We start from the raw sequence: 42,968 nt of genomic DNA on the forward strand, positions 1-42,968 counted from the left end.
CAGCCGGCATACCGTGGAACAGGCCCGACAACAGGTTGGAGGCGCCGAGTGCCAGCAGGTCGCGATTGGACTGCACCCGGTCACCATGCTTGAGTGCGTAGGCGCTGATCGAGCCGTAGGATTCGGCGTACAGGATCATCACCATGGCGAACGCCAACTCGCCCAGGCGCAGCCAGTCGGCGAACGGCAGCACCGGCAGGTTCGGCACTTCCAGGCTCAGGTCGATCACCCCGATCAGCCGCACGCCATGGGCCGGCAAGTCGAGCCATTGCCCGGCGGCAATGCCGAGGATCACCACCAGCAAGCCACCGGGCAGGCGCCGCGAGCGAGCGAACAGCCAGAGCAGCACCAGCGTGATGCCGGCAACGGAAGCGGCCAGCCAGTTCCACGCTGGCAGTTGCTCGAGCAGTTGCGGCAGGAAGCGCACCAGGTTGGGCTCGCTAAGGTGCACGCCGACCACACTGGCGACCTGCTTGAGGATGATGGTCAGCGCCAGGCCGAAGGCAAAACCACGCAGCACCGGCTTGGCAATGAAGGACGTGACGTTGCCGAGGCGGAACACCCCCGCCAGCAGGAAAAACGCCCCGGTCACCAGCACCAGGCCGACCGCCAGGGCCGAGCGCAGTTGCGCATCGCCATTGGCCAGTGTCGCCGTAGCCGCCGCCAGCACCGCCGCCGATGACGAAGTGGCCGAGACGATGGCGAATCGGCTGCTGCCAAACAGCCCGTAGCACAGCAAACCGGCGAACAACGCAATCACCCCGGCCTGGGGGGCGACGGCGGCGATGCTGGAATAGGCGACGGCTTCGGGCAGCAACAAGCCGGCAATCGACAAACCGGCCAGCAGGTCTGGCCAGCGGCTGACGCGTTGGGTCGAGGGGTCAGGCAATCCGGAGTCTCCGTTGGACAGACGAAAAAAAGCCGCTGCGTGCAGGTCGCGCAGCGGCCACTTTAACTGTCAAACGGGGATGGTGTGAATGTGCCAGGTCACCTTCACCCTCACCCTCTTCTGTAGGAGCGAGCATGCTCGCGATGACGGACTGTCTGACCCACCGCCATCGCGGGCAAGCCCGCTCCTACAGGGATCGGGGCGGGCACAAAATCGAGGTCACCCACGTAACTGTAGGAGCGAGCTTGCTCGCGATGACGGACTGTCTGACCCACCGCCATCGCGGGCAAGCCCGCTCCTACAGGGATCGGGGCGAGCACAAAATCGAGGTCACCCACGTAACTGTAGGAGCGAGTTTACTCGCGATGGTCGTCAACGATGACGTGGGCTATCTGACACCCCACGGCGTCTGGGCCACCATCGCGAGCATGCTCGCTCCTACAGGGATCGGGGTGAGCACAAAATCGGGATCGGGGCGACCACAAAATCGGGATCACCCGCAACAAATCACGCGCTGAGGGAATAGATCAACGCCGTAATCGCCACCAACCCCACGGCCACCACGAACACGTTGGACGCCTGGCCGCGGTAGCGGGCCATGGCTGGGACTTTGCGGATGGCATACATCGGCATCAGGAACAGGATCGCGGCGATCACCGGTCCGCCCAATGTCTCGATCATGCCGAGGATGCTCGGGTTCAGCGTGGCGACGATCCAGCACACCACCAGCATGAAGGCGGCGGTCATGCGGTCCAGGGCTTTGGGCGTCGGGCGCTTGCCGCTCTTGACGATCAGGCCCTTGAGGCCTTCGCTGGCACCGATGTAGTGGCCCAGGAACGACTTGGAAATCGCCACGAAGGCAATCAACGGCGCCGCAAAAGCGATGGTCGGGTTGCTGAAGTGGTTGGCCAGGTACGACAGGATCGACAGGTTCTGCGCCTTGGCTTCCACCAGTTGCGCTGGCGACAGGGTCAGCACGCAACTGAACACGAAGAACAGCACCATCACCACCATCAACAGGTGGGCACGGGACAGGATCTGCGAACTGCGCTCCTCGGCGTGCTCGCCATAACGACGCTTCTGGTCGACGGCGAAGGCCGAGATGATCGGCGAGTGGTTGAACGAGAACACCATAACCGGAATCGCCAGCCACAGGGTATGCAGCAGCGTCGACGACTCAGGCACGGTGCTGGCCGTGGTCAGGATGCCGCCGGTCCAGTGCGGAATCAGGAACACCGCGAGGAACAGCAAGGCAACGATGAACGGGTAGACCATCAGGCTCATGGCCTTGACGATCACCTGCTCGCCGCAGCGCACCACCGCCAGCAGGCCAAGAATCAGCACGAACGACAGCACGGCGCGCGGTGGCGGCATGATGTGCAGTTGGTGTTCGAGGAAACTGCCCACGGTATTGGTCAGGGCCACGCTGTAGATCAGCAGGATCGGGAAGATCGCGAAGAAGTACAGCAAGGTGATCAGCGCGCCGGCCTTGATGCCGAAGTGTTCTTCCACCACTTCGGTGATATCCGCGCCCTCACGGCCCGACAGCACGAAACGGGTCAGGCCGCGGTGTGCGTAAAACGTCATGGGGAACGCCAGCAGCGCGAGGATCAGCAGCGGCCAGAAGCCGCCCAGGCCCGCATTGATCGGCAGAAACAGGGTGCCGGCGCCGATGGCCGTGCCAAACAGGCCGAGCATCCAGGTGGTGTCATGACGATTCCAGCCTTCAAGGCTGACAGGTTTCGCCGTTGCATAGCGTTCGCTGACGCTATTGGCCTGATCATTCATCCGGTGGGATCTCCGCATTCCGGTCGGTTGCTACCCGGCCAGGACGAGTCGGAAAAACCCGACAGGCAGTGCCCTGGCCGAAACAGGGGCGCGATTGTCCGGGATTAATCAACAGAAGCAAAGACTTAGCTGAGGAATGGTGCTACGGATCAGATGAAACGGCACGTTTACGCCAACGTTTGCGGGACTAAATCAGCATTCGCCGATTTTATAAAGTTTCTACATCATGTATTTTGAAGCGCACCCGCATCCTTCTGGAGTTCGCTCATGCCACTGGTTCGCATCGACATCAAGAAGCACCAGGACCCATCCTTTGCCAAACGCGTCGGGCAATTGGTCTACGCCGCCATGCACAGCGCCATCAACGTGCCGGAAAACGATAATTTCCAGATCCTCAACGAGCACGATGAGCAGCATTTCATCTTTGACCCGCAATACCTGGGCATCCACCGCACCGACCAGTTGGTGGTGATTCAGATCACCCTGAGCGAAGGCCGCACCGTGGATCAGAAGAAACTGCTCTACAAAACCATTGCCGACAGCCTTCACGGGCAGTTGGCGGTGCGCCTGGAGGACATTTTCATTAATCTGGTGGAAGTGAAAAAAGAAAACTGGTCGTTCGGCAACGGAATCGCCCAGTACGCCCTCTGAACCCAAACCCTGATCTTTGTGAGCCGCCAATGCCCCGTGTTTCCCGCAAGCAAGCCGAACTCAATCGCGAAATCGTCGTCGAGGCCGCCACGCGGCTGTTTCGCGAGCGGGGCCTGCATGGCATCAGCGTCGTTGATCTGATGGGCGCCGCGGGCCTGACCCATGGCGGCTTCTACGGGCAATTCGAATCCAGGGAGGCACTGGCCCAGGAAGCCTTTGGCCGTGCCTTCAAGGAGTCCGGCGAACGCTGGATCGAACGGATGAATGCCCAGGAGGATAAAAAAGCCGCGCGCCAGGCCGTGATCGAACCCTACCTCTCGACGACCAGTCGCGACAATCCGGGCGAAAGCTGCCCGGTGGCGGCGTTTGTCGGCGACATGTGCCACGAAGCGACAGACAGCAGCTTGCGCCAGACCTTCGTCAGAGGCGTCGACGCGCTGCTCGACACCTTCGCGCCGCTGATGGACAGCGGCGATCCCGAGCGCGATCGCCAACAGGCGCTGGTGCAATATGCGTTGATGGTCGGCGCGCTGACACTGGCCCGGGCCACCCGTGGTGATGAGCTGTCCGACGAAATCCTGCAGGCCGCGCAAAGCTTTTTGACAACGTCATAACCACCCTCTCCCGTTCCGCTATGATCATCTGGCAGCACCGCGAAATATGCGCTGCCAACGCGCTTGCACGTAAATTTCAGGGAATATTCGCGCCACAGGAGCCCAGCATGCCCGCAACCGTTTTGGTCCTGGTTGAAACCATCAACGATTACCTGCCGATTCTCGAACATCAGGGCTTTCACCTGATCCTGGCCCCGACCCCCGCCGAACGCGCCGAAGCCATCGCCACCCACGGCGCGCGCATCGACGCCGTGCTGACTCGCGGCCCGCTGGGCCTTTACGCGGATGAAATCGCCGCCCTGGCAGCGCTGAAGATCATTTGCGTGATCGGCGCCGGCTACGAACACGTCGACCTGCAAGCCGCGGCCGACCGTGGCATCACCGTCACCAATGGCGCGGGGGTCAACGCCTCTTCGGTGGCCGACCACGCCATGGCCATGCTGCTGGCACTGGTGCGCGACATTCCCCGCGCCGACGCCGCCGTGCGCCGGGGCGAGTGGCCGAAGATCATGCGCCCTTCCCTCGCCGGCAAGCGCATGGGCGTCCTCGGCCTCGGCGCCGTCGGCATGGCCATCGCCAAGCGCGCGGCCAACGGCTTCGACATGAGCATCAGCTACCACAACCGCCAGCACCGCAGCGATGTGCCGTACACCTTCTGCTCGACGCCCACTGAACTGGCCCGCACCGCGGATTTCCTGGTGGTGGCTACGCCGGGCGGCCTGGGCACCCGCAGCCTGATCAACAAATCGGTGCTCGACGCCCTGGGGCCCAACGGCTTCCTGATCAACATCGCCCGGGCCAGCGTGGTCTCGACCGTAGACCTGATCAGCGCCCTGGAACATCGGCGCATTGCCGGGGCGGCGCTGGATGTGTTCGACCATGAACCGCAGGTGCCGGATGCCTTGAAAGCCCTGAGCAACGTGATACTCACCCCTCACGTCGCCGGCCTGTCGCCAGAGGCGACCCAGGGCACGGTGGAACTGGTCGGACGCAACCTGATGGCGTATTTCTCCGGCGATCCGGTGCTGACACCGGTCGAGTTGCCCACGAGCGAGCCGAAGGTTTTCCTGTAGGACAATTCAAACATTTGTATCAAAAGCAATGATTGTCCGGCAACACGCCTGCCTATAAGGGCTGATCACGGTTGTGGGGGCCGGGTGCGCGCATTAGATTAAACACAGCCCGCAGGCCTCTAGAACAAGCACAATAGGGATAAGCATGACGCTCAACGACAAGTCCACTCGCATCCGTACCGGCGAAGAGCTCGATGCCAGCCTGATCGACCCTTACCTCAAGGCGCACATTCCAGGGCTCAGTGGCTTGCCGCAGATCAGCCAGTTTCCGGGGGGCGCGTCGAACCTCACCTACCTGCTCGAATACCCGGAACAAGAGTTCGTCCTGCGCCGCCCGCCGTTCGGCCACAAGGCCAAGTCCGCCCACGACATGGGCCGTGAATTCCGCATCCTCAACCAACTGCGAGACGCCTTCCCGTACTGCCCAAAGGCTTACGTGCACTGCACCGACGAAGCCGTGATCGGCGCCGAGTTCTATGTGATGGAACGGGTCAAGGGCATCATCCTGCGCTCGGAGCTGCCGCCGGAGCTGGGCCTGGACCCGGTGAAAACCGAGGCCCTGTGCAAGAGCTTCATCGACCGTTTCGTCGAACTGCACCAGGTCGACTACAACGCCAGCGGCCTGGGCGACCTGGGCAAGCCCGAAGGTTACGTGGCGCGGCAGATCAAGGGCTGGAGCGATCGCTACGAGAAAGCCCTGACCCCGGACGCGCCGCACTGGGAAGCGGTCAAGGCCTGGCTCAACGACAAGATGCCCGCCGACCACCCGACCTCGAGCATCGTGCACAACGACTACCGCTTCGACAACGTGATCCTCGACCCGAACAACCCGATGCAGATCATCGGCGTGCTCGACTGGGAACTGACCACTATCGGCGACCCGCTGATGGACCTGGGCAACACCCTCGCCTACTGGATCGAAGCCAGCGACCCGGCGCCGGTGCAGATGATGCGCCGCCAGCCAAGCCACGCACCGGGCATGCTGACCCGCCAGCAGTTCGTCGACTACTACGCCGAACGCTCAGGCATCCAGATCGACAACTTCGACTTCTACTACACCTACGGCCTGTTCCGCCTGGCCGGCATCGTGCAGCAGATCTACTACCGCTTCTTCCATGGCCAGACCCAGGACAAACGCTTCGCCTCGTTCATCCACGTGAACAAGGTGCTGGAGCAGATGAGCCTGCAAGTCATCCAGAAATCCAGCCTCTGACGGCCCAACAATAAGGAACACCCATGTCCAAGACCCAGTTGTTCGACCTCGACGGCAAGATCGCTTTCGTCTCCGGAGCCAGCCGCGGCATCGGTGAGGCCATCGCCAAACTGCTGGCCCAGCAAGGCGCCCACGTCATCGTCTCCAGCCGCAAACTGGATGGCTGCCAGCACGTCGCCGACGCCATCATCGCCGCCGGCGGCAAAGCCACCGCCGTCGCCTGCCACATCGGCGAAATGGAACAGATCAGCCAGGTCTTCGCCGGCATCCGCGAACAGTTCGGCCGCCTCGACATCCTGGTCAACAACGCCGCCACCAACCCGCAATTCTGCAACGTGCTGGACACCGACCTCAGCGCCTTCCAGAAAACCGTCGACGTCAACATCCGCGGCTACTTCTTCATGTCCGTGGAAGCCGGAAAGCTGATGCGCGAAAACGGCGGCGGCAGCATCATCAACGTCGCCTCGATCAACGGCGTCTCCCCCGGCATCTTCCAGGGCATCTACTCGGTGACCAAGGCCGCGGTGATCAACATGACCAAAGTCTTCGCCAAGGAATGCGCGCAATTCGGCATCCGCTGCAATGCCCTTCTGCCGGGGCTGACCGACACCAAGTTCGCTTCGGCACTGGTGAAAAATGAGGCGATTCTGAACACCGCGCTGGCGCAGATTCCGCTCAAGCGCGTGGCGGACCCGAGTGAGATGGCGGGGGCGGTGTTGTATTTGGCGAGTGATGCTTCCAGTTATACGACTGGGGTTTCGTTGAATGTGGATGGTGGGTTTTTGTCCTGATTGACTTCAGGTGAGTGACTCGATTTGCCTCTCCCCTGCCGCAGGGTTCAACAGAGGCAAATCGAGAACGCTAGACAATTCGAACTAATAAATCAGCCACTCTACTTTCCGTTTCGAGTTCGACCACGGCGCTGACTTTAAATGTATGACCAGATGAATTTTCTTGATTCTGCACCCACAAATTCACCCTTCCGTCGGCATTTGTTTTAAACGGAAAATCCTGCATACCTGGATGATGAAATACCCCAGGCACATCTCTGAAAGGCACACCATCCGTATTTTTCAGAATTGCAACAATGTTCTGAATGGGAACGCTGGCCGGTAAAAGAAATTCTTCCGGAGGAACCGGCAATGGATTGAGGCCCTTATCCATGAATATAAAAACCGTCTCCACGGTTTTTAATCGCAGGAGGGGAGTATACAGCGGCGTAACCCAATCGAAGCTATGTAACTTGATCTTGAATGTCCCATTCTTTTCGGCAGCTGAAACCAACCAATCGTGCTTACTTACAAGCTCACCTGTAGCCGGCACACTCTCAATGTCGCCCGGTGTGAGGCCAGATTCGATCTCCACCTCAATAGCAAGAGGCATACTTTCCAATACTTCAGCATTGAAATAGCTGAGCTTGAGTGATTTCGACTCCCCACCAATGAACTCTGCACCCTCTGGAGGAATTATTGCCCCTTCCAACAAAAAGCCTACTTCATCCGCTAGATTCTTGGACATGACGAAAAATGAATCTTGTAATTTAACAGGCGACTGATTGGTTTCTACGGTCAACCGTAGAACGGCGCTGATTGACTGCGACTGGGTGAGTGTCCACTGCGCTGCACCATTTTCATCCAGTACAACGTCCTCATCAAACCGTGGAACGGCAACAAATTTCAAACGATCCGCATCAATGGCATTCAGTTTGACGACGGCGCCTTTCAATTCAGGAGCGACCATCTTCAAAAGACTGGCTTTCCCACGCTCTATTTTAATCGGAGGTACCACTGCCTCACCGTTGATGAACCATCGCACGCCTTTCCACGGCTCATCCGTCACAACTTTTGAAGTTATGTTCAAGCGAAAGAACACTGTCATCATATTGATTGAATATTTTCGCAAAAATCTGGTTATCACCTAGCGTATCCGCAGTAAAAATAAACGTACCCACACCCGAATCGTCGGTCGGCAAGGTGGCTAACAGCAAATCGCCCCTCCACCATTCGACAGTAACCCCGCCAAGCATTTTTCCAGCAATATAAAATGACTCAACGGCAACCTGAATCTTTACCTCATCGCCCCTGGAAACGAATTCGGGTGGGGCCAGCCTGGTCGACAGTTTGCGCAGGTAATCTCCCAGCCGCAGCTCGATTGGATATGCATTTGCCGAATATTCACTGCGTAACCGGAATTGCAATTCCCCATCCTTGCCATCCGCAGAACAGTCAAGTTCAAACGACACTCCGGTCGATTCAAATTTCCGGTACTCACCGGCTGCTGGATTGACCACGATGGATGAGCCATCGCCGCCGGTGATGTCATGAAAACTGACACCATTACCCGCCCAAAGCGAATCAGGTTCAGGAATAACCTTGAGGACATGGCATTGCTGCCCTGTAGCGCCGTGGCAGATGTAAACGGGACCTGGGGCATTCGTTGCGGGGTTTCGTTTTATAGTCATGGCAATGATTTCGATACTCGGAGCATTATAGAAAGAAACCCGTCAACCAATGATCAATATAAGTCAGTGATTTGACAAATTCCCGACACGGTAATCATGGACGACTCCGCGCGTTCATTACGACGACCATGACAACATGACACTAAATAATTACTCACCATACACAGTAAACGGTATATCCCTGAACGGCTCCGGCTCGCCATCGGGAAAGCGAACATAGCCTTTTAAAACATAGTTACCATAAGGGTATTTTATAGAAATTTTTGCGACACCATCTTTATCAGAAGGAGTATGAAGACTCAGCTCATCACCGACACCCGCCATCACATCCACCGCCGCCATGGGAATCGCCGGATTACCTACCGACACAATTTTAACCAAATAGTAGCCAAGTTCATCATGGACAAACTTATCTCGATCAGGCCGAAACTCTCTCGCGTAAGGAAAAGTTGGAGTAAATGTTACAATTATGACCTGTGCCTGCGTGGTTTCTTTTTCATAACTGAACTTCAATAATGTCTGCCCATCAGCATTCATGGTAGTGTCAAAAAAAATTCTGCATCAGGCACCAATAGCTGCCAATTATTTGGAACGATTTGCCCAGACCAAGTAGCCCCTTCCAGATCTACTTTCACAGCCTTTCCCTGATAACTCGTCCCATCAGCCAAAATTCTAATTTTATGTCGACCCGATCTGTATGCGCCAACGGCCGAACCCAAGCTAACCTGTTTTTCCACGAAATAAAAGTTTGGCAGCACATGACTTATTTTTAACTCAACAATCAAAGAAACGCTCACACTACCAAATTCTAACCTGAACTCCAGTTTACAGGCGGCGTCCCGACCGATACCTGCGACAAGAACCCACTCATAAATCGCCGACTCTACATCAAATCCTGGAGACACATCAAAATCATCTTTCTGTATACCTTCACCGCTACAGAACCTCACACTGACAGGCATATCCATTCCACTATTAATTGGAATCAGCGAAATCTCAAAAGGCTGCATTGACAAAACCATTGCATCTGATGGCATGGGCAGTTTATTTAGCCTAAGTTCCATTTCATCTTCTAGATTGGAGGACAAAACCCAACATCTCCATTCTAACGGCAGTTCAACTTCAGGACTGGAAACTTCCAGACTGATACTCCCACTCACATTTTCAACAGAGGTCACCCGCCAACTGACCTTACCATCCACCACTTGAACTGCTGTTCCAAATGCTGGCGACGCAGTGAGAGTGAGTCCTCCGGGCTCTACAACCGCGAGCGTGAGCGTACGGGCGATGTCTGCGGGTATTTCCACCACCACCTCATTCACTTGTGCTCGAATCATTACTGCCGTCTTACCAAACTCCACCACTTGCCCGTTCACCTTCAACGTGGCCTCCTCCCACGGACTATGTGCAAAACCGGTGAACGGAAATTCCACGGTTTCGGTTTCGTCGTTATAGAAGTTGTGCAGATGGGCCGTAATGGTCTGCTTGCCCTCTTTGGTCACGATATGGCGGAAATCGCTAACGCCTGAATCATTAGTGGTGACAGTAGTGCTCACACCATCGACTACCCACTCTACGTCGATGCCCTTCACGAGAGCCTGTGTATAAAAAGACTGGATGGTGACGGACGCTAGCAATTCCTGCCCGATGATCGGAGCGCGAATCGGGGCACGGCTGCTTGCAATGACGCAACGGAAATGCCCCAGCTTCAAATTGATGATGTGGGGTTTGGCGGTATATCCGCTGCGCAGCCACATTTCCATGTCACGGTCCTCGCCGATGGCCGGACAATGCAGTTTGAAGGCCGCGCCGGTCACAGGCAGGTCCTGAAATTCACCAAGCGCAGGCTCGATGCTGATGGATGATGAGGTGTCCCCGACGATCTGATGACAGGCAATCTGGTTGGTCATCCAGAGGCTGTCAGGCTCGGGAGTGATGCTCAGCACGTGACATTGCTGCGCTTCTGCACCGTGGCAGATGTACACGGGGCTTGATGTATCGGCGGCGGATTGGGGTTTAGTGCTCATCACAAGGCCTCGGGAATCAGAGACGGTTCGAGTAACTGTTCCGTTTAACTATCGAGGTAATGCGCGGAATGCGGAACTGTCAGAAATGACAGTTCGATTAGAACGAATGGAAATAACCAGATTTACCGAGCCGCGAAATGCCCTTCTCAATCAGATTTCTGCAAACGCAGAGCAAGGGAGTTTGAAATACCGAAGAGGTCGTCGACGTCAACATCCGCGGCTACTTCTTCATGTCCGTGGAAGCCGGCAAGCTGATGCGCGAAAACGGCGGCGGCAGCATCATCAACGTCGCCTCGATCAACGGCGTCTCCCCCGGCATCTTCCAGGGCATCTACTCGGTGACCAAGGCGGCGGTGATCAACATGACCAAAGTCTTCGCCAAGGAATGCGCGCAATTCGGTATCCGCTGCAATGCCGTGCTGCCGGGGCTGACCGACACCAAGTTCGCTTCGGCACTGGTAAAAAATGAGGCGATTCTGAACACCGCGCTGGCGCAGATTCCACTCAAGCGCGCGGCGGACCCGAGTGAGATGGCGGGGGCGGTGTTGTATATGGCCAGTGATGCTTCCAGTTATACGACTGGGGTTTCGTTGAATGTGGATGGTGGGTTTTTGTCCTGATTGGCGTCAGGTAGTCGTAGAACTACTCGATTTGCCTAATCTCATAGTGCGGGGCTTGGCAAATCGAGTACGCGATCACATTCGAGCACAGCCAACCAACCAATTAAAGCCTGCAAATTACCAGTCAGTAAAACCTGAAGTAAATTTGGTGCACATCAGGAAAATCAACACAATAAAACTCAAGAGTAAATCGCTCCAGACTTCCACCGGCATTAAAGTCCCACGAAAGCCCCGCCGTAGTCAGCATTCTAAGCTCTTCCAATTTTGGAGAGAAAACCGGACCTGCTACTTGAGGGGAAATCCGTATACCGACCTGCTTTCTGTTAACAACTCCATCATCGACTTTCAATCTTATTCTTAAAATACCTACAAAATCGCGAGGCAAGAAGTAAACCCCGCCATGCTTAATATAAATCGGGAAGAACGCGAGCTGCTCCGTTAGCAAAATAGTCGTGTTATCCCGGAAAATAGCAGGCTCCGGAGGAGCAGTGTTCGTAACCACATCAAATTCGTGGAATTCTACAACCGGCGTATTTTCAGGGGTCATCCCAGCACGAATCTCCGAATTATACTTCCCCGGGGTATAAGCAATGAAGGGCACTCGTACCATTCCATCCTTATCAGTCAAATGATTGACTGGAATCCCCAGAAAAATTACCTTTACGGTAGCATTTTTTACTGGAAATTCTGAATTAGCGGAAAATGCGATCTTAATATCAAAATTTATCGTTTTCCCAGTGACCAATTCATCATCTGTGCTTATTGATACAATTTTAACTTGGTGGTATGCCAAATTAAATTTCGCCTCGAGATGCTGACTCAAACCTTCCACATTGAATTTTATTGAAAAAAGCCCATCCTTGATATCTCCTCCTGCAATTTTCCAAGCTGTGCGTTCATTCAACACAAGTGGGGTGCCAATAGCAGGGATCATTGAAACCCCCATACTCTCCCCCGACACTAGCCAACTCGGAGTCACTTTCTTACCTATCAATTTGCTGTTTTTAGGTAACACCAACTCAAATAAATATTCCACTCCCCGATAAACCAAGGCAGTGGCACCCTCTGATATTAGCCTTCCATCAATGGCTGTAATAAACTCTTCAATACTGCTTGAATTTAAAGTGAAGCGCGGAATCGCCAACGGATTGTCCATTTCATCGCCGCATACGTCGAGAACAAACGTACCGTTTTTTATCGGCCCTTGAATCGACCAGTTGTGAACTGTTGTTTCCGCATCGAACGCTGGAGTGCAAATAAATTCTCCCTTTACCAGATCAATACCGCTAACCCACCTCAACATCAGGGGCTGACCTGCAATGGGGCTTGCAGGCTTTGGGGTAAGCGTAAGCGTTTTGGCTGTACCACCTGCAAACTCCACCCCATCAGCAGGAATCGCTGAACCATCAAATTTAGCGTCCACTTCATCACCGAGATTGTTCGATAGAACAGTGCTCACAGGTAGAACATAATTCCGTGTAATCTGAGGTCCCCACACCTCCAATCTGAAAGTACCGCTCCTGCTGGAAGCACCAACCACCCACGCGTGGGGGCTGGCCGAAACATTGGTGACTTTCAAATCCCCGGGTTGCAAATTGGTTACCGGAAATGCTTTGAGTTCCAATGGATAGCCAGGTAGAGGACTGTCTCTTTTATAGGACATCACGACAGCTTTCGGCAAATCCCTGATGAACAGGTTTTTTTCGGAAAAGGGCTCATCATTCAGATACATCCATGCCACTTCCTCTTCCAGATAGTGCGAAATTACCTTACATGGCGGCGACTTGAAGCCGGTAATACCTGGCGGACCTTTCAACTCCAGTTGAAAGGTCCCGCTGTTAGTGTGAGACCTCACCGACCATACATGCTCAGAAGTCTCACCAGCCGGCGTAACCGATAGATTCTCCGGTTGAACGCCAGCGATCACTTTCGCCTCCATCAAGAGCGGCAATCTCTCAAACGGGCTTCCTTCCCGGTATTTTAATGTGACGGACCCTGGCTCATTCCTGAAAAACCAGATTACGGCCGGCGGCGATACGATGTCGTCTACCAGAATCCCCTCAACCTCATCGGCCAGATCATCGGACATGACAGCGAACACCAGTTCCCATGGAAGGTCGACGTCAGCACTGTAAATGGCCAATGTCACAAGCCCTCTCAAGTCGCCAGCCGAGGTCACCTGCCAACTGACCTTGCCATCCACCACCGGCACACTTGCACCAAACTCTGGCGATGCGGTGAGCGTCAGCCCCCCAGGATCCACAACCGCGAGAGTGAGCATTCGGGCTATGTCTTCAGGAATTTCGACCGTCACCTCGTTCGCTTGGGCTCGAATCAACGCGGCTGTTTTGCCAAACGCCACCTCATGGCCATTCACCTTCAACGTGGCCTTCTTCCACGGGCTATCGGTAAAACCGATGAACGGAAAATCCATCGTTTTGGTTTCATCGTCATAAGGGTTTTTGAAGCTGGCGGTGATGGTCTGCTTGCCTTCCTTGACAACGGTATATTGGAAATCACTGACGCCAGAATCGTTGGTGGCAACTGTGGTGCTCACCCCATCGACTACCCACTCGACTTCGATACCTTTTACGAGAGCCTGCGTATAGAAAGACTTGAGAGTGACGGACGCCAGCAATGTTTGCCCAATGACAGGAGCGCGAATCGGGGCGCGACTGCTTGCAATGACGCAGCGGAAATGCCCCAGCTTCAAATTGATGATGTGGGGTTTGGCGGTATATCCGCTGCGCAGCCACATTTCCATATCACGGTCTTCGCCGATGGCCGGACAATGCAGTTTGAACGCCGCACCGGTCGCAGGCAGGTCCTGAAATTCACCGAGTGCAGGCTCGATGCTGATGGAAGATGAGGTATCCCCGACGATCTGATGACAGGCAATCTGGTTGGTCATCCAGAGGCTGTCAGGCTCGGGAGTGATGCTCAGGATGTGACATTGCTGCGCTTCTGCACCGTGGCAGATGTACACGGGGCTTGATGTATCGGCGGCGGATTGGGGTTTAGTGCTCATCACAAGGCCTCGGGGAGTCAGAGACGATTCGAGTAACTGTTCCGTTTAACTATCGAGGTAATGCGCGGAATGCGGAACTTTCAGATATGACAGTTCGATTAGAACAAATGGAAATAAATAGCTTTTAACTGGCCTACCAAGTGCTTAGATAAAATTTCTGCCAACCGCGAACAAGAGCTTAAAGTTCCGACGATACCGATCACATCAATTCTCTCTCCACTATTTTGCGTGCATTCAACTAATGCGTGACGTCAAAGAAAATCTCGTCATATAAATCGGGGATTTCCAACACTGTCAACAAAATAGAAAACTTACCCAACCCCGCCGGTGATACAAATGATAACGTCCACCTCGCGTTTTCCCAAGATTCCATACCGACACGCTGGGCACCTTTTGGCAGCAAATTAACGCGATCTGGAGTATTGCGCGCCTCCAAATAAAGAGTTTTTCCGCTGATTTCGGGCAACATTGCATGAAACTCAAGCAAATATCCGCCGCTCACGCGGTTTATTAAATTATAGGTATCCCAATCTGACAGAGCAACATGTTCCAGCTTACACCTGATCACGTCTCTTATCTTCTTCGATCGGACACTACAGAGGGGCAATACTATAGGAGCAGGGACTTCCCTGGCTGCCACAGCCAATTCAAAAGTCCCCTCCCCCTCCGCAGATACTTCCCAACTGTAGATATCTACCTCAGTATTGAAATCAGGCTGACTCACGACACTTATGCCCATCCCGTCTTGCTTATCACATTGAAGTATGAATGGGACGCCACTTATCGGGCTACCTGCCTTCGGAACCAAGGTGAGCGTTTTCGTATCTCCAGAAAAGAAGAAAATACCCTCCTGACCTGGCGGCAATCCATCCATATTGACTTCAACCTCGTCCACTAAATCAGCCGAAATCACTTTACTATCAGGCAATTTAAAATTCTGAGTGATCTGATCACCCCACACTTCCAATCTGAAAATTCCGCTCCTATTGAGAGCTTCAATTTTCCACGAATGCGGATTGGTAGATTCAGGTGTGATTATTAAGTCACCAGGTTCCAAATTGCTTATCGGAAAAGCTCTGAGCTCTAACGGATATCCTGGTAGCGGACTATTCTCCGTATATCTCAACGTGATACTGCTATTCTCCCCTCTGAAAAATAGCGACTTTTCAGAAAATGGCTCACCATCCAACTGAACTTCAGCTATTTCTTCTCTCAAATGACGCGACATCACCTTGCACATTGGTAACTTAATACCGGTGATGCCAGGAGGTCCGTTCACCTCCACTTCAAACGTACCACTATCAGTATGTGAATTTATAATCCAAGTACGCGCATCAGTATCGCCGATCGGTGTAACAGAGAGATTTTCTGGACGGACGCCCATGAGTGCTTTCGCACTCAGCACCAATGGCAAGTTTTGCAAAGGGCTGCCGTCTCTGTATCTCAGGATGACCGTTTGAGGTTCATTTCTGAAGAACTGAATTTCTGCAGGAGGAGATGCAACACCGCCAACTAAAACCTCGACCACTTCTTCCATCAAATTTTCAGGCGTTACCCAGATCAGCAACTCCCATGGAAGGTCGACGTCAGCACTGTAAATGGCCAATGTCACAAGCCCTCTCAAGTCGCCAGCCGACGTCACCTGCCAACTAACTTTGCCATCCACCACCGGCACACTTGCACCAAACTCTGGCGATGCGGTGAGCGTCAGCCCCCCAGGATCCACAACCGCGAGAGTGAGCATTCGGGCTATGTCTTCAGGAATTTCGACCGTCACCTCGTTCGCTTGGGCTCGAATCAACGCGGCTGTTTTGCCAAACGCCACCTCATGGCCATTCACCTTCAACGTGGCCTTCTTCCACGGGCTATCGGTAAAACCGGTGAACGGAAAATCCATCGTTTTGGTTTCATTGTCATAAGGGTTTTTGAAGCTGGCGGTAATGGTCTGCTTGCCTTCCTTGGCAACGGTATATTGGAAATCACTGACGCCAGAATCGTTGGTGGCAACTGTGGTGCTCACCCCATCGACTACCCACTCGACTTCGATACCTTTTACGAGAGCCTGCGTATAGAAAGACTTGAGAGTGACGGACGCCAGCAATGTTTGCCCAATGACAGGAGCGCGAATCGGGGCGCGACTGCTTGCAATGACGCAGCGGAAATGCCCCAGCTTCAAATTGATGATGTGGGGTTTGGCGGTATATCCGCTGCGCAGCCACATTTCCATATCACGGTCTTCGCCGATGGCCGGACAATGCAGTTTGAAGGCCGCGCCGGTCGCAGGCAGGTCCTGAAATTCACCGAGCGCAGGCTCGATGCTGATGGAAGATGAGGTATCCCCGACGATCTGATGACAGGCAATCTGGTTGGTCATCCAGAGGCTGTCAGGCTCGGGAGTGATGCTCAGGAAGTGACATTGCTGCGCTTCTGCACCGTGGCAGATGTATACAGGGCTTGATGTATCGGCGGCGGATTGGGGTTTAATGCTCATCACAAGGCCTCGGGAGTCAGAGACGGTTCGAGTTACTGTTCCGTTTAACTATCGAGGTAATGCGCGGAATGCGGAACTGTCAGAAATGACAGTTCAATTAGAACGAATGGAAATAACCAGTTTTACCGATCCGCGAAATACTCACATCAATGAATTTCTGCAAACGCAGAGCAAGGGAGTTTGAAATCCGAAGAGGCCGTTGACGTCAAATCTCCCGAGTCGACCGATCAGAAATCAACTGCCGCCATAAGAACCAAAATCAACCACGACCTCCACCACACATTCGCCATCCGGAAGTGCAGCCACCGCCTGTATCTTTCTGACGCCTGGGGTCTTGTACACCACGGGCAACATTGCAGCTTTTCCCCCGGGTCCAGTTGCCACGGTTTGGCTTTCATGGTCGGGAACGTCGAACGTGACCGGGATATCGCTGACAGGGCTACCGTTGGAGATGATTTGCACCGCGGATGCGTACACAAGATTGATCTGCGCCAGCACCTTCGTGGGTGGATAGGGTAAATAATGGTCGATCAGATTGATGAACCTGACATGGAAATCCGAGATTCGGCACGGGATCGTCAGTGGCCCCTCTGCATCGGCGGAGTAGACGACCAGAGTGGCGGACGCTTTTCCGCTGGCTCTAGGTGTTACCTGCCAGACGCACGCGCCTTCGACCACATCAACAGGTTCGTCAAAAGGAGGTACCGCAGTGAAACTCTGGCTGTCACTATCACCAAGGCCGAGCCGGAGCTTTTCGATTTCATCTGAAGTAACTTCCACTCTGATTTCGTTGGGTTGCCCTTTGGATAATTTTATATCGTCTCCGGGGCCAACTTCATTACCATTAATAAATACTGTTCCCCACCCAGACTGGGCGAAACCCAAACTCTTTACTTTGCTCATGATCCACCTCCGATGTTTAGGGCGATGTGTAAAGGACTCTTACTTCCCGGCATTCCCATGAAACTTGAACCATGCAGCTTGGAAAGAGCCCGAAATAATGGCTGTCTAGATTCGATTTGAGCGATCTGTTTTATTATCCGCCACAACCGACAAACTCACGGCCAAGGCATACTCCAAGCCCTGCAACGCAAACTGAAACCACTGTCTGACATATGGTTGGCTATATTCAAAGTCGAATCCAGCGACGTGTCTTTATCGAACGTCATCTTCCACGCGTAGACGCCATTTTCTGCAACGCAGGAGTTCCCCAATGGCGGTTCGAAAGATGGCGCAGGCCCGGGTTTATCAGTACTTGAAGCACCTCTTGTCAGGACCAGTTTTTCGGCGAACAGAGGACTCCCGGGTTTGATTTGAATCCTCAGCCAATTGACATGGAGGGTCGCGCCGTAGCGAATCCCGGTGCTCTGGAAATCCGGATAAGGTAGATCGTCGACTCTGACCAGTTCGATTTCATCGGTCACGTTGGCCGACATAACCCAACATGCACGCGAGCTAGGGAGTTCGGCTTCATGGCTGTAGAACACCAGGGTCATGGTGCCGCTCAGCCCCTCTCCTGTCTTCAACTGCCATCTGAACTCGCCATTGTCCGAATGGACTGGTGTTTGGAAGCTCGGCGTCGCTTCGACGACCAGATTTCCCGCTTCAACCTTTTCCAGCATGATGCTTTCGAAAACGTTCGCAGGCGCTTTCAAGGTAATGTTATTGGTTGCGCCACGAACCAGGACAATCGGCCGACCCGATCCAACGGGCTTGCCATTGACTGACAATGTAGTTTGAGCCCACGAGCGCTTTGAATCGTTCATGATTAATCCTCTCGCCTGTACGCCAAGTAGATCGGACGCACGAGTCCCGTGCCTATTCACGACTAATACTTCATAACTTTCAAACTCAACACTGCTCATGCGGGTGCAACAGTCTTTATGAACCGATTGTCCACATTGGTTTTACACAACATCCACCAAAAGGGTGGCCGACACGAATACTCCGGGGGCGTACTCAGCTTCAGCTGTGAAAGTGCGCAATCCCACAGTGCTGTACTTGAAAGCATTTGTAGTCACGACGCCCGCGCCGTCCGTTCTGCTTACGTAAGGTTCATGATCAGGCCTGAAAAAATTCACTAATGCTCCTGAGATCGGGCTTTCATCCGGATATGTGAGCATCAAATCCACGCCGTACCAGTCACCTACCTTGATACTCAACCGATCTGGCGGCAGCGGAGCAGGCTGCCAGACGGATCGAAACCAGAACCTGAGAATGGGGGCGGCCTTGACGACTCGACAAGCCATTCCGAGCGGAGTGGGCATATCCTGGCTGTAGGCAATGAGCGTAATCGGCCCGCTGTAACTGGGCTCAAAACTGATCAGTGTGGTAAATCGGAGGTTCTCGCGTACGAGGTCCTCACCCCAGTCGGGTGAGGCTACTGGCTCTGGTCGCCCGCCGTCGGCGTGGCCCAAGCGTAACGTCCGTACGGCCTGATCGGGTATTGACACTTCTATCTTGTTGTCGGCGCTAGGGCGCAGGTTACCGGTCATACCGGGCAGCCACTCCACACCATTGATTACGATGGTTGCCTGTTTCCAAGGATCATCTGCATTGGCCATAACCAAACCCTCAAGTCGCTATCCGAAAAGGACCAAACCTGACTATCAGGGCATATTCCATTTTGCGTAACTGTCAGATGTGACAGTTCAGTTAGAACCATTCGAGATAATCGGCGCTTCAATCAAACCCATTGTGGTCAACAGCCCTCCGTAAAAAAAGGCAGATCAGGTGCATCCTGTTCTGCCTTTTCCTTGGGCGCGAACGCTGGCAATCACTGAGTGACGCAACGAGTGGTCGTAGTCACTCGCGTCACCTCGCCATTCTCACCCCGTACATCGCCCAGCACATCGGTTTGATCCGTGGCCTGACAGGTACGCACCGGCGGCGGTGGCGGGGTTACGACGGGAGGGGGTGGAGGACTGGCGCAACCGGCAAGCATTGCGGCGCAGAAGGTCAGCGACAAGGCTGTATAAACGCGTTTCCCAGGATTTTTCATAGGTTGACCCGCGATAAGTGATCGACACCTTTTTGTGACAACAGAACGGGCGTGCTAAATCCGTACTGCTGTCATAAAAAGTGTTCGTTATGCTCAATCACTGGCCGAATGCCGGGCAAAACCCTGGAAAAGCTGGCATTTGTTACGTCGTGGGGTCGGGATAATGCAGGGTGTTGCTCTGCAATTCGTAGCGCAACTCTTCGATCAGCGCCGAAACCGATTCGGCCGATTGCAGTTTGGCGATATTCAGGCCACTGATCACCAGGTCGACCTGCCCCGAGACAGGGTGATAGAGCTTGACCGTCAATGAGTGGTCACCCGAGATCGAGCACTCGCACGCCAGGGGCGAGAAACTGCGCTCGATCAGCATGCGCAACTGGGCCAGGGAAATCATTGTTGCGGGGCCGTCAGTCGTGTTTCGGCGTGAGTCATAAACCATTCCTTTAGCATCAGGGGGCAATACGCAGGCGATTCGAAGACACCTGCTGCACCCCATCAGCCTAAGAACGCGCGCCTCGGCTCAACACCTGAATTTGCACCACACGCCCTAGTGCATTTGCACTCTACCGCTGCCCCTTCCCCCGCCACTCCCCGGAAAACAACCCACGCTCGCGCGCCCACACAATGGCCTCGCTGCGACTGTGTACATCGAGCTTGAAGTACACCGTCGCCACATGGTTGCGCACGGTGTTGGGCGCCAGTTTCAGGCGGGCGGCGATTTCCTTGTCGGCCAGGCCTTCGCAGATCAGCCCCAGCACATCGCGCTCGCGGGCGGTCAGGTCGGCGAAGGAGGCGTTGGGCAGTTTCGGTTTGTTGACGTTCTTAACGTTGGCCAGTTTTTCGATCAGCGTGCGGCTGAACCACGAGGCATCCTTCATCACTTCTTCGATGGCCGCCACCAGTTCCAGCTCAGTGCGCTTGCGCTCGGTGATGTCCATCAACACCAGCAGGTAGCAGGGTCGGTCCTGGATGTTCACGGTGTCGGCAGACACCGCGCAGTCGATCAGTTCACTGTCTTTCTTGCGCACGCTGACGTCGATGCGATCCAGGCTGCCGGCCTTTTCCAGTGCTGCGAACAATCGGGTGCGCGCGCCCTTGTCGTGGATGAAGTCGACTTCGGCCAGGGTCTTGCCGAGCAGTTCTTCACTGGGATAAGCCAGGGTTTCGAGGAAGGCTTCATTGACGTCCAGCACCACCTGGTCGGCGGCGCTGCACACCACGATGGGGACGGGAGTCAGGCGATACGCCTTGGCGAAACGTTCCTCGCTCTGGCGCAGGGCGATTTCAGCCTTGCGTCGAGGTTCCATGTCGACGAAGGAGAACAGCATGCAATCCTCGTCGTTTAGCTCCAGGGGCTGGCCGGCCACGATCACCTGTTTGCTGCCGCCAGCGGGCAATCGCAGGTCGGCCTGCATCTGCGGAATGGTGGCGTGCTGGCGCAGGCGCTCGATCGCCAGGTCTTTGTTTTCGGCGTCTTCGAGCACGTCCAGTTCGTAGGCCGATGTGCCAATGACTTGCTCGCGCGAATAGCCGGTCATTTCCAGGAAGCCGGTGTTGACCTTGATGTAACGAAGATCACTGAGTCGGCAGATCACCGCCGGCGCCGGATTGGCATTGAAGGTTTTTTCGAAGCGTTGCTCGGCGCTGGCCCATTCGGTGACATCATCCATGATCAGTGCCAGCGACTCCGGTTCGTCTTGGCGGTCGGTCAGCACCATGCTGCGCACTTTATGCACCCAGGTGCGTTCCTCATCCCCGGTCGGCATCACTTCCACCAGCATATCGCTGAAGGTCTCGCCGCGCGCCACACGGTGGATCGGGTAGTTGTCGGGACTGATCACATGATTGTTGCGGTAACGCAGCGCGAAGCGCTTGGCGTACTCCTCGGCATTCGCCCCCAGCTCGCCGACCTCGGTGACGCCGTGCATGGCCAGCGCGGCGTCATTGGCCCAGAGGATGGTCTGATCCAGTTCCAGCAGGATCACGCCATCGGACAGACCGGCGATGATCTGCTGCAACTGACGGCGATTGGTTTCGGTCGTGAGGACGTCCTGGCTCATTGGCTCTCCACAATGTTGCGCGCCCGACAAATGGCGCTCTGTGAAGATTCCGACCGCAGCGTTCAGTGATCGTGCGGTTGCATGTGCCGCCAGGCCTGCACCGGCGAAACCGACAGTTTGCTGGCCGCCGTTTTCGACCTCACGCCTGCAACGCAAGGAACTCGAAACCCACCTTCTCCGCGATGCCGTCGGCCTCGAGCCACACGGTGAACGGCGCGGCGGTGTCGGCTGGGTCGAAAGTCACTCGCCACCAAATATCCAGATTTTCGATCACCTGCGGCTCTACGGGAAACACCGCGGGAACATCCTGTTCGCCCGTCACCGTTAACGTTATTTTCTTACCGAACAGGCCCTTCCCAACAGGAAACAAATGAAAGCCGAGGGTTTTATCGCGAGCAACGGCAACAATGCCGCGATGTGCGAAAAACCCATTGGTATTCGACGCTTGCAGATAAACTCTTGAGTTCGGGTACCAGGGATGATCAGCCTTATAGGTTTTGCAGGGAAAGACCAGCATTTCATCAACGCTGCGACTGTAAAGAACCAATGTAAAAGGTACGCCTGTATCTCGCGGGTTTATCGTGAACTCCAGTTTCCCCGCCTCTGGTATCACCCAGGTATCGGGATCCGGCGTGATCTCGACGTCAGCCCCGCCTTCCGCTACTCCCAGCCGAAACGAGCCCCACCTCGTGGGTATATTAAGGCTCAATTTATTGTCAAAGTTGTTCTGTAATAACAGTGGCGCATCTCGAGTTTGTCTGTTGTTGCCCATTTGCATCCAGACGTCTTTAAAAGGACTGTCTTCCTGCGTGACCTCGTTATTACTTGTCATAACCCACCTCTTGATGCTCAGAAATGAACTAATTCAGAGGGCTTTACTATTGGAGAAAATTGAACATACAACCACTGTCAGATATGACAGTTTATTAGATCAAAAATAGCGAGACGGGTAGCCTTTAATAATAAAAAAGCCACTCGAACCGGTCTCAAAAATGCGTAGCGGAACGCGAAATTTCTGCGCCATCAGGTCCGCTCACCCTGACGCCCTCTCTCAGGAAAATGATGGCGGCACTTTGCCAGAAATGGGTGCCCAGTCATCCTACAACTTCCAGTTGACATTCCCTGAAACACTCGCAAATAATCGCCGCCAATGTTGTACGACGACGTATAACAAAAAATAAAAACAACAAAAAACAAGGGAGCGTCACTGTGAGCAAACTCGCCCGCAATTCCTCTATCTGCACCCCCCGCCCTACCTTCGTCCGTCGCAATACCCTGAGCCTGATCGGTTGCAGCGGCCTGGCCATGCTCGCCCTGCCTGCCACCAGCAGCGCCGAAGGTTTTGTCGATGATGCCAAGGCCACGCTGAACCTGCGTAATGCCTACTTCAACCGCAACTACACCAACCCGGCCTACCCCCAGGGCAAGGCTGAGGAGTGGACGCAGAACTTCATCCTCGATGCCAAGTCCGGCTTCACGCCGGGACCGGTCGGTTTTGGCGTAGACGTGCTGGGCATGTACTCGCAGAAGCTCGACGGCGGCAAAGGCACCGGTGGTACGCAGTTGCTGCCGATCCACGACGATGGTCGCCCGGCGGACAATTTCGGCCGCCTGGGTGTGGCGCTCAAGGGCAAGGTGTCGAAGACCGAACTGAAAGTCGGCGAGTGGATGCCGGTGTTGCCGATCCTGCGCTCGGACGATGGCCGCTCGTTGCCACAGACCTTCCGTGGCGGTCAGGTGACCTCCAACGAAATCAACGGCTTGACGCTGTACGGCGGCCAGTTCCGGCAGAACAGCCCGCGCAACGATGCGAGCATGGAAGACATGTTCATGAACGGCAAATCGGCATCGTTCAGTTCCGACCGTTTCAACTTCGGCGGCGGTGAGTACGCGTTCAACGACAAGCGCACCCAGGTGGGTGTGTGGTACTCGGAACTCAAGGACATCTACCAACAGCAGTACTTCAACCTCAGCCACAGCCAGCCCATCGGCGACTGGACCCTGGGCGCCAACCTCGGCTACTTCATCGGCAAGGAAGACGGCAGCGCCCTGGCCGGTGACCTCGACAACAAAACCGCGTTCGCCATGCTCTCGGCCAAGTACGGCGGCAACACCTTCTATGTCGGCCTGCAGAAGCTGAGCGGCGATGACGTGTGGATGCGCGTCAACGGCACCAGCGGCGGCACCCTGGCCAACGACAGCTACAACTCCAGCTACGACAACGCCAAGGAACGCTCCTGGCAGCTGCGCCATGACTACAACTTCGTCGCCCTCGGCGTGCCCGGCCTGACCCTGATGAACCGCTACATCAGCGGTGACAACGTACACACCGGGACCATCACCGACGGCAAGGAATGGGGCCGCGAATCGGAACTGGCCTACACCGTGCAGAGCGGCCCGCTGAAGAACCTCAATGTGAAATGGCGTAATGCGAGCATTCGCAAGAACTTCAGCACCAACGAGTTCGACGAAAACCGGATTTTCATCAGCTATCCGATTTCGTTGCTCTAAGGCCGGGTTACATCCCCTGTAGGAGTGAGCATGCTCGCGATAGCGGCACAGACACCGCTGGGCACCAGACAGCCCGCGTCATCGTTAACGACCATCGCGGGCAAGCCCGCTCCCACAGAGGTACTGCGACACGTTCTGTAGGAGCGAGCTTGCTCGCGATGGTGGAACAGACATCGCTGGGCACCAGACAACCCGCGTCATCGTTAACGACCATCGCGAGCAAGCCCGCTCCCACAAGGGTACTGCGACGCTTTCTGTAGGAGCGAGCTTGCTCGCGATGGTGGCACAGGCGCCGCTGGGCATCAGAGAGCCAGCGTTATCGTTGACGACCATCGCGAGCAAGCCCGCTCCCACAGGGGTACTGCGACATTCTCTGTGGGAGCGAGCTTGCTCGCGATGGTGGCACAGGCGCCGCTGGGCATCAGACGGCCCGCGTTATCGTTGACGTCCATCGCGAGCAAGCTCGCTCCTACAGGGGTGGTGGCACAGGTGCCGTCGGGCACCAGACAGCCAGCGTTATCGTTGACGTCCATCGCGAGCAGGCTCGCTCCCACAGGGGGACTGCGACGCGCCCACAGCCAGCCGTCCAATTTTCACCAAAGTCGCGTTGACAAGAGCGGAAAACCCTAACGATACTCCGTGACGTCGTACGACAACCTACAACAAATTTAACAATGATTTTGCGTACAGGAACTGCCATGACCACCACGCCCAATGCCCCTTTCAATCGTCTCCTGCTGACCGGTGCTGCCGGTGGCCTGGGCAAAGTGTTGCGCGAAAGCCTTCGGCCGTACGCCAAGGTGATTCGCCTGTCCGACATCGCCAATATCGCCCCGGCCGTCGATGAGCGCGAAGAGGTGGTGACCTGCGACCTCGCCGACAAGCAGGCCGTGCATCACCTGGTCGAAGGCGTGGACGCGATCCTGCACTTTGGCGGCGTGTCCACCGAGCACTCGTTCGAAGACATCCTCGGCGCCAACATCTGCGGCGTGTTCCACATCTACGAAGCGGCGCGCCGGCATGGCGTCAAGCGCATCATTTTCGCCAGCTCCAACCACGTCATCGGCTTCTACAAGCAGGACGAAGTCATCGACGCCCGCTCCCCACGCCGCCCGGACAGCTACTACGGCCTGTCGAAATCCTACGGCGAAGACGTGGCGACCTTTTACTTCGATCGCTACGGCATCGAAACCGTGAGCATCCGCATCGGCTCCTCGTTCCCGGAACCGCAGAACCGCCGAATGATGAGCACCTGGTTGAGCTTCGGCGACCTGACCCACCTGATCGAACGCTCCCTGTACGCGCCAAACGTCGGCCACACCGTGGTCTACGGCGCCTCCGACAACAAGAACGTGTGGTGGGACAACCGCTACGCCACCGCCCTGGGTTACGCGCCCCAGGACACGTCCGAAGTGTTCCGCGACAAGGTCGAAGCACAGCCGATGCCCGCCGCCGATGACCCGGCGATGGTTTACCAGGGCGGTGCCTTCGTTGCCGCCGGCCCGTTCGGCGACTGAACCACCCTGCTGCACCGGATCCCATAACAATAACCAAGGGAATGAGGCGCCATGCAAGCCGAAATGATTGTCGATGCCCGCAATGCGGTCGGTGAAAGCCCGGTCTGGGTGCCTGAGGAAAACGCCCTTTATTGGGTGGATATTCCGGCAGGCGCCCTGCACCGCTGGAGCGCCGACAGTGGCCGGCTCGACAACTGGACCACCCCGGAAATGCTCGCCTGCATCACCCGCCACCGTGACGGCCATTGGGTGGCCGGCATGGAAAGCGGCTTTTTCAGCCTGCACCCCCACGCCGACGGCAGCATCGACAGCCAGTTGCTGGCTCACATCGACCACGCCCGCACCGACATGCGCCTCAACGACGGTCGTTGCGATCGTCAGGGGCGCTTCTGGGCCGGCAGCATGGTGCTGAACATGGGCGCCAACGCGGTCGAAGGCAAACTGTATCGCTACAGCGCCGGGCAGCGCGGGCCGCTCAACGCGCAACTGGACGGTTTCATCGTGCCCAACGGCCTCGGTTTCAGCCCCGATGGCCGCACGATGTACCTCTCCGACTCCCATCCGCTGGTGCAGCGGATCTGGGCTTTCGATTACGACACCGACAGTGGCACGCCGTCCAACCGGCGGCTGTTCGTCGACATGAAACCGCTGCCCGGTCGCCCTGATGGCGCTGCCGTCGACGCCGAAGGCTGCTACTGGATCTGCGCCAACGACGCCGGGCTGATCCACCGTTTCACCCCCGACGGTCGTCTGGACCGTTCACTCAGCGTGCCGGTGAAAAAACCGAGCATGTGCGCCTTCGGCGGCAGTCGACTGGACACGCTTTTCGTGACCTCGATCCGCCCCGGCGATGACCACGACCCGCAATCGCTGGCCGGCGGCGTGTTCGCCCTCGATCCCGGCGTCAAGGGCCTGGCCGAAGCCCTCTTCACCCCCTAGCAACTCCGCTGTATCGCTGTGCCTTGAATACAAAAAAAATAACAAACTGGAGACACCCCCAATGGACTTCAAACGCACTCTGCTCGCCGCTGCACTCCCCTTCGCCTTCTCCCTCAGCAGCGCCGTGCAGGCGCTGGAAATCAAATTCGCCGACATCCACCCCGCTGGTTACCCCACCGTGGTGGCGGAAGAGCAACTGGGTAAAACCCTGGTCGCCGAAAGTGACGGCAAGCTGACCTTCAAGATGTTCGCCGGTGGCGTACTCGGTTCCGAAAAGGAAGTGATCGAGCAGGCCCAGGTCGGCGCCATCCAGATGGCCCGGGTCAGCCTCGGCATCGTCGGCCCGGTGGTGCCCGACGTGAACGTGTTCAACATGCCGTTCGTGTTCCGCGACCAGGCGCACATGCGCGCGGTCATCGACGGCGAAGTCGGCGACGCGATCCTCGACAAGATCACCAACTCCGAATTCAACCTGGTCGCCCTGGCCTGGATGGACGGCGGTACCCGCAACATCTACACGAAAAAACCGGTACGTACCCTCGAAGACCTCAAGGGCATGAAGATCCGCGTGCAAGGCAACCCGATGTTCATCGAAACCATCAATGCCATGGGCGGTAACGGCATCGCGATGGACACCGGTGAAATCTTCAGTGCCCTGCAAACCGGCGTGATCGACGGCGCGGAAAACAACCCGCCGACCCTGCTCGAACACAACCACTACCAGAATGCCAAGTTCTACAGCCTGACCGGGCACCTGATCCTGCCTGAACCCATCGTGATGTCGAAGATCACCTGGGAAAAACTCACCCCCGAGCAACAGGCGCTGGTGAAGAAAACCGCCAAGGCCGCCCAGGCCCAGGAACGCGCCCTGTGGGATGCGAAATCCGCCAGCAGTGAAGAGAAACTCAAGGCGGCGGGTGTGGAGTTCATTACCGTCGACAAGAAACCGTTCTACGAGGCCACCGCCTCGATCCGCGAGAAGTACGGCGCGCCTTACGCCGACCTGATCAAGCGCATCGAAGCCGTCCAGTAACCCCTCGCCCTCATGAAAGGCCCGGCGCCGCGCACGTGGAAGAATGTGCGTGGGCGCCCGGTTACGGTGGAACCCGATGAAGAATCTAGTGCTGCGTTTCAACGACAGGCTGTACATGACCTGTATCTGGGTCGCGGGCCTGTCGGTCCTGGCTATTTCCCTGATCATCCCCTGGGGCGTTTTCGCCCGTTACGTGCTCGGCACCGGCTCCAGCTGGCCGGAGCCCACCGCGATCCTGCTGATGATGGTGTTCACCTTCATCGGTGCCGCCGCCAGTTACCGCGCCGGCGCGCACATGGCCGTGGCGATGCTCACCGACCGCATGGCCCCGAACATGCGCAAGACCATGAGCATCGTCTCCCAGCTGCTGATGGCGACCATCTGCCTGTTCATGGCCATCTGGGGCACCAAGCTGTGCATGTCCACCTGGAATCAGTTCATGAGCGCCCTGCCGACTTTGCGTGTGGGCATCACCTACATGCCGATTCCGGTAGGCGGCGTGCTGACGCTGATTTTTGTCCTGGAAAAACTCCTGCTCGGTGACCAGAGCAACCGTCGGGTCGTGCGTTTCGACCTCGTTGAAGAAAGCGAAGGTGCCGCCTGATGGACGCTCTGATTCTGATCGGCAGTTTTATCGCATTGATCCTGATCGGCATGCCGGTCGCCTATGCGCTGGGGCTTTCCGCCCTGATCGGGGCGTTCTGGATCGACATCCCGTTCCAGGCCCTGATGATCCAGGTGGCTGGTGGGGTGAACAAATTCTCCCTGCTGGCGATTCCGTTCTTCGTGTTGGCGGGCGCGATCATGGCCGAGGGTGGCATGTCGCGGCGGCTGGTGGCGTTTGCCGGGGTGCTGGTGGGTTTTGTGCGCGGCGGCCTGTCGCTGGTCAACATCATGGCCTCGACCTTTTTCGGCGCGATCTCCGGCTCTTCGGTGGCGGATACCGCTTCGGTGGGCTCGGTGCTGATCCCGGAAATGGAGAAGCGTGGCTACCCACGGGACTTCGCCACCGCCGTGACCGTCAGCGGTTCGGTGCAGGCGCTGTTGACCCCGCCGAGCCACAACTCGGTGCTCTACTCTTTGGCCGCTGGCGGCACGGTGTCGATTGCCTCGCTGTTCATGGCCGGCGTGGTGCCGGGCCTGTTGATGAGCGCGTGCCTGATGGTGCTGTGCCTGATCTTCGCGAAAAAGCGTGACTATCCGAAAGGCGAAGTCATTCCGATGCGCCAGGCGCTGAAGATCTGCGGCGAAGCGCTGTGGGGCCTGATGGCCATGGTGATCATCCTCGGCGGGATTCTCTCCGGGATTTTCACCGCCACCGAGTCGGCGGCGATTGCGGTGCTGTGGTCGTTCTTCGTGACCATGTTCATCTACCGCGACTACAAGTGGAGCGAGTTGCCGAAACTGATGCACCGCACCGTGCGCACGATCTCGATCGTGATGATCCTGATCGGCTTTGCCGCCAGCTTCGGCTACATCATGACGCTGATGCAGATCCCGGCGAAGATCACCACGATGTTCCTGACCCTGTCGGACAACCGCTACGTGATCCTGATGTGCATCAACGTCATGCTGCTGTTGCTCGGCACCGTGATGGACATGGCGCCGCTGATCCTGATCCTGACGCCGATCCTGATGCCGGTGATTCTCGGCATTGGCGTGGACCCGGTGCAGTTCGGCATGATCATGCTGGTGAACCTGGGGATCGGATTGATCACACCGCCCGTGGGCGCGGTGCTGTTCGTTGGCTCGGCCGTGGGCAAGGTCACCATCGAGCGCACCGTGAAGGCACTGCTGCCGTTCTACGCCGTGCTGTTCCTGGTGCTGATGGCCGTGACCTACATTCCGGCGCTGTCGCTGTGGCTGCCGCACCTGGTGTTGTAAACACCCCCCTGACCCGCAGGCGCCCGTGTGGCGCCTGCGGCATTTCTACCCGAGCCTATCGCGAGTCAACATGACGCCAACCCTGCTTGAACTCGAAGACCAATTCACCCACCTCACCCTCGCCCCGGAAATCGGTGGCAGCATCGTCAACTGGCGCGTGCTTGATAGCGGGCAGCCGCTGTTGCGCCACGCGGACACCCACGCACTCAACACCGGCCTGCCGGGCAAGCTCGGTTGCTTTCCCCTGGTGCCGTGGTCCAACCGCATTTCCGACGGTGGCTTCGACCGCCCCGATGGCTGGCTGGCGCTGGAGCCGAACAGCCATACCGACCCGTTGCCGATCCATGGCAGCGCCTGGCAACAGCCTTGGCAGGTGGTGTCGCAGTCGGCCTCGGAAGTGGTCTTGCAGCTGGACAGCGTCAAGCCTTTCGCCTACCGCGCCCGCCAGCGTTTTCAGTTGAGCGGTGGCAAGCTCAGCATCGAACTGCACGTCACCCACCTGGCCGAACGGGCGGCATGGCATGGCCTGGGCTTGCACCCTTACCTACCGCGCACGCCCGGTACGCGCTTGCAGGCCAGGGCCGATCAAGTGTGGTTGAGCGACGCCACGAAGTTGTCGACCCGCCAGGTGGCGTTGCCGGCCGAGTGGGATTTCCAGGCGCTGGGGGGCTTGCCCGACACCCTCGTCGACAATGGTTTCTGCGGCTGGGATGGTCGTTGCCTGATCCAGCAACCGGACCTCGGTTACCAGCTGGAATGCCAGGCCCATGGCAGCGAGTACTTCCTGCTGTATTGCCCCGTGGACCTGGGCTTCTTCTGCATCGAACCGGTGAGCCACCCGGTCAACGCCCACCACCTGCCGGGCCGCCCGGGGTTGGTGCTGTTGGAGCAAGACCAAAGCGTGGAGATGGCATTCACCCTGCAATACAAACCCCTGTATCTGTAGGAGCGAGCTTGCTCGCGATGGCGGTCAATCAATCACATCATCGGTGACTGACACTCCCTCATCGCGAGCAAGCTCGCTCCTACAGGTACTGCCCAACCCCTTGTGGAGCGAGCCTGCTCGCGATGGCGGTGAAACAGTCGCATCATCTGCGCCTGACACTCCCTCATCGCGAGCAGGCTCGCTCCCACAGTGTGGAGGCCAGACATTCGCGCTTAGCCCAACATCTGACTCAACACCGCCCGCAACTTCCCAGGCTTCACCGGTTTGTTCAGCAGCGGCGCATCGAGCCGTTGCAGGGAGCGCCGGCATTGGTCGGTGCGGTCGGCGGTGATGATCACCGCTGGAATCGCCAGCCTGAAATGCTCGCGCAAGTGGCGCACCACATCGCAGCCCACCACACCATGGTCGAGGTGGTAGTCGGCCAGGATCAACTCCGGCGCCCGCCCCTTCAACACCGCCAGGGCTGACTCTTCATCGGTGGCAACAACCACCTCGCAACCCCACTCGCCCAGCAAGGCGCTCATGCTTTGCAGGATCGCCACTTCATTGTCCAGCACCAGCAGGCGCCGGCCCGGCAGCGGGTTGCCGGTGGTCGGTTGCGGCGCGGCCTGGCTGATCGGCAACGGCACTTCCTGGGAAATCGGCACTTCGATGCTGAACATCGAGCCGCGTCCGGGCCGCGACTGCACGTGAACGCGGTAGTCGAGGATCTTGGCGATGCGCTCGACGATGGCCAGTCCCAACCCCACGCCCTTGCGGTCGGCGGCACGGCCGACATCCAGCTGATTGAATTCGAGAAAGATCGAGTCGAGGCGATCCGCCGGAATGCCGCGCCCGGTGTCCCACACCTCCAGGCGCAGGTACTCACCGCGCCTGCGCGCCGCCAACAGGATGCTGCCCTGTTCGGTGTAGCGGCAGGCGTTGCTGAGGAAGTTGCGCAGGATGCGCGTCACCAGGCGCAGGTCGGTACGAATGGCGTAATCGCCCATGTGCACGCGCAGGCCCAGGCCGGTGGCGGCCGCCACCGACTGGAACTCCGACACCAGCGGCCCGAGCAATTCGTCGAGGCGGTACAGCGCCACATCCGGCTTGACCGCCGCCTGGTCGAGCCGGGAAATGTCCAGCAGGTCGGTGAGCAGATCTTCCGCCCCCTCCAAGGCCTGATGGGTGCGCTCGACCAGCACTTGCTCGACCTCGGGCAATTTGCGCTCGCGCAAGGTCGAGATCAGCAAACGCGCAGCGTTGAGCGGTTGCAGCAGGTCGTGGCTGGCGGCGGCGAGGTATTTGTCCTTGCTGCGGTTGGCCGCTTCGGCCGCATCGCGGGCATCGCGCAGGGCTTCGGCGATCTGCTTGCGCTGGGTGATCTGCTGTTGCAGGTTGCGGTTGGCTTCGAGCAGCTCGTCGGTGCGCGCCGTCACCCGCTGTTCCAGTTCGTCGTTGAGTTGTTGCAGGCGTTGCTGGGCCAGCTTGCGTTCGGTGATGTCGGCGACGAAGCCTTCCACCAGGCCTTCTTCGCCGGGCTTGAGCAACAGGTTCATCAGCACATCGAGATGACTGCCGTCCTGGCGGCGCAACTGGGTTTCGTAGCCGTGCAGGCTGCCCTGCTGGCGCAGGATCTCACCGATGTTCTCCAGTTCCTCGGCCCCCCCGACGAACAGGTTGCTCGCCAGGTCCGCCAGGGAAAACAGCACCTGCTGCGGGTTCTGGTAACCGAGCATGCGCGCCATGGCCGGGTTGGCCGCGCGCATGCCCTGCTCCAGGCTGGCCTGGAAAATCCCGTGCACGGCGTTCTCGAACAGCCATTTGTAACGGTTGCGCTCGGCTTCCAGCTCATCCAGGCGCGCGGCGAGTTCCGGGTAGTGGCTCTTGCGCGCCGAATGGCTGCCCAGGCCCAGCAGCCCCGCGAGCGCGCGTTGCTGGTCGTCAGAGGGCTTCGCCATACACGACCTCGACGTCACGCTGGCTCGACTCGCGCGGGTTGGTCAGGATGCACGGGTCGTCCATGGCGTGTTGCGACAGGAACGGGATGTCCGCGGTGCTGACCCCATGCAGGCCGAGGGTTTCATGAAAGCCGATGGCGTGCTTGAGGGCGATCAGGTGTTCCACCAGGCGCCCGCAGATCTGCCGGTGATTGAGGCCACGGCAGTCGATACCGAACGTCTCGGCGATCACCTTGAAACGCTCCGGCGCCGAGCTGTAGTTGAACGCCACCACGTGCTCGACCAGCACCGCGTTGCACAGGCCATGGGGCAAGTCGAGGAACCCGCCCAGGCTGTGGGACATCGCATGCACCGCGCCGAGAATCGCGTTGGAGAACGCCAGCCCGGCTTGCATGCTGCCCAACATGATCTTCTCGCGCAGGGCGATGTCAGCCGGGTTGGCGATCATCTGCACCAGGTTGCCGTTGATCAGGCGCATCGCCTCCAGCGCATGGGGGTCGGTCAGCGGCCCGTGGCCGGTGGAAACGAACGCCTCGATGGCATGCACCAGCGCGTCGATGCCGGTACAGGCGGACAGGAACGGGTCCATGCTCAGGGTGGTTTCCGGGTCGATCAGCGACACGTCCGGCACCACCGCCTTGCTGACGATGGAAAACTTCATGCGTTCCTGCTGGTTGGAGATGATCACGAACTGCGAAACGTCCGCCGAGGTGCCGGCGGTGGTCGGGATCAGGATCAGCGGCGGGCTGGGCACGCGGATGGTGTCGACGCCCTCGAACTCGAGGATGCTGCGCCCATGGGCGACGACGATGCCGATGCCCTTGCCGCAATCCATCGGGCTGCCACCGCCGACGGCGACGATCACGTCGCAATGGTTCTCGCGGTAGATTTCGGCACCGAGCATGACTTCCTCGACCCTGGGGTTGGGCGACACGTCGATGTACAGGCAGTAGTCGATACCAATCGCCTGCAAACTGGCCTCGACATCGGCCACCCACCCGGCGGCGATCACCCCGGGGTCGCTGACGATCAACACCTTGCGCGCGCCAAAGGTCTTGGCGTAATTGCCCACATTGTGCCGGCAACCGGCACCGAAGATGATTTCCGGCGAAACGAATTTACGCAGCTGGCTGAGACTCTGGCTCATTGGAAAGCCTGTTTTTTATTGTTTTGGAAGATAGAGCCACGGTAACCGATATTGCGGTGAATGCAATCAGACCAATGATTGCCATGACAGGTAGTTGAACCCACCACGACACCCTGTGGGAGCGAGCCTGCTCGCGATAAGGTCAGCCCAAACACATGCAGTGTCTGATCCGGCCATATCGCGAGCAGGCTCGCTCCCACAAAAGGCATCCAAAGAGCTTGGGCCGATGCACTAACCGCGATAGATCAGCCGCGACGCCTTCTCATTGCGCAACGTCAGCTGCTCCACCCCCAACCCCGGCGCCTCGGCCTCCTCCCGGGCCTTGAGGATCACCCCATGGTGAGGCGACTTGGCGCACACCGGGTCGGCGTTTTCGGCATCCCCCGTAAGCATGAACGCCTGGCAGCGGCAGCCACCCAGATCCTTGTGTTTTTCGTCGCAGGAGCGGCAAGGCTCCTTCATCCAGGCATCGCCACGAAAGCGGTTGAAGCCGAACGACTCGTTCCAGATGTGCTCGATGCTGTGCTCACGCACGTTGGGGAACTGCACCGGCAATTGCCGGGCGCTGTGGCACGGCAGCGCGGTGCCGTCCGGGGTGATGTCGAGAAACAAATTGGCCCAGCCATTCATGCAGGTTTTCGGGCGTTCCTCGTAGTAGTCGGGCGTGACGAAGATCAGTTTGCACGGGTGCCCCTCGGTCTCCAGGCGCTGGCGATACTCATTGGTGACCCGTTCGGCGCGCTGCAATTGCTCGCGAGTCGGCAGCAGGCCGACGCGATTGAGTTCGGCCCAGCCGTAGAACTGGCAGGTGGCCAATTCGACGAAATCCGCTTCCAGTTCCAGGCACAGCTCGATGATGCGCTCGATCTGATTGATGTTGTGCCGATGGGTGACGAAGTTCAGCACCATGGGATAACCCTGGGCCTTCACCGCACGGGCCATGGCCAGCTTCTGCGCGAATGCCTTGCGCGAGCCGGCGAGCATGTTGTTGACCGTCTCGTCGGCGGCCTGGAAGCTGATCTGGATATGGTCGAGCCCCGCCACCTTGAAATCAGCGATCTTCGCTTCGCTAAGACCGATGCCCGAGGTGATCAGGTTGGTGTAGTAGCCCATGTCACGGGCGGCCTTGATCAGCTCGGCCAGGTCCTGGCGCACCAGCGGCTCGCCACCGGAAAAGCCCAGTTGCGCAGCGCCCATCGCCCGCGCCTCGGTGAACACGCGAATCCATTCCTCGGTGCTCAACTCCGCGCCCTGCCCGGCGAAGTCCAGCGGGTTGGAGCAATACGGGCATTGCAGCGGGCAGCGATAGGTCAGCTCGGCCAGCAACCACAGCGGCGGGCCCGGCAGCGTTTCACTCGATCCAGAACTGCGCATGGGCCACCTCCAGGAACGCCAGCACGTCTTCGTCGATGCCCGGCACGCCGGGGTGAGCCGTCGTCAGCAGCTCGATGATCGCCGCGACGCTGCGCTGGCCGTCCACCAGGCCGAGGATCTGCCCGGCGCTGCCGTTGAGCTTGATCATGCCCTCGGGGTACAGCAACACATGGCAATCCTGGCGCGGCTCCCATTGCAGGCGAAAACCGCGGCGCAAGCTCGGCGCCTGCGTACGATTGACCGGATTCACAGGGCAATCCCCCGATGCCAGACATTGTCCTGGGTCACGCTGTGATACGGCGGGCGATGCAGCTCGTAAGCCATGCTCATGGCGTCGAGCATGCTCCACAGCACGTCGAGCTTGAATTGCAGGATGTCGAGCATGCGCTGCTGGCCGGAGGCGGTGACGTAGTGCGCCAGGGTAATGCGCAAGCCATGCTCGACATCGCGCCGCGCCTGGCCCAGGCGGGTGCGGAAATAGTCGTAGCCGGCGGCGTCGATCCACGGGTAATGGGTGGGCCAGGCATCCAGCCGAGACTGGTGGATCTGCGGGGCGAACAGCTCGGTCAGGGAGCTGCTGGCCGCTTCCTGCCAGCAGGCGCGCCGGGCGAAATTGACGTAGGCATCCACGGCGAAACGCACGCCGGGCAACACCAGTTCCTGGGACAGGATCTGCTCGCGGTCCAGGCCCACCGCCTCGCCCAGGCGCAGCCAGGCCTCGATGCCGCCCTCGCTGCCGGGAGCGCCGTCGTGGTCGAGGATCCGTTGCAACCATTCGCGGCGCACGTCGCGGTCGGGGCAGTTGGCGAGGATGGCGGCGTCTTTCAGGGGGATGTTGACCTGGTAGTAGAAGCGGTTGGCGACCCAGCCCTGGATCTGTTCGCGGGTGGCGCGGCCGGCGTACATCGCCTGATGGAAGGGATGGTGGATGTGGTAGTAGGCGCCCTTGGCGCGCAGGGCTTGTTCGAATTGGGTGGGGGTCATGGGCATTGTGTTTTTCCTGTTGTTTTTGTTGTTGTCTGGGCGGGCCCCATCGCGAGCAAGCTCGCTCCTACAGAGGTATCACCGCCCCTGTAGGAGCGGGCTTGCCCGCGATGAGGCCGGCAGCTACAACACAATACTCATCCCGTCATAAGCCACCTCGATCCCACGCCGCTCCAACAAAGCCCGCTCCGCCGAGTCCTCATCCAGGATCGGGTTGGTGTTGTTGATGTGAATCAGCACCTTGCGCTGGCGGGGAAAGTCCGCCAGCAGCTCCAGCATCCCGCCCGGCCCGCTTTGCGGCAGGTGGCCCATTTCGCGGCCCAGGCTGTGGCCGACGCCGCACACCTGCATCTCGTCGTCGCGCCACAGGGTGCCGTCCAGCAGCAGGCAATCGGCGCGGTCCATCCAGCTCGCCACGTCGTCATCGACCTGGCCCAGGCCCGGGGCGTAGAACACCGCCGCGCCAGAGCGTTGGTCTTCGATGAACAGGCCGATGGTGTCGCCCGGCTGCGGGTTGCCGCGGTTGGGCGAGTACGGCGGTGCGTTGCTGACCAGCGGAATCGCCCGCAGGCGCAGGTGTTCGCAAGCCGGGATGTGGAAAGGCTCGCGGTCCAGTCCGATCGGTTGCCAGTGCAGGCCGCCGCTCCAGTGTTCGAGCATGGGAAACAGGGGGAAGCCGCTGCTCAGGTCTGCGTGAACTCGCTCGGTGCACCACACCGAGTGCGGGCAACCTTCGCGCAGGCTCAAGAGGCCAGTGCAATGGTCGATCTGGCTGTCCATCAGCAGCACGCCGGCAATCGCCGTATCGCGCAGGCGGCGTGCCGGTTGCAGCGGCGCGAAAGCGGCCAGTTGCGCGCGAATGTCCGGGGAGGCATTGCACAGCAGCCAGTTCACCCCGTTGTCGCTCAAGGCAATCGAGGACTGCGTGCGCGCCTGTGTGCGCAGGCTGCCGTTGCGCACGCCGCAGCATTGCCGGCAATTGCAGTTCCACTGCGGAAAACCACCGCCAGCGGCGGAACCGAGAACGCGGATGTGCATGGCAATGCTCCACAAGGCAGGCCCGGCCAACACAGGCGGCTGGCCGGGTGATGGATCAGCGGTTGGCGAAATACATCGTCACTTCGAAGCCAATGCGCAGGTCGGTAAACGCGGGTTTAGTCCACATGGGTCAATCCTCTTCTTGTGCCGGGCAATTCCGGTAAGGCCATTAATGCACGGGGCGTGCGGGGGTCGAATGCTACTTTCGAACGAAGGGGTGGGGTGCGTTGGTAGGGGGTGATCAATCTGATAAAAACACAATACCCACTGTAGGAGCGGGCTTGCCCGCGATGGCGGTGTGTCAGCCACATCATCGGCGACTGATACACCCTCATCGCGGGCAAGCCCGCTCCTACAGAGGATTGTGTTTGCTTCAGAGGGTTAGAAAAACCCCAACGGATTGATGTCGTAGCTCACCAGCAGATTCTTGGTCTGCTGATAGTGGTCGAGCATCATCTTGTGGTTTTCACGCCCGACACCGGACTTCTTGTAGCCACCGAACGCGGCGTGGGCCGGGTACAGGTGGTAGCAGTTGGTCCACACGCGGCCGGCCTTGATCGCCCGGCCCATGCGGTAGGCGCGGTTGATGTCGCGGGTCCACAGGCCGGCGCCGAGGCCGAACTCGGTGTCGTTGGCGATGGCCAGGGCTTCGGCTTCGTCCTTGAAGGTGGTGACGCCCACCACCGGGCCGAAGATTTCTTCCTGGAACACGCGCATTTTGTTGGTGCCCTTGAGCAGGGTCGGCTGGATGTAGTAACCGCTGGACAGGTCACCCTCCAGGCGTTCGGCCGCACCGCCGGTGAGCAGCTCGGCGCCCTCCTCCTGGGCAATGGCCAGGTACGAGAGGATCTTGTCGTATTGCTGCTCGGAGGCCTGGGCGCCGACCATGGTGTCGGTGTCCAGCGGGTCGCCGCGCTTGATCTTGACGATCTTCTTCATCACCTCGGCCATGAACGGCTCGTAGATCGACTCCTGCACCAGGGCGCGCGATGGGCAGGTGCAGACCTCGCCCTGGTTGAAGAACGCCAGCACCAGGCCTTCGGCGGCTTTTTCGATGAACGCGGGCTCTGCCTTCATGATGTCTTCGAAGAAGATATTCGGCGATTTGCCGCCCAGCTCGACGGTGCTCGGGATGATGTTCTCGGCGGCGCAATGCAGGATATGCGCGCCGACCGGGGTGGAGCCGGTGAAGGCGATCTTGGCGATGCGCTTGCTGGTGGCCAGCGCTTCACCGGCTTCGCGACCGAAGCCCTGGACGATGTTCAGCACGCCGGCCGGCAGCAGGTCGGCGATCAGTTCGGCGAAGACCATGATCGACAGCGGCGTCTGCTCGGCCGGCTTGAGCACGATGCAGTTGCCGGCGGCCAGGGCTGGCGCGAGTTTCCAGGCGGCCATCAGCAGCGGGAAGTTCCACGGGATGATCTGCCCGACAACACCCAGCGGTTCGTGGAAATGGTAGGCGGTGGTCAGTTCGTTGATCTCGGCGGCGCCGCCCTCCTGGGCGCGGATGCAGCCGGCGAAGTAACGGAAGTGGTCGGCGGCCAGCGGCACGTCGGCGTTGAGGGTTTCGCGCACGGCCTTGCCGTTGTCCCAGGTTTCGGTGACGGCGAGGATTTCCAGGTTCTGCTCGATACGGTCGGCGATTTTCAGCAGCACCAACGAGCGGTCCTGGGCCGAGGTCTTGCCCCAGGCATCGGCTGCGGCGTGGGCGGCGTCCAGGGCCTTGTCGATGTCGGCGGCGCTGGAGCGCGGGAATTCGGCGATCACTTCACCGTTGACCGGCGAGGTGTTGGTGAAGTACTCGCCCCCCACCGGCGCCACGAACTCGCCGCCGATGAAGTTGCCGTAGCGCGCCTTGAAGGAAACGACGGCACCAGGTGTTCCGGGTTGTGCGTAGATCATGCTGAGCCTCTGTCTGGGTCGATGCCCGTCGGTTCGACAGGCGATGCACCGATAGTAGAGAGCCCCGCCGGCCAGACGAATGCGCCGTTGGCAGGAGGGGCTCTCGTTATTTGGTAGTAGGAGCGAGCTTGCTCGCGATGAGGGTGTGTCAGTCACCGACTGATGTGACTGATGCACCGCCTTCGCGAGCAAGCCCGCTCCCACAAGGACGGCGCCGGACCTGTAGGAGCGAGCTTGCTCGCGATCGCGGTATGTCGGTCACATCATTGGCAACTGACACGCCCTCATCGCGAGCAAGCTCGCTCCTACAGGGATACGGCTTAGTGCTTGGCCACCAACTCCTTCGGCAACTTGAAGGTCCAGAGCATGCCGCCCTGGTTGAAGTCCTTCACGCGCTTGGCCACTTCGCCGCCCCACAGCGGCACCGCGCCGCCCCAGCCGGAGAGCACCGAGACGTATTGCTCGCCGTCCATTTCCCAGGTCACGGGCGAGCCCAGCACGCCGGAGCCGGTCTGGAATTCCCAGACCTTTTCCCCGGTCTTGGCATTGAACGCCTGCAGGAAACCTTCCGGCGTACCGGTGAACACCAGGTTGCCCTTGGTGGTCAGCACCCCGCCCCACAGCGGCGCGAAGTTCTTGTGGCGCCACACTTCCTTGCCGGTTTTCGGGTCGATGGCGCGCAGCACGCCGATGTAGTCTTCGTTCAGCGGCTTGATGGTGAAACCGGCCCCGAGGAACGCCGCGCCTTTCTTGTAGGCGATGCCTTCGTTCCAGATGTCCATGCCCCACTCGTTGGACGGCACGTAGAACAGCCCGGTGTCCTTGTTGTAGGCCATCGGCATCCAGTTCTTCGCACCGAGGAACGCCGGTGCGACGAACACCGAGCTGCCCTTGGCCTCACTGCCCGGCGCGCCCGGGCGGCTGGCCTCGTTGTAGATCGGCCGGCCATTCTTGTCCAGGCCCGTGGCCCAGGTGATCTTGTCGACGAAGGGGAAGCCGCGGATGAACTTGCCGTTGGTACGGTCGAGCACGTAGAAGAAGCCGTTACGGTCGGCGGTGGCCGCCGCTTTCACTTCCTTGCCGCCCTCGGTGTAGTTGAACGACACCAGCTCGTTGACGCCGTCGTAGTCCCAGCCGTCGTGCGGGGTGCTCTGGAAGTGCCACTTGATGGTGCCGTCATCCGGGTTGAGCGCCAGGCGCGAGGACGAGTAGAGGTTGTCGCCAGGGCGCAGGTGCGAGTTCCACGGCGCCGGGTTGCCGGTACCGAACAGCAGCAGGTTGGTTTCCGGGTCATAGTAGCCGCCCAGCCAAGGGGCCGCGCCGCCGGTCTTCCACAGGTCGCCCGGCCAGGTCTTGCCGGCTTCGCCGCCGGAGATGCCGTTCTCGATCGCCTTGCCGTCCTTGTACACGTAACCCATGTGGCCTTCCACGGTCGGACGGCTCCACAGCAGGTCACCGTTTTTCGGGTCGTAGGCTTCGATCTTGCCGACCACGCCGAACTCGCCGCCAGCCACCCCGGTGATCAGCTTGCCGTTGATCACCAGCGGCGCAGCGCTGATCGAGTAGCCTTCCTTGTGGTCGGCGACCTTCTTGCTCCACACCACCTTGCCGGTGTCCTTGTTCAGGGCCACGAGCTTGGCGTCCAGGGTGCCGAAGAACACCAGGTCACCGTACAGCGCCACGCCCCGGTTGATCACGTCGCAGCACGGGCGGATGTCATCGGGCAGACGCGCATCGTACTGCCAGAGCTTCTTGCCGCTGCGCGCATCCACGGCGAACACCCGCGAGTAGGAACCGGTCATGTACATCACGCCGTCCTTGATCACCGGCTGCGCCTGCTGACCGCGTTGTTTTTCCCCGCCGAAGGAAAACGCCCAGGCCGGGCGCAGGTCCTTGACGTTGTCGACGTTGAGGGTGTCGAGGGGGCTGTAGCGCTGACCCTGGACGCCCAGACCATTGGTGACGATCTGCTCCGGGTTCTTGGGGTCCTGGAGAATGTCCTGGTCACTGACGGCGGCCAGGGCCGTGCCGGACAGCAGCATGGCACTGAGCAGCGCACTCAGGACGAAGGGTTGGCGACGTGCGGGTTGGGTCATGGCGGCTACCTCTGCGGGTTTTTGTTATACCCGGGAAATTTTCCCGGTCTGGTGCAGATTCTTGGTCGCCGGGGGCCCTGCAACAATTGCCCGCAGTGTTGAGATTTGTAGTTCCTTGGTAGGGGGTGTGGGTGCTGGACTTACCCTGGCTCCACCCACTGTGGGAGCGAGCCTGCTCGCGATGAGGGCGTGTCAGTCGATGGTGATGTGACGGATACACCGCAATCGCGAGCAGGCTCGCTCCCACAGTGGACATCCAAGTGGCCGGGGGAATTACTGATCCACCCGCTTCATCCGCTCCCGCTCATACCGCGGATACAGATGGCTGACACTGCGGATCAGCTCATAACGACTCAAGCTGATAGCCGCAAAACGCTCGGGAATGGGGCTGCGGATCATCTCGGCCATATCGCTGCCATTGGCGGCGCCGTCGCGCATCAGCTGGTCGAGCCAGCCCAGGTAATCGCGCATCTGCTCGAAGGGTCCGGCATCGGTGGCCACGGGGCCGTGGCCGGGCACGATGAGGGTCCAGGGCAAGCCTTGCAGGGTGGCGATGTCCGCCAGCCACACCGCCAGCCCCGGACTGTTGGGCGTGGTCAGTGCCCGTTGGTAAAACACCAGATCGCCGGCGAAGAGCACGCCGGTCTTCTGGTCGAGAATAGCCAGATCCGCACCGGTATGCCCACCCAGGCCCAGCAGGCGCAGATCATGATTCCCAAAAGTTCGCACGCCTGGCTCAAGCACCTCGGTGGGCAACACCACTTCAGTGCCGCGCATCCAGTCGCCCACCAGCCGGTACATGTTCTCGGCCATGGCATCGCCCTGCTGGCGGAGCAACTCGGTGGTGCCGGCCAGCGCACCGATCAGCACGTCGCTGAACGCCTGGTTGCCCAGCACGTGGTCCGGGTGATGGTGGGTCAACAGTACTTCGATCACCGGTTTATCGCTGACCGTGGCAATCGCCTTGCGCATCGCTTCGCCGTAGCGCCGTGACGGCCCGGTGTCGATCACCACCACGCCGCGCTCGGTGACGATGAACGCGGTGTTGACGATGTTGCCGCCGTTGTCCTTGGCGAGGTTGTCGGTGCTGCCTTCCAGCAGCCAGGTATCTTCGGCGATCTGCCGGGGCACCAGGGTGTAGTCGAGATCGGCCAGGGCCGGCAGGCACACGCTCGCCAGCCAGAGCAGCATCCAGCGCATCGCACGCTCCTTAAGGTATCGCCGCATCGAACTCATTACCGCTGTTGTCGCGCAGCATCAGGCGCGTCTGCCCTGCCCCTTCGACGTCGAAGGCCAGGTTGGGGTTTTCGCTGACGGCGGGAAACAGCTCCAGGCGCGCCAGCACGCGGTCGTCCTCGGCGCGCAGTTCGGCGTGGTTGATGAAAAATTCCGGGATGCCGCTGACCAGGCCGTTGTCCATCGGGTGCGAGACCTGCACGCGCAGGCGATTGAACTCGCCACGCGGGTAGCGCCCGCCCAGCACCTGGCCCAGGCGCTCTTCCCACCCTGGCTCGGTGCGCACCACGCTCGGCGCCGTGCAACCGCCACCGGCGGCGTCGATCAGGGTCGAGCCGACGTGCCACAGGCCGTCGCGGGTCTGCACCGCGGCGCGCAACGGCGTCGCCTGCTCGATGCGGATGCGCAGCGACAGCCAGGGCAGCACACCGGCCTGCGGCTGGAAGTCGACGATCTTCAGCAACGGATTGAGCTCGGCCCAGGCGAGGATTCTTACCACCTGGCC

Annotated in this window: 37 protein-coding genes and 1 pseudogene (1 of these 38 only partly in view); 13 read left to right on the forward strand and 25 right to left on the reverse strand. The window is 58.7% G+C overall.

What is annotated here, in order from left to right; genetic code table 11:
- Together ABVN20_RS26090 and ABVN20_RS26095 are read right to left on the reverse strand one after the other, a co-directional pair.
- Nucleotides 1-889 carry the 5' portion of a SulP family inorganic anion transporter gene (locus ABVN20_RS26090; RefSeq protein ID WP_368558655.1) on the reverse strand. The gene continues 746 nt to the left of window position 1, outside the view, so the window shows 889 of its 1,635 coding nt (coding positions 1-889); it begins with the start codon at nt 887-889; its stop codon lies beyond the left edge, outside the window.
- Nucleotides 890-1,396: 507 nt separating this feature from the next.
- Nucleotides 1,397-2,677 carry a serine/threonine transporter gene (locus ABVN20_RS26095; RefSeq protein WP_368558656.1) on the reverse strand — a complete coding sequence of 427 codons (1,281 nt, stop codon included), beginning with the start codon at nt 2,675-2,677 and terminating at the stop codon, nt 1,397-1,399.
- 267 nt (nt 2,678-2,944) lie between these two features.
- Between ABVN20_RS26095 and ABVN20_RS26100 the strand changes: the two genes are divergently transcribed.
- The 5 genes from ABVN20_RS26100 (at nt 2,945) to ABVN20_RS26120 (ending at nt 7,019) form a co-directional block, all read left to right on the forward strand.
- Nucleotides 2,945-3,328, forward strand: coding sequence for a tautomerase family protein (locus ABVN20_RS26100; RefSeq protein WP_368558657.1), 384 nt, complete (start codon nt 2,945-2,947; stop codon nt 3,326-3,328).
- Nucleotides 3,329-3,357: 29 nt separating this feature from the next.
- Nucleotides 3,358-3,942, forward strand: coding sequence for a TetR/AcrR family transcriptional regulator (locus ABVN20_RS26105; RefSeq protein WP_368558658.1), 585 nt, complete (start codon nt 3,358-3,360; stop codon nt 3,940-3,942).
- Nucleotides 3,943-4,049: 107 nt separating this feature from the next.
- Nucleotides 4,050-5,015, forward strand: coding sequence for a 2-hydroxyacid dehydrogenase (locus ABVN20_RS26110; RefSeq protein ID WP_368558659.1), 966 nt, complete (start codon nt 4,050-4,052; stop codon nt 5,013-5,015).
- 145 nt (nt 5,016-5,160) lie between these two features.
- A complete protein-coding gene (locus ABVN20_RS26115) occupies nt 5,161-6,228 on the forward strand; it encodes a phosphotransferase family protein (RefSeq protein WP_368558660.1) in 1,068 nt (355 codons plus the stop codon).
- Between the two features lie 23 nt (nt 6,229-6,251).
- Nucleotides 6,252-7,019 carry an SDR family oxidoreductase gene (locus ABVN20_RS26120; RefSeq protein ID WP_368558661.1) on the forward strand — a complete coding sequence of 256 codons (768 nt, stop codon included), beginning with the start codon at nt 6,252-6,254 and terminating at the stop codon, nt 7,017-7,019.
- Between the two features lie 70 nt (nt 7,020-7,089).
- Here ABVN20_RS26120 and ABVN20_RS26125 read toward each other — a convergent pair whose 3' ends face one another.
- The 4 genes from ABVN20_RS26125 to ABVN20_RS26140 form a co-directional block, all read right to left on the reverse strand.
- Nucleotides 7,090-8,088, reverse strand: a complete 999-nt coding sequence (locus tag ABVN20_RS26125; RefSeq protein WP_368558662.1) for a hypothetical protein — start codon at nt 8,086-8,088, stop codon at nt 7,090-7,092.
- Nucleotides 8,057-8,689 (reverse strand): hypothetical protein, encoded by a 633-nt coding sequence (locus ABVN20_RS26130; RefSeq protein ID WP_368558663.1) that lies wholly within the window; start codon nt 8,687-8,689, stop codon nt 8,057-8,059. The genes ABVN20_RS26125 and ABVN20_RS26130 overlap by 32 nt, the downstream gene beginning before the upstream one ends.
- Before the next feature lie 150 nt (nt 8,690-8,839).
- On the reverse strand, nt 8,840-9,226 hold the full coding sequence (locus ABVN20_RS26135; RefSeq protein WP_368558664.1) for a hypothetical protein: 387 nt from the start codon (nt 9,224-9,226) through the stop codon (nt 8,840-8,842).
- The gene (locus ABVN20_RS26140; RefSeq protein WP_368558665.1) at nt 9,223-10,716 is read right to left on the reverse strand and encodes a hypothetical protein; all 1,494 of its coding nucleotides are present in this window, start codon (nt 10,714-10,716) and stop codon (nt 9,223-9,225) included. The genes ABVN20_RS26135 and ABVN20_RS26140 overlap by 4 nt, the downstream gene beginning before the upstream one ends.
- A 191-nt stretch (nt 10,717-10,907) precedes the next feature.
- On the opposite strand from ABVN20_RS26140, the pseudogene ABVN20_RS26145 reads away from it, so the two are divergent.
- Nucleotides 10,908-11,336 (forward strand): annotated as a pseudogene (locus tag ABVN20_RS26145) (SDR family oxidoreductase); the annotation flags it as partial.
- A gap of 124 nt (nt 11,337-11,460) precedes the next feature.
- On the opposite strand, the gene ABVN20_RS26150 reads toward ABVN20_RS26145, so the two are convergent.
- From ABVN20_RS26150 to ABVN20_RS26185, 8 genes are all read right to left on the reverse strand, one after another.
- Nucleotides 11,461-14,364 carry a hypothetical protein gene (locus ABVN20_RS26150; RefSeq protein WP_368558666.1) on the reverse strand — a complete coding sequence of 968 codons (2,904 nt, stop codon included), beginning with the start codon at nt 14,362-14,364 and terminating at the stop codon, nt 11,461-11,463.
- A gap of 238 nt (nt 14,365-14,602) precedes the next feature.
- Nucleotides 14,603-16,855, reverse strand: a complete 2,253-nt coding sequence (locus ABVN20_RS26155; RefSeq protein WP_368558667.1) for a hypothetical protein — start codon at nt 16,853-16,855, stop codon at nt 14,603-14,605.
- A gap of 234 nt (nt 16,856-17,089) precedes the next feature.
- Entirely contained in the window at nt 17,090-17,758 is a 669-nt protein-coding gene (locus tag ABVN20_RS26160) for a hypothetical protein (protein WP_368558668.1), read from the reverse strand.
- 155 nt (nt 17,759-17,913) lie between these two features.
- Complete coding sequence (locus ABVN20_RS26165) at nt 17,914-18,621, reverse strand: hypothetical protein (RefSeq protein WP_368558669.1); 708 nt, start codon at nt 18,619-18,621, stop codon at nt 17,914-17,916.
- 141 nt (nt 18,622-18,762) lie between these two features.
- Nucleotides 18,763-19,419: a hypothetical protein gene (locus ABVN20_RS26170; RefSeq protein ID WP_368558670.1), complete on the reverse strand. Its 657-nt coding sequence runs from the start codon at nt 19,417-19,419 to the stop codon at nt 18,763-18,765.
- Between the two features lie 579 nt (nt 19,420-19,998).
- On the reverse strand, nt 19,999-20,250 hold the full coding sequence (locus tag ABVN20_RS26175; RefSeq protein ID WP_368558671.1) for a DUF1652 domain-containing protein: 252 nt from the start codon (nt 20,248-20,250) through the stop codon (nt 19,999-20,001).
- 169 nt (nt 20,251-20,419) lie between these two features.
- Complete coding sequence (locus ABVN20_RS26180; protein WP_368558672.1) at nt 20,420-21,916, reverse strand: PAS domain S-box protein; 1,497 nt, start codon at nt 21,914-21,916, stop codon at nt 20,420-20,422.
- A gap of 139 nt (nt 21,917-22,055) precedes the next feature.
- A complete protein-coding gene (locus ABVN20_RS26185; protein ID WP_368558673.1) occupies nt 22,056-22,748 on the reverse strand; it encodes a hypothetical protein in 693 nt (230 codons plus the stop codon).
- A 377-nt stretch (nt 22,749-23,125) separates the two neighbouring features.
- Between ABVN20_RS26185 and ABVN20_RS26190 the strand changes: the two genes are divergently transcribed.
- The 7 genes from ABVN20_RS26190 to ABVN20_RS26220 all read left to right on the forward strand — a co-directional run bounded on the left by ABVN20_RS26190 (nt 23,126) and on the right by ABVN20_RS26220 (nt 30,746).
- Nucleotides 23,126-24,427, forward strand: a complete 1,302-nt coding sequence (locus ABVN20_RS26190) for an OprD family porin (RefSeq protein WP_368558674.1) — start codon at nt 23,126-23,128, stop codon at nt 24,425-24,427.
- A gap of 698 nt (nt 24,428-25,125) precedes the next feature.
- On the forward strand, nt 25,126-25,944 hold the full coding sequence (locus ABVN20_RS26195) for an NAD-dependent epimerase/dehydratase family protein (RefSeq protein WP_368558675.1): 819 nt from the start codon (nt 25,126-25,128) through the stop codon (nt 25,942-25,944).
- A gap of 51 nt (nt 25,945-25,995) precedes the next feature.
- Entirely contained in the window at nt 25,996-26,883 is an 888-nt protein-coding gene (locus ABVN20_RS26200; RefSeq protein WP_368558676.1) for an SMP-30/gluconolactonase/LRE family protein, read from the forward strand.
- Nucleotides 26,884-26,944: 61 nt separating this feature from the next.
- Nucleotides 26,945-27,916, forward strand: coding sequence for a TRAP transporter substrate-binding protein (locus ABVN20_RS26205; RefSeq protein WP_368558677.1), 972 nt, complete (start codon nt 26,945-26,947; stop codon nt 27,914-27,916).
- A gap of 76 nt (nt 27,917-27,992) precedes the next feature.
- Entirely contained in the window at nt 27,993-28,520 is a 528-nt protein-coding gene (locus ABVN20_RS26210; protein ID WP_368558678.1) for a TRAP transporter small permease, read from the forward strand.
- Nucleotides 28,520-29,800 carry a TRAP transporter large permease gene (locus ABVN20_RS26215; protein ID WP_368558679.1) on the forward strand — a complete coding sequence of 427 codons (1,281 nt, stop codon included), beginning with the start codon at nt 28,520-28,522 and terminating at the stop codon, nt 29,798-29,800. Before ABVN20_RS26210 ends, ABVN20_RS26215 begins: the two co-directional genes overlap by 1 nt.
- A gap of 70 nt (nt 29,801-29,870) precedes the next feature.
- On the forward strand, nt 29,871-30,746 hold the full coding sequence (locus ABVN20_RS26220) for an aldose 1-epimerase (protein ID WP_368558680.1): 876 nt from the start codon (nt 29,871-29,873) through the stop codon (nt 30,744-30,746).
- Nucleotides 30,747-30,958: 212 nt separating this feature from the next.
- Here the strand turns inward: ABVN20_RS26220 and ABVN20_RS26225 are convergent, their stop codons facing one another.
- The 11 genes from ABVN20_RS26225 to ABVN20_RS26275 all read right to left on the reverse strand — a co-directional run.
- Nucleotides 30,959-32,686: a NahK/ErcS family hybrid sensor histidine kinase/response regulator gene (locus tag ABVN20_RS26225; protein WP_368558681.1), complete on the reverse strand. Its 1,728-nt coding sequence runs from the start codon at nt 32,684-32,686 to the stop codon at nt 30,959-30,961.
- Nucleotides 32,670-33,833 (reverse strand): alcohol dehydrogenase-like regulatory protein ErcA, encoded by a 1,164-nt coding sequence (ercA, locus tag ABVN20_RS26230; RefSeq protein WP_368558682.1) that lies wholly within the window; start codon nt 33,831-33,833, stop codon nt 32,670-32,672. The genes ABVN20_RS26225 and ercA overlap by 17 nt, the downstream gene beginning before the upstream one ends.
- A 231-nt stretch (nt 33,834-34,064) precedes the next feature.
- Nucleotides 34,065-35,207, reverse strand: coding sequence for a pyrroloquinoline quinone biosynthesis protein PqqE (pqqE, locus tag ABVN20_RS26235; RefSeq protein WP_368558683.1), 1,143 nt, complete (start codon nt 35,205-35,207; stop codon nt 34,065-34,067).
- Nucleotides 35,185-35,457, reverse strand: a complete 273-nt coding sequence (gene pqqD / locus ABVN20_RS26240; protein WP_368558684.1) for a pyrroloquinoline quinone biosynthesis peptide chaperone PqqD — start codon at nt 35,455-35,457, stop codon at nt 35,185-35,187. Before pqqD ends, pqqE begins: the two co-directional genes overlap by 23 nt.
- Nucleotides 35,454-36,197, reverse strand: a complete 744-nt coding sequence (pqqC, locus tag ABVN20_RS26245) for a pyrroloquinoline-quinone synthase PqqC (protein WP_368558685.1) — start codon at nt 36,195-36,197, stop codon at nt 35,454-35,456. Before pqqC ends, pqqD begins: the two co-directional genes overlap by 4 nt.
- 117 nt (nt 36,198-36,314) lie before the next feature.
- Nucleotides 36,315-37,229, reverse strand: coding sequence for a pyrroloquinoline quinone biosynthesis protein PqqB (gene pqqB, locus ABVN20_RS26250; RefSeq protein WP_368558686.1), 915 nt, complete (start codon nt 37,227-37,229; stop codon nt 36,315-36,317).
- Between the two features lie 55 nt (nt 37,230-37,284).
- Nucleotides 37,285-37,356, reverse strand: coding sequence for a pyrroloquinoline quinone precursor peptide PqqA (gene pqqA / locus ABVN20_RS26255; protein ID WP_003253598.1), 72 nt, complete (start codon nt 37,354-37,356; stop codon nt 37,285-37,287).
- Between the two features lie 254 nt (nt 37,357-37,610).
- A complete protein-coding gene (locus tag ABVN20_RS26260; protein ID WP_368558687.1) occupies nt 37,611-39,131 on the reverse strand; it encodes an aldehyde dehydrogenase family protein in 1,521 nt (506 codons plus the stop codon).
- A 320-nt stretch (nt 39,132-39,451) separates the two neighbouring features.
- Nucleotides 39,452-41,227, reverse strand: coding sequence for a PQQ-dependent methanol/ethanol family dehydrogenase (locus ABVN20_RS26265; protein WP_368558688.1), 1,776 nt, complete (start codon nt 41,225-41,227; stop codon nt 39,452-39,454).
- 273 nt (nt 41,228-41,500) lie between these two features.
- Nucleotides 41,501-42,427 carry a quinoprotein relay system zinc metallohydrolase 1 gene (locus tag ABVN20_RS26270; RefSeq protein ID WP_368558689.1) on the reverse strand — a complete coding sequence of 309 codons (927 nt, stop codon included), beginning with the start codon at nt 42,425-42,427 and terminating at the stop codon, nt 41,501-41,503.
- 10 nt (nt 42,428-42,437) lie between these two features.
- Nucleotides 42,438-42,968: quinoprotein dehydrogenase-associated SoxYZ-like carrier (locus ABVN20_RS26275; protein ID WP_368558690.1), on the reverse strand; the 531-nt coding region annotated here is incomplete at its 5' end.

The organism is Pseudomonas sp. MYb118, from assembly GCF_040947875.1.
Taxonomy (GTDB): Bacteria; Pseudomonadota; Gammaproteobacteria; order Pseudomonadales; family Pseudomonadaceae; genus Aquipseudomonas.

Bases quoted from the DNA above. Each gene is read 5' to 3' on its own strand.
- ABVN20_RS26095 (WP_368558656.1), bottom strand. From the start codon at position 2,677: ATGAATGATCAGGCCAATAGCGTCAGCGAACGCTATGCAACGGCGAAA.
- ABVN20_RS26100 (WP_368558657.1), top strand. From the start codon at position 2,945: ATGCCACTGGTTCGCATCGACATCAAGAAGCACCAGGACCCATCCTTT.
- ABVN20_RS26105 (WP_368558658.1), top strand. From the start codon at position 3,358: ATGCCCCGTGTTTCCCGCAAGCAAGCCGAACTCAATCGCGAAATCGTC.
- ABVN20_RS26110 (WP_368558659.1), top strand. From the start codon at position 4,050: ATGCCCGCAACCGTTTTGGTCCTGGTTGAAACCATCAACGATTACCTG.
- ABVN20_RS26115 (WP_368558660.1), top strand. From the start codon at position 5,161: ATGACGCTCAACGACAAGTCCACTCGCATCCGTACCGGCGAAGAGCTC.
- ABVN20_RS26120 (WP_368558661.1), top strand. From the start codon at position 6,252: ATGTCCAAGACCCAGTTGTTCGACCTCGACGGCAAGATCGCTTTCGTC.
- ABVN20_RS26130 (WP_368558663.1), bottom strand. From the start codon at position 8,689: ATGACTATAAAACGAAACCCCGCAACGAATGCCCCAGGTCCCGTTTAC.
- ABVN20_RS26135 (WP_368558664.1), bottom strand. From the start codon at position 9,226: ATGAATGCTGATGGGCAGACATTATTGAAGTTCAGTTATGAAAAAGAA.
- ABVN20_RS26140 (WP_368558665.1), bottom strand. From the start codon at position 10,716: ATGAGCACTAAACCCCAATCCGCCGCCGATACATCAAGCCCCGTGTAC.
- ABVN20_RS26150 (WP_368558666.1), bottom strand. From the start codon at position 14,364: ATGAGCACTAAACCCCAATCCGCCGCCGATACATCAAGCCCCGTGTAC.
- ABVN20_RS26155 (WP_368558667.1), bottom strand. From the start codon at position 16,855: ATGAGCATTAAACCCCAATCCGCCGCCGATACATCAAGCCCTGTATAC.
- ABVN20_RS26160 (WP_368558668.1), bottom strand. From the start codon at position 17,758: ATGAGCAAAGTAAAGAGTTTGGGTTTCGCCCAGTCTGGGTGGGGAACA.
- ABVN20_RS26165 (WP_368558669.1), bottom strand. From the start codon at position 18,621: ATGAACGATTCAAAGCGCTCGTGGGCTCAAACTACATTGTCAGTCAAT.
- ABVN20_RS26170 (WP_368558670.1), bottom strand. From the start codon at position 19,419: ATGGCCAATGCAGATGATCCTTGGAAACAGGCAACCATCGTAATCAAT.
- ABVN20_RS26175 (WP_368558671.1), bottom strand. From the start codon at position 20,250: ATGATTTCCCTGGCCCAGTTGCGCATGCTGATCGAGCGCAGTTTCTCG.
- ABVN20_RS26180 (WP_368558672.1), bottom strand. From the start codon at position 21,916: ATGAGCCAGGACGTCCTCACGACCGAAACCAATCGCCGTCAGTTGCAG.
- ABVN20_RS26185 (WP_368558673.1), bottom strand. From the start codon at position 22,748: ATGACAAGTAATAACGAGGTCACGCAGGAAGACAGTCCTTTTAAAGAC.
- ABVN20_RS26195 (WP_368558675.1), top strand. From the start codon at position 25,126: ATGACCACCACGCCCAATGCCCCTTTCAATCGTCTCCTGCTGACCGGT.
- ABVN20_RS26200 (WP_368558676.1), top strand. From the start codon at position 25,996: ATGCAAGCCGAAATGATTGTCGATGCCCGCAATGCGGTCGGTGAAAGC.
- ABVN20_RS26205 (WP_368558677.1), top strand. From the start codon at position 26,945: ATGGACTTCAAACGCACTCTGCTCGCCGCTGCACTCCCCTTCGCCTTC.
- ABVN20_RS26210 (WP_368558678.1), top strand. From the start codon at position 27,993: ATGAAGAATCTAGTGCTGCGTTTCAACGACAGGCTGTACATGACCTGT.
- ABVN20_RS26215 (WP_368558679.1), top strand. From the start codon at position 28,520: ATGGACGCTCTGATTCTGATCGGCAGTTTTATCGCATTGATCCTGATC.
- ABVN20_RS26220 (WP_368558680.1), top strand. From the start codon at position 29,871: ATGACGCCAACCCTGCTTGAACTCGAAGACCAATTCACCCACCTCACC.
- ABVN20_RS26225 (WP_368558681.1), bottom strand. From the start codon at position 32,686: ATGGCGAAGCCCTCTGACGACCAGCAACGCGCGCTCGCGGGGCTGCTG.
- ercA (WP_368558682.1), bottom strand. From the start codon at position 33,833: ATGAGCCAGAGTCTCAGCCAGCTGCGTAAATTCGTTTCGCCGGAAATC.
- pqqE (WP_368558683.1), bottom strand. From the start codon at position 35,207: ATGCGCAGTTCTGGATCGAGTGAAACGCTGCCGGGCCCGCCGCTGTGG.
- pqqC (WP_368558685.1), bottom strand. From the start codon at position 36,197: ATGCCCATGACCCCCACCCAATTCGAACAAGCCCTGCGCGCCAAGGGC.
- pqqB (WP_368558686.1), bottom strand. From the start codon at position 37,229: ATGCACATCCGCGTTCTCGGTTCCGCCGCTGGCGGTGGTTTTCCGCAG.
- ABVN20_RS26260 (WP_368558687.1), bottom strand. From the start codon at position 39,131: ATGATCTACGCACAACCCGGAACACCTGGTGCCGTCGTTTCCTTCAAG.
- ABVN20_RS26265 (WP_368558688.1), bottom strand. From the start codon at position 41,227: ATGACCCAACCCGCACGTCGCCAACCCTTCGTCCTGAGTGCGCTGCTC.
- ABVN20_RS26270 (WP_368558689.1), bottom strand. From the start codon at position 42,427: ATGCGCTGGATGCTGCTCTGGCTGGCGAGCGTGTGCCTGCCGGCCCTG.